This is a genomic window from Flavihumibacter profundi (genome assembly GCF_020076305.1).
GTDB classification, from domain to species: domain Bacteria; phylum Bacteroidota; class Bacteroidia; order Chitinophagales; family Chitinophagaceae; genus Flavihumibacter; species Flavihumibacter profundi.
This window is the reverse complement of sequence record NZ_JAIQXE010000002.1, coordinates 403,699-459,822: the sequence shown is the minus strand read 5'-3', so window position 1 is coordinate 459,822 and position 56,124 is coordinate 403,699. Positions and strand designations below refer to the sequence as shown.

67 protein-coding genes and 1 tRNA gene (2 of these 68 cut by a window edge) are annotated in these 56,124 nt (G+C 37.8%); 57 read left to right on the top strand and 11 right to left on the bottom strand.

Annotation, left to right across the window (positions count from 1 at the left end):
* The 4 genes in view from LAQ65_RS11755 to LAQ65_RS11740 are tightly spaced (at most 9 nt apart) and all read right to left on the bottom strand, a layout consistent with a single transcriptional unit that may run on beyond the window.
* Window positions 1–403, bottom strand: the 5' end (the start) of a protein-coding gene (locus LAQ65_RS11755) for an NADH-quinone oxidoreductase subunit D (protein ID WP_224117162.1). 752 nt of this gene lie to the left of the window's left edge; 403 of the gene's 1,155 nt are visible here — the first part of the coding sequence; it begins with the start codon at window positions 401–403; its stop codon lies off the left edge, out of view.
* 9 nt (window positions 404–412) lie between these two features.
* A complete protein-coding gene (locus tag LAQ65_RS11750; protein ID WP_224117161.1) occupies window positions 413–865 on the bottom strand; it encodes an NADH-quinone oxidoreductase subunit C in 453 nt (150 codons plus the stop codon).
* Window positions 862–1,413: an NADH-quinone oxidoreductase subunit B gene (locus tag LAQ65_RS11745; protein ID WP_224117160.1), complete on the bottom strand. Its 552-nt coding sequence runs from the start codon at window positions 1,411–1,413 to the stop codon at window positions 862–864. Before LAQ65_RS11745 ends, LAQ65_RS11750 begins: the two co-directional genes overlap by 4 nt.
* Window positions 1,404–1,754 (bottom strand): NADH-quinone oxidoreductase subunit A, encoded by a 351-nt coding sequence (locus LAQ65_RS11740; RefSeq protein WP_224117159.1) that lies wholly within the window; start codon window positions 1,752–1,754, stop codon window positions 1,404–1,406. The genes LAQ65_RS11745 and LAQ65_RS11740 overlap by 10 nt, the downstream gene beginning before the upstream one ends.
* Window positions 1,755–1,989: 235 nt before the next feature.
* On the opposite strand from LAQ65_RS11740, the gene LAQ65_RS11735 reads away from it, so the two are divergent.
* Both LAQ65_RS11735 and LAQ65_RS11730 read left to right on the top strand, forming a co-directional pair.
* Window positions 1,990–2,166: a hypothetical protein gene (locus tag LAQ65_RS11735; RefSeq protein WP_224117158.1), complete on the top strand. Its 177-nt coding sequence runs from the start codon at window positions 1,990–1,992 to the stop codon at window positions 2,164–2,166.
* 31 nt (window positions 2,167–2,197) lie between these two features.
* Window positions 2,198–3,304: a Gfo/Idh/MocA family oxidoreductase gene (locus tag LAQ65_RS11730; protein ID WP_224117157.1), complete on the top strand. Its 1,107-nt coding sequence runs from the start codon at window positions 2,198–2,200 to the stop codon at window positions 3,302–3,304.
* On the opposite strand, the gene LAQ65_RS11725 is transcribed toward LAQ65_RS11730, so the two are convergent.
* On the bottom strand, window positions 3,228–4,178 hold the full coding sequence (locus tag LAQ65_RS11725; protein ID WP_224117156.1) for an NAD-dependent epimerase/dehydratase family protein: 951 nt from the start codon (window positions 4,176–4,178) through the stop codon (window positions 3,228–3,230). The genes LAQ65_RS11730 and LAQ65_RS11725 overlap by 77 nt on opposite strands.
* Window positions 4,179–4,351: 173 nt before the next feature.
* Here LAQ65_RS11725 and LAQ65_RS11720 point away from each other — a divergent pair, with 173 nt between their 5' ends.
* The 5 genes from LAQ65_RS11720 (at window position 4,352) to LAQ65_RS11700 (ending at window position 8,334) form a co-directional block, all read left to right on the top strand.
* Window positions 4,352–5,092: an outer membrane beta-barrel protein gene (locus LAQ65_RS11720; protein WP_224117155.1), complete on the top strand. Its 741-nt coding sequence runs from the start codon at window positions 4,352–4,354 to the stop codon at window positions 5,090–5,092.
* An 87-nt stretch (window positions 5,093–5,179) separates the two neighbouring features.
* The gene (gene hflX, locus LAQ65_RS11715) at window positions 5,180–6,370 is read left to right on the top strand and encodes a GTPase HflX (protein ID WP_224117154.1); all 1,191 of its coding nucleotides are present in this window, start codon (window positions 5,180–5,182) and stop codon (window positions 6,368–6,370) included.
* Window positions 6,367–6,738 carry a Rieske (2Fe-2S) protein gene (locus tag LAQ65_RS11710; RefSeq protein WP_224117153.1) on the top strand — a complete coding sequence of 124 codons (372 nt, stop codon included), beginning with the start codon at window positions 6,367–6,369 and terminating at the stop codon, window positions 6,736–6,738. Before hflX ends, LAQ65_RS11710 begins: the two co-directional genes overlap by 4 nt.
* Before the next feature lie 72 nt (window positions 6,739–6,810).
* Window positions 6,811–6,884 (top strand) — tRNA-Asn (locus tag LAQ65_RS11705).
* A 220-nt stretch (window positions 6,885–7,104) separates the two neighbouring features.
* Window positions 7,105–8,334, top strand: coding sequence for a site-specific integrase (locus LAQ65_RS11700; RefSeq protein ID WP_224117152.1), 1,230 nt, complete (start codon window positions 7,105–7,107; stop codon window positions 8,332–8,334).
* A gap of 77 nt (window positions 8,335–8,411) precedes the next feature.
* On the opposite strand, the gene LAQ65_RS11695 is transcribed toward LAQ65_RS11700, so the two are convergent.
* Window positions 8,412–8,921, bottom strand: a complete 510-nt coding sequence (locus tag LAQ65_RS11695; protein WP_224117151.1) for an NUMOD4 domain-containing protein — start codon at window positions 8,919–8,921, stop codon at window positions 8,412–8,414.
* A gap of 611 nt (window positions 8,922–9,532) precedes the next feature.
* On the opposite strand from LAQ65_RS11695, the gene LAQ65_RS11690 reads away from it, so the two are divergent.
* The 4 genes from LAQ65_RS11690 (at window position 9,533) to LAQ65_RS11675 (ending at window position 13,692) form a co-directional block, all read left to right on the top strand.
* A complete protein-coding gene (locus LAQ65_RS11690) occupies window positions 9,533–10,420 on the top strand; it encodes a hypothetical protein (protein ID WP_224117150.1) in 888 nt (295 codons plus the stop codon).
* An 89-nt stretch (window positions 10,421–10,509) separates the two neighbouring features.
* The gene (locus tag LAQ65_RS11685) at window positions 10,510–12,054 is read left to right on the top strand and encodes a DNA primase family protein (RefSeq protein ID WP_224117149.1); all 1,545 of its coding nucleotides are present in this window, start codon (window positions 10,510–10,512) and stop codon (window positions 12,052–12,054) included.
* 170 nt (window positions 12,055–12,224) lie between these two features.
* Window positions 12,225–13,220, top strand: a complete 996-nt coding sequence (locus LAQ65_RS11680; RefSeq protein ID WP_224117148.1) for a hypothetical protein — start codon at window positions 12,225–12,227, stop codon at window positions 13,218–13,220.
* A 25-nt stretch (window positions 13,221–13,245) separates the two neighbouring features.
* Window positions 13,246–13,692: a hypothetical protein gene (locus LAQ65_RS11675; RefSeq protein WP_224117147.1), complete on the top strand. Its 447-nt coding sequence runs from the start codon at window positions 13,246–13,248 to the stop codon at window positions 13,690–13,692.
* A gap of 152 nt (window positions 13,693–13,844) precedes the next feature.
* Here LAQ65_RS11675 and LAQ65_RS11670 read toward each other — a convergent pair whose 3' ends face one another.
* On the bottom strand, window positions 13,845–14,138 hold the full coding sequence (locus LAQ65_RS11670) for a helix-turn-helix domain-containing protein (RefSeq protein ID WP_224117146.1): 294 nt from the start codon (window positions 14,136–14,138) through the stop codon (window positions 13,845–13,847).
* A 189-nt stretch (window positions 14,139–14,327) separates the two neighbouring features.
* Between LAQ65_RS11670 and LAQ65_RS11665 the strand changes: the two genes are divergently transcribed.
* The 27 genes from LAQ65_RS11665 to LAQ65_RS11535 all read left to right on the top strand — a co-directional run bounded on the left by LAQ65_RS11665 (window position 14,328) and on the right by LAQ65_RS11535 (window position 38,442).
* The gene (locus LAQ65_RS11665; RefSeq protein WP_224117145.1) at window positions 14,328–14,672 is read left to right on the top strand and encodes a hypothetical protein; all 345 of its coding nucleotides are present in this window, start codon (window positions 14,328–14,330) and stop codon (window positions 14,670–14,672) included.
* A 57-nt stretch (window positions 14,673–14,729) separates the two neighbouring features.
* Window positions 14,730–15,620, top strand: a complete 891-nt coding sequence (locus tag LAQ65_RS11660; RefSeq protein WP_224117144.1) for an AAA family ATPase — start codon at window positions 14,730–14,732, stop codon at window positions 15,618–15,620.
* Window positions 15,598–16,587, top strand: coding sequence for a DUF3871 family protein (locus LAQ65_RS11655; RefSeq protein ID WP_224117143.1), 990 nt, complete (start codon window positions 15,598–15,600; stop codon window positions 16,585–16,587). The genes LAQ65_RS11660 and LAQ65_RS11655 overlap by 23 nt, the downstream gene beginning before the upstream one ends.
* Window positions 16,588–16,615: 28 nt before the next feature.
* Window positions 16,616–16,861: a hypothetical protein gene (locus tag LAQ65_RS11650; protein ID WP_224117142.1), complete on the top strand. Its 246-nt coding sequence runs from the start codon at window positions 16,616–16,618 to the stop codon at window positions 16,859–16,861.
* A 72-nt stretch (window positions 16,862–16,933) separates the two neighbouring features.
* Entirely contained in the window at window positions 16,934–17,413 is a 480-nt protein-coding gene (locus LAQ65_RS11645) for a JAB domain-containing protein (RefSeq protein ID WP_224117141.1), read from the top strand.
* A gap of 209 nt (window positions 17,414–17,622) precedes the next feature.
* On the top strand, window positions 17,623–18,048 hold the full coding sequence (locus LAQ65_RS11640) for a hypothetical protein (RefSeq protein ID WP_224117140.1): 426 nt from the start codon (window positions 17,623–17,625) through the stop codon (window positions 18,046–18,048).
* 9 nt (window positions 18,049–18,057) lie between these two features.
* Window positions 18,058–18,666 carry a hypothetical protein gene (locus LAQ65_RS11635; protein WP_224117139.1) on the top strand — a complete coding sequence of 203 codons (609 nt, stop codon included), beginning with the start codon at window positions 18,058–18,060 and terminating at the stop codon, window positions 18,664–18,666.
* An 8-nt stretch (window positions 18,667–18,674) separates the two neighbouring features.
* Entirely contained in the window at window positions 18,675–19,112 is a 438-nt protein-coding gene (locus tag LAQ65_RS11630) for a hypothetical protein (protein ID WP_224117138.1), read from the top strand.
* Window positions 19,113–19,124: 12 nt separating this feature from the next.
* Window positions 19,125–19,766 (top strand): hypothetical protein, encoded by a 642-nt coding sequence (locus LAQ65_RS11625; protein WP_224117137.1) that lies wholly within the window; start codon window positions 19,125–19,127, stop codon window positions 19,764–19,766.
* A gap of 216 nt (window positions 19,767–19,982) precedes the next feature.
* Entirely contained in the window at window positions 19,983–22,793 is a 2,811-nt protein-coding gene (locus LAQ65_RS11620) for a class I SAM-dependent DNA methyltransferase (RefSeq protein ID WP_224117136.1), read from the top strand.
* 13 nt (window positions 22,794–22,806) lie between these two features.
* Window positions 22,807–24,852: an ATP-binding protein gene (locus LAQ65_RS11615; RefSeq protein ID WP_224117135.1), complete on the top strand. Its 2,046-nt coding sequence runs from the start codon at window positions 22,807–22,809 to the stop codon at window positions 24,850–24,852.
* Window positions 24,853–24,929: 77 nt separating this feature from the next.
* Window positions 24,930–25,982, top strand: a complete 1,053-nt coding sequence (locus LAQ65_RS11610) for a hypothetical protein (protein ID WP_224117134.1) — start codon at window positions 24,930–24,932, stop codon at window positions 25,980–25,982.
* Window positions 25,982–27,277, top strand: coding sequence for a hypothetical protein (locus LAQ65_RS11605; protein ID WP_224117133.1), 1,296 nt, complete (start codon window positions 25,982–25,984; stop codon window positions 27,275–27,277). Before LAQ65_RS11610 ends, LAQ65_RS11605 begins: the two co-directional genes overlap by 1 nt.
* A gap of 857 nt (window positions 27,278–28,134) precedes the next feature.
* Window positions 28,135–28,410: a tyrosine-type recombinase/integrase gene (locus tag LAQ65_RS11600; RefSeq protein WP_224117132.1), complete on the top strand. Its 276-nt coding sequence runs from the start codon at window positions 28,135–28,137 to the stop codon at window positions 28,408–28,410.
* A 326-nt stretch (window positions 28,411–28,736) separates the two neighbouring features.
* A complete protein-coding gene (locus LAQ65_RS11595) occupies window positions 28,737–29,201 on the top strand; it encodes a hypothetical protein (protein ID WP_224117131.1) in 465 nt (154 codons plus the stop codon).
* A 352-nt stretch (window positions 29,202–29,553) separates the two neighbouring features.
* Window positions 29,554–29,907, top strand: coding sequence for a hypothetical protein (locus LAQ65_RS11590; protein ID WP_224117130.1), 354 nt, complete (start codon window positions 29,554–29,556; stop codon window positions 29,905–29,907).
* A 172-nt stretch (window positions 29,908–30,079) separates the two neighbouring features.
* On the top strand, window positions 30,080–30,739 hold the full coding sequence (locus LAQ65_RS11585) for a hypothetical protein (RefSeq protein WP_224117129.1): 660 nt from the start codon (window positions 30,080–30,082) through the stop codon (window positions 30,737–30,739).
* A 279-nt stretch (window positions 30,740–31,018) separates the two neighbouring features.
* Window positions 31,019–31,672, top strand: coding sequence for a tetratricopeptide repeat protein (locus tag LAQ65_RS11580; protein ID WP_224117128.1), 654 nt, complete (start codon window positions 31,019–31,021; stop codon window positions 31,670–31,672).
* A gap of 209 nt (window positions 31,673–31,881) precedes the next feature.
* Window positions 31,882–32,406, top strand: a complete 525-nt coding sequence (locus tag LAQ65_RS11575) for a hypothetical protein (protein WP_224117127.1) — start codon at window positions 31,882–31,884, stop codon at window positions 32,404–32,406.
* A gap of 12 nt (window positions 32,407–32,418) precedes the next feature.
* Window positions 32,419–32,958, top strand: coding sequence for a restriction endonuclease (locus tag LAQ65_RS11570; RefSeq protein WP_224117126.1), 540 nt, complete (start codon window positions 32,419–32,421; stop codon window positions 32,956–32,958).
* Between the two features lie 269 nt (window positions 32,959–33,227).
* Window positions 33,228–33,689 carry a hypothetical protein gene (locus LAQ65_RS11565; RefSeq protein WP_224117125.1) on the top strand — a complete coding sequence of 154 codons (462 nt, stop codon included), beginning with the start codon at window positions 33,228–33,230 and terminating at the stop codon, window positions 33,687–33,689.
* Window positions 33,690–33,940: 251 nt separating this feature from the next.
* The gene (locus tag LAQ65_RS11560) at window positions 33,941–34,393 is read left to right on the top strand and encodes a hypothetical protein (RefSeq protein WP_224117124.1); all 453 of its coding nucleotides are present in this window, start codon (window positions 33,941–33,943) and stop codon (window positions 34,391–34,393) included.
* 288 nt (window positions 34,394–34,681) lie between these two features.
* On the top strand, window positions 34,682–35,407 hold the full coding sequence (locus LAQ65_RS11555; RefSeq protein WP_224117123.1) for an SIMPL domain-containing protein: 726 nt from the start codon (window positions 34,682–34,684) through the stop codon (window positions 35,405–35,407).
* A 226-nt stretch (window positions 35,408–35,633) separates the two neighbouring features.
* Complete coding sequence (locus LAQ65_RS11550) at window positions 35,634–36,194, top strand: hypothetical protein (protein WP_224117122.1); 561 nt, start codon at window positions 35,634–35,636, stop codon at window positions 36,192–36,194.
* A gap of 81 nt (window positions 36,195–36,275) precedes the next feature.
* Complete coding sequence (locus LAQ65_RS11545; protein ID WP_224117121.1) at window positions 36,276–36,905, top strand: hypothetical protein; 630 nt, start codon at window positions 36,276–36,278, stop codon at window positions 36,903–36,905.
* A 247-nt stretch (window positions 36,906–37,152) separates the two neighbouring features.
* On the top strand, window positions 37,153–37,713 hold the full coding sequence (locus tag LAQ65_RS11540; RefSeq protein ID WP_224117120.1) for a hypothetical protein: 561 nt from the start codon (window positions 37,153–37,155) through the stop codon (window positions 37,711–37,713).
* Between the two features lie 291 nt (window positions 37,714–38,004).
* Window positions 38,005–38,442, top strand: a complete 438-nt coding sequence (locus LAQ65_RS11535) for a hypothetical protein (protein ID WP_224117119.1) — start codon at window positions 38,005–38,007, stop codon at window positions 38,440–38,442.
* Window positions 38,443–38,883: 441 nt separating this feature from the next.
* Here the strand turns inward: LAQ65_RS11535 and LAQ65_RS11530 are convergent, their stop codons facing one another.
* On the bottom strand, window positions 38,884–39,144 hold the full coding sequence (locus tag LAQ65_RS11530; protein ID WP_224117118.1) for a hypothetical protein: 261 nt from the start codon (window positions 39,142–39,144) through the stop codon (window positions 38,884–38,886).
* Between the two features lie 221 nt (window positions 39,145–39,365).
* Here LAQ65_RS11530 and LAQ65_RS11525 point away from each other — a divergent pair, with 221 nt between their 5' ends.
* From LAQ65_RS11525 to LAQ65_RS11460, 14 genes are all read left to right on the top strand, one after another.
* Window positions 39,366–39,845 carry a DUF7684 family protein gene (locus tag LAQ65_RS11525; RefSeq protein ID WP_224117117.1) on the top strand — a complete coding sequence of 160 codons (480 nt, stop codon included), beginning with the start codon at window positions 39,366–39,368 and terminating at the stop codon, window positions 39,843–39,845.
* A 229-nt stretch (window positions 39,846–40,074) separates the two neighbouring features.
* Window positions 40,075–40,590 (top strand): hypothetical protein, encoded by a 516-nt coding sequence (locus LAQ65_RS11520; RefSeq protein WP_224117116.1) that lies wholly within the window; start codon window positions 40,075–40,077, stop codon window positions 40,588–40,590.
* A 179-nt stretch (window positions 40,591–40,769) separates the two neighbouring features.
* On the top strand, window positions 40,770–41,507 hold the full coding sequence (locus LAQ65_RS11515) for a hypothetical protein (RefSeq protein ID WP_224117115.1): 738 nt from the start codon (window positions 40,770–40,772) through the stop codon (window positions 41,505–41,507).
* 255 nt (window positions 41,508–41,762) lie between these two features.
* Entirely contained in the window at window positions 41,763–42,296 is a 534-nt protein-coding gene (locus LAQ65_RS11510; RefSeq protein WP_224117114.1) for a hypothetical protein, read from the top strand.
* Between the two features lie 264 nt (window positions 42,297–42,560).
* On the top strand, window positions 42,561–43,481 hold the full coding sequence (locus LAQ65_RS11505) for an SDR family NAD(P)-dependent oxidoreductase (protein WP_224117113.1): 921 nt from the start codon (window positions 42,561–42,563) through the stop codon (window positions 43,479–43,481).
* Window positions 43,482–43,695: 214 nt separating this feature from the next.
* Window positions 43,696–44,328: a hypothetical protein gene (locus LAQ65_RS11500; protein WP_224117112.1), complete on the top strand. Its 633-nt coding sequence runs from the start codon at window positions 43,696–43,698 to the stop codon at window positions 44,326–44,328.
* 295 nt (window positions 44,329–44,623) lie between these two features.
* Entirely contained in the window at window positions 44,624–45,070 is a 447-nt protein-coding gene (locus tag LAQ65_RS11495) for a cupin domain-containing protein (protein WP_224117111.1), read from the top strand.
* A gap of 271 nt (window positions 45,071–45,341) precedes the next feature.
* Window positions 45,342–45,941 (top strand): hypothetical protein, encoded by a 600-nt coding sequence (locus tag LAQ65_RS11490; RefSeq protein ID WP_224117110.1) that lies wholly within the window; start codon window positions 45,342–45,344, stop codon window positions 45,939–45,941.
* Between the two features lie 272 nt (window positions 45,942–46,213).
* On the top strand, window positions 46,214–46,537 hold the full coding sequence (locus tag LAQ65_RS11485; RefSeq protein WP_224117109.1) for a nucleotidyltransferase family protein: 324 nt from the start codon (window positions 46,214–46,216) through the stop codon (window positions 46,535–46,537).
* Window positions 46,538–46,559: 22 nt separating this feature from the next.
* Window positions 46,560–46,844: a HepT-like ribonuclease domain-containing protein gene (locus LAQ65_RS21190; RefSeq protein ID WP_224117736.1), complete on the top strand. Its 285-nt coding sequence runs from the start codon at window positions 46,560–46,562 to the stop codon at window positions 46,842–46,844.
* A 48-nt stretch (window positions 46,845–46,892) separates the two neighbouring features.
* Window positions 46,893–47,360 (top strand): hypothetical protein, encoded by a 468-nt coding sequence (locus LAQ65_RS11475; protein ID WP_224117108.1) that lies wholly within the window; start codon window positions 46,893–46,895, stop codon window positions 47,358–47,360.
* Window positions 47,361–47,463: 103 nt separating this feature from the next.
* Entirely contained in the window at window positions 47,464–47,961 is a 498-nt protein-coding gene (locus LAQ65_RS11470; protein ID WP_224117107.1) for a YybH family protein, read from the top strand.
* 95 nt (window positions 47,962–48,056) lie between these two features.
* Entirely contained in the window at window positions 48,057–48,854 is a 798-nt protein-coding gene (locus tag LAQ65_RS11465; protein WP_262901449.1) for a PhzF family phenazine biosynthesis protein, read from the top strand.
* Window positions 48,855–49,052: 198 nt separating this feature from the next.
* Window positions 49,053–49,472: an ester cyclase gene (locus LAQ65_RS11460; RefSeq protein ID WP_224117106.1), complete on the top strand. Its 420-nt coding sequence runs from the start codon at window positions 49,053–49,055 to the stop codon at window positions 49,470–49,472.
* Between the two features lie 341 nt (window positions 49,473–49,813).
* Here LAQ65_RS11460 and LAQ65_RS11455 read toward each other — a convergent pair whose 3' ends face one another.
* Window positions 49,814–50,716, bottom strand: coding sequence for a winged helix-turn-helix domain-containing protein (locus LAQ65_RS11455; RefSeq protein ID WP_224117105.1), 903 nt, complete (start codon window positions 50,714–50,716; stop codon window positions 49,814–49,816).
* Window positions 50,717–50,882: 166 nt separating this feature from the next.
* Between LAQ65_RS11455 and LAQ65_RS11450 the strand changes: the two genes are divergently transcribed.
* From LAQ65_RS11450 to bla, 4 genes are all read left to right on the top strand, one after another.
* A complete protein-coding gene (locus LAQ65_RS11450) occupies window positions 50,883–51,422 on the top strand; it encodes a hypothetical protein (protein ID WP_224117104.1) in 540 nt (179 codons plus the stop codon).
* Between the two features lie 195 nt (window positions 51,423–51,617).
* On the top strand, window positions 51,618–52,106 hold the full coding sequence (locus LAQ65_RS11445; RefSeq protein WP_224117103.1) for an NUDIX hydrolase: 489 nt from the start codon (window positions 51,618–51,620) through the stop codon (window positions 52,104–52,106).
* Window positions 52,103–52,753 carry a phosphoribosylanthranilate isomerase gene (locus LAQ65_RS11440; RefSeq protein WP_224117102.1) on the top strand — a complete coding sequence of 217 codons (651 nt, stop codon included), beginning with the start codon at window positions 52,103–52,105 and terminating at the stop codon, window positions 52,751–52,753. The genes LAQ65_RS11445 and LAQ65_RS11440 overlap by 4 nt, the downstream gene beginning before the upstream one ends.
* 106 nt (window positions 52,754–52,859) lie before the next feature.
* On the top strand, window positions 52,860–53,597 hold the full coding sequence (gene bla, locus LAQ65_RS11435) for a BlaB/IND/MUS family subclass B1 metallo-beta-lactamase (protein WP_224117101.1): 738 nt from the start codon (window positions 52,860–52,862) through the stop codon (window positions 53,595–53,597).
* Between the two features lie 95 nt (window positions 53,598–53,692).
* Here the strand turns inward: bla and LAQ65_RS11430 are convergent, their stop codons facing one another.
* Entirely contained in the window at window positions 53,693–55,474 is a 1,782-nt protein-coding gene (locus LAQ65_RS11430; protein ID WP_224117100.1) for a purple acid phosphatase family protein, read from the bottom strand.
* Window positions 55,475–55,648: 174 nt separating this feature from the next.
* Here LAQ65_RS11430 and LAQ65_RS11425 point away from each other — a divergent pair, with 174 nt between their 5' ends.
* Window positions 55,649–55,942, top strand: a complete 294-nt coding sequence (locus tag LAQ65_RS11425) for a hypothetical protein (protein WP_224117099.1) — start codon at window positions 55,649–55,651, stop codon at window positions 55,940–55,942.
* 34 nt (window positions 55,943–55,976) lie between these two features.
* Here LAQ65_RS11425 and LAQ65_RS11420 read toward each other — a convergent pair whose 3' ends face one another.
* Window positions 55,977–56,124, bottom strand: the 3' end of a protein-coding gene (locus tag LAQ65_RS11420) for a DUF1254 domain-containing protein (RefSeq protein WP_224117098.1). 1,292 nt of this gene lie beyond the right edge of the window; only the last 148 of its 1,440 coding nucleotides appear in the window; its start codon lies off the right edge, out of view — the gene reads right to left on this strand; its stop codon occupies window positions 55,977–55,979.

Here is a 56,124-nt window from a genome sequence, read left to right as displayed (position 1 = left end):
CTCCCCACCATAATTCGTGGGAGGCGACACGGGTAAGCTCATCCATCAAAACCCTGATGACCTGCGCCCTTGGCGGTATTTCCAGCTGCAGGCCTTTTTCTACCGTTAATGCACAAGCGTGGTTATTGATATGGGAAGAGAGGTAGTCCATGCGGCTGGTCACATAAATGAATTGCCGGTAACTGAGGCTCTCGCACATTTTTTCAATGGAGCGGTGTATATAACCAAGGTGTGGTTCTATTTTCCTGATGGTCTCCCCGTTTAAGGTGATCACCAGGTGTAATACGCCATGGGTGGCGGGGTGCTGCGGACCAACATTGATCACCAGCTCGCCGGTTCCATCCAAAGCGCCTGCTATTGAAGCCGGCGCACCTGATTTTATGATCTGTGTTTCGGTGTACATGTTGGGGTTTTACAGTTTGATCATGTTTACCGGGTCTTCAAAATCTTTCCGCAACGGGTAACCTTCAAAATCATCGGTCAGGATCAGTCTCCGCAGGTCGGGATGGTTCAGGAATTTTACCCCAAAAAGCTCATACACTTCCCGCTCATGGAATTCGGCGGTGCGCCAGATACCAGACACCGTTTCGATTTCAGGATTGGCCCGGTCGAGGTTGGCCTTGATCACTATCGTTTGCCTGTGGCCGGTAGATGAGAGGTGGTAAACCATGGTTAAATGTGTTTTCCAATCGATGCAGGTAAGGCAAAACAGGTAATTGAAATCAAATTCCGAATCCCTGAGTTGTTGCGCCAGGCTTTTCCAGTCCTTCGGGTCGATCAGTACATTCAGCCATTCCCCGCTTTCATCAAAGATGGCGGCGGGCAGGACCCGGGTTATGTATTCTTTAAAGTTTTCTGTGGTCATGGCTGTGGTTTTTCCCCGCGGATCTGTTCCCTGGTGAGACCGCTTTTAATTTTTTCCTGCAAAGCAATAAGGGCATGCAATAAAGCTTCGGGCCTTGGCGGGCAACCCGGGATATAAACATCAACCGGGATGATATGGTCAGCGCCTTTCACAACAGAATAGGTATTATAGAAAAAGGGGCCACCGCTGATAGCGCAGGCACCCATGGCAATGACGTATTTCGGATCGGCCATCTGGTCGTATAACCGTTTCAGGACCGGCGCCATTTTATTCACGATAGTCCCGGCAATGATGATCACATCAGCCTGCCTGGGTGTAGCACGGGCCACTTCAAACCCAAACCGTGAAAAATCATATTTGGAAGAAGCCACAGACATCATTTCAATACCGCAGCAACTGGTAGCAAAGGTCAGTGGCCATAAGGAGTTGGACCTGGCCCAGTTAACGATATCATCGAAACTGCTTAACATTATGCCACCACCTAGCACAGGATGGACTTCCCCGGGGAAGTCCTTGTTCTTTTCACGGATCTCTTCTCTTACATCCATTTCAATGCCCCTTTTTTGTGGGCATATAAAAAGCCCATGAATAATATATACAGGAATACAATGATCTCTGCCAAAGCAACCAGTCCCATTTTCTTAACGACTACCGCCCATGGGTAGAGGAAAATAAGTTCCACATCAAAAATCAGGAAGATAAGGGCGAACAGGTAATAACCGATATTGAACTGGTTCCAGGGTGAACCGACAGATGGAATCCCACATTCATAAGCCTGCCCCTTCTGGGTATTGGAAGATCCCTTTACCAGTAGCTTTGCTACAAGTATACCCCCTGCCGAGAAGAGAATGGCGGCAAGGGCAAGCGCAATCAATGAAGCGGAGCCCATACTAAAAGATTATTTGGTTATAGCCTGCTGACTATTCTAGAAATATACAAATTTTTACGGCAAAAAATATTTGGGTCTTGTGTTTCCTGCACCAAACCTAACCTGTTAACATTTGAAAAACATTGATTCCCGCCGATAAAAAAGTTGATATAAATCAGGTTTTTTACCAATAGCCATTGAAGAATTATTCATTAGATTTCAATTTCGATATAAACCACCTTTAAACCTGTTTTATATGAAGCAGCTCCCCAACCTTCCGGTCCATTCCGGGTTTAACCACGAAAAATGCCGGTTTCTTTGGCCTGACCTGTGGCTACCTGGTAAGGATGTCTTATTTAAGAAGGCCGGCACCCGGGTTGATGATAAGCCGGGAATTGGATTAAACCAGTTAATTTCGGCTAACCAGGGTTAATACTTTTAATCAACACCATTATTCTTATAACATGCAGCAAATAAAAACAGGCATCTGCTCCTATGGCATGAGCGGCAAATTATTCCACGCCCCGTTTATTGAAAACCATCCCAATTTTGAATTGTCGGGTATAGTTGAACGGCATAAAAATGATTCGCGGGAAAGGTATCCCAATGCCAGGATTTACCGATCCTTTGAGGAGCTCATTGCAGATCCTGCACTTGAATTAATAGTAGTGAACACGCCTGTGCAAACGCATTTTGAATATGTGAAAGCTGCTTTGCTGGCCGGCAAAAAAGTAATTGCGGAAAAACCTTTCACCACGAATGGTGATGAAGCTGAAGAGCTCGACAGGATTGCCAAAGAGACCAATGGATTCCTCAGCGTTTACCAGAATCGCCGGTATGATGGCGATTTCGGGGCGTTAAAAAATATTGTTCACCAGGGTGTCCTCGGTGAACTGGTAGAAGTGCAGATCCGTTACGACCGCTACCGGGTGGACCCCAGCGGAAAGGAGCATAAGGAAGGTGAACTCGCGGGGGCAGGCAACCTGCACGACCTGGGGTCGCACCTGATTGACCAGGCCCTGCAGTTATTCGGCTGGCCGAAAGCGTTATTCGCTGATATCTGTGTCATGCGGGAAGGTGTTAAGGCCAATGATTATTTTGAACTGATCCTCATGTACCAGAAAATGCGGGTACGGCTCAAGGCTTCGCTGGTTGCCCGTGCACAATACCCGGGCTATATCCTGAACGGGATGCTCGGAAGTTTTATGCAGGAAAGGTCTGACCTGCAGGAGCAGCAACTGCTGGCCAATGTGAATCCCTCTATGGGTAACTGGTGTCCGCCACTTAGCCAACCCGATGGCTTTTTGCATGCCACCATTAACGGGCTGGAAGTAAAACAGTCGACAACCTCCTCATCCGGCAATTATATGTTTTACTATGACGACGTGTACAAAGCGATTACCGGCCAGGCTGCTAATCCGGTACCGGCAAGCGATGCGGTGAAAACGATGCGCATTATTGATGCCGCATTTAAAAGCAGCGCTGAGAAACGGGTTATTGACCTTGGGATTGAGCCTTTTCTTTTAAAGCATCCTCTACCATCACCTTTATACCCTGGCGATAAGGGGTAGCCCCCCAGCCAAAACGCTGTTCAAATTTGCTGCTGTCGAAAAAGTAGTCGCGATCGTTCTGGTACATCATCTCTTTCAATTCCCTTAAGACGGGGATGAAGATGCCCAGGATAGTGCACATGGTGCGGTTAAGGATGGTGTAGCGTGGTTTGGTGCCCATCATGGCCGCAATCATTTCAATGAATTCCCTGCCGGTCAATTTCTCCGGGGAGGTTGGAAGGTGCCAGACCTGTCCATAGGCATCCGGGGTATTGCCCAATTGAGCGGTAGCTTTTGCGGCATCTTCGGTATTGGTGAAAGAATGGATTTTGGTGGCATCCATCTGCCACATCGCTTTCTTGCCTTTAAGGAAATTATCAACGACAATCATTTTCAGCATACTGGTTTTGATTGCCGGGCCATAAAAATCGGCACTCCGGGCTATTAACGCATGCAATTGCCGGTCCCGGGTGGCGTCGAAAATCATTTTTTCCAGTGTGGCCCTGACTTTCCCTTTTTCGCTGCAAGGGTTGACCCTGCTCTTTTCGGTCATATGCGGAATTTCTTCCGGCGCATACATATATACATTATCGAAAAAAACCAGGCTGGCCTTGTGGCGGACGCAGGCTTCAATTACATTTTCCATGATACGGGGCCAATCGCGTTGCCAAACGGACAATTTGTATTCCAGTCCGGCTGCCAGGTAAACAACTTCAGATCCCTTAACAGCCGCATCAACCAGTTCTTTGTTAGTAAGGTCGGCCGGGAACAGTTCGTCTGTGGCATTCACTTTTTGTGGATTACGGGCGACCAGGCGGACATTGCCGGTATATTTAGCCAGTTCAAGGGCAAGGGGTTTGCCAATAGCACCACCGGAACCTAAGATTGTTTGCATTGGAAGGGTTTTGATATGGCAAATATATCTTGTATGTATTGCTTTTTACCAGATTCCCGCCCAAAGCCCCTATTTTTGCGTCTCCGTAAAAAAACGGGATTTTTCTTAACATTAACAGTAAGGAGGGACGGCACTTAGGTCCGGACCGATAGTTTTGTTCTTTATCAACTTTTATGAGAAAACTTTTAGTAGCACTGGCTGCCGTGATGCTGGTGATGGGCGTTCAGGCGCAAACCGATACAACCGCAAAGAAAAATGGCAAAAAAGACTGGAGTAAAGTAACCCTGAGCGGAAGAGCAAACGACCATTTTATGATCCAGGCAGGTTATGATGGCTGGGGAAGCGCCCCGGATACCATCCGCACAAAAGGATTTGGCCGGCACCTCAATTTTTATTTTATGCTGGATAAACCCTTTAAAAGCGATCCAAGGTTCAGCATAGCAGGTGGACTAGGCATTGGTTCCAGCAATATATATTTTGACAAGCAGGAAGCCCAGATAGCCGGGCATACACCTGTTATAGTTTTTAGTGACGTTAAAGACACCACCCATTTCAAGAAATTCAAATTAACAGAAGCCTGGGCCGAGATCCCGGTTGAATTTCGCTTTGTATCGAACCCATTGAATACGAATAACAGTTTCAAGTTTGCGCTTGGTATGAAACTCGGGACAATGCTGAGTGCGCACACCAAGGGCAAGGACCAGGTGAGCAAATCTGGCGCCGCTGTGAATTCTTTTATTATGAAAGAGTCTACCAAGCGGTATTTTAATACCACCCGGTTTGCAGCAACCATGCGGGTAGGATATGGTCCATTCACCTTGTACGGAGCTTACCAGCTTAACCCCTTATTCAAGGATAATGCTGGTCCGGCGGTGCATCCCTTTTCAATCGGTTTGACGCTAAGCGGATTATAAATTATAGCCTTATATCGGCAGGAAATGAAAAGCGGGTCCCGGTGGCCCGCTTTTTACATTAATTTTGTGGCCTTAACTGAATAAATATTGATAGAAACTAAGCAGATAGAAGAAAATGAAAAAACTGTGCTCGTAGGGGTTATCCAGAAAGACCAGAACGAGATGCAGGTGAAGGAATACCTTGAGGAACTGGCCTTCCTGGCAGAAACCGCCGGGGCCATTACGGTGAGAAGGTTTATGCAGAAGCTGGCACACCCCGACAGCAAGACTTTTATTGGAAAGGGAAAGCTGGAAGAAGTCAAGGACTATATCACCGGCAGGGATGTTAACCTGGTGATTTTTGATGATGAGCTAACCGGTTCACAGATCATTAATATCGAGAAGGCCCTTGGCGTAAAGACGATTGACCGTTCGGACCTTATCCTGGATATATTCGCCCGCCGTGCCAAAACGGCGCAGGCCAAAACCCAGGTAGAGCTGGCCCAGTACCAGTACCTGCTACCCCGCCTGAAAGGGATGTGGAAACACCTGGAGCGCCAGGGCGGTGGTATCGGAACCAGGGGTCCGGGTGAAACGGAGATTGAAACCGACCGCCGGATAGTAAAGGAAAAAATTGCTCTCTTACGGCGCCGGTTATCCGAGATAGACAAGCAGGCATTTACCCAGCGGAAAGACCGCGGTGAATTTATACGGGTGGCCCTGGTGGGCTATACCAACGTAGGGAAGAGCACCATCATGAACATGCTGAGCAAGAGCGAGGTATTTGCAGAGAACAAGCTCTTTGCAACCCTTGATACCACTACACGCAAGGTGGTATTTGAGACCACGCCATTCCTGTTAAGTGATACAGTAGGGTTTATCCGCAAATTGCCCCACCACCTGGTAGAAAGCTTCAAAAGCACGCTGGATGAAGTGCGGGAAGCCGATATCTTATTACATGTGGTCGATTTATCACACCCGAATTACGAAGACCAGTTGAATGTGGTGAACAAGACCCTGCAGGAGCTGAAAGTAACCGAGAAGCCGGTGATTACGATTTTCAACAAGCTGGACCAATACGAGAAAAACTGTTTTGATGAATGGCTGGATCCGGCGGTAAAGAACCAGATCCTGGAGGAATTGCGCGAGCGCTGGGAAAATGAGACCCTGGGCAATTGCGTGTTTATTTCCGCCATTGAGAAACGCAATGTTGAAGTATTGCGTGCCACCATCCTGCAAAAAGTGCGGCAGTTATACCGTGAGCGGTATCCGTACAAGACCGAATTCCTTTACGAGTGAGCGGGAAGACCTACCAATGGCATAAGATAGCCGAAAGCGAGGCGGAGCTGGATTTTGGCCCCAACGAGCTGGCTGTGGCCAACCTGGATGGCAAATCCATCTGCGTGGGGCGGCACAAGGGTGCGCTCTTTGCTTTTGCGCATAAATGTCCGCATGCCGGCGGCTTACTTGCCGAAGGCTTCATTGATGCCCTGGGCAATGTAGTTTGTCCCTTGCACCGCTATAAGTTTAATATGGCGAATGGCCGTAATGTGAGCGGCGAGGGATATTATTTAAAGCACTGGCCCGTTGAATTGCGCGAGTCTGGAGTATATGTAGGTGTAGAGGATAAGGGGCTGTTCAGTTTTTTCAGTAGAAATCCCCACTAAAAATTTTGTACGGTGCAGAAAATCCCTATTTTTGCACTCCCCAAAAGGGAATCTGCTTCGGCAGGTGGTTATTCCTCCTTAGCTCAGTTGGTTAGAGCATCTGACTGTTAATCAGAGGGTCGCTGGTTCAAGTCCAGCAGGGGGAGCGGAAAAGATAAAAGTCCTTGCAGAACGTAAGTTTTGCGAGGACTTTTTGTTTGCGAGCATTCCTGAAATCACCCCAATATCGTCAGGAGAGGTTACCAAAAAGGTTACCATCATTCAAAATAAAGGTTACCACTTTTTCCTCGGAAACCCTTTTCTGTATTGAGTTTGAAAAATAACTCTAAACCCCACCCCATTTAATTTCCCAAAAACAAGGCTAACATGGCAAAAAATAATTTTAATATACTTTTCTGGCTCTTTAAGGCTAAAACCAACAAAAAAGGTGAAACCCCCATATATCTGCGTATAAGTTATGAGACCAGCAGAAAAAACATTTCTACCGGGTTTGCAATAATATCCAATAGATGGGATCAGCAAAAAGGATTGGTTAGGGGTACTAAAGAGGATGCGGTTCAAATCAACAATTACATTGCGCATACCAAGGCTAGGTTAATGGAGCTATTTACAGAAATGCTTAAAGAAGGAGATCTGAACCTAGAAATTCTTATTGATAGGTTTTTTGGGAAAGACACGGCTAACCACACATTATTAGAGCTAGTGGAATACCATAATAATGATTTTCAAGCAAGAATCGGAACCGACTATGCTCCTTCAACATTCGAGAAATATGATATCCTACGTCGGAAATTGGAGGCATTTATAGCACTTACCTACCAAAAAAAGGATATACGACTTAAGGACCTCACCATTAAGTTTATGGCTGATTTTGATTTTTATCTTAAAAACCATGACGGCAATGAACATAATACAGCTACCAAATACCTAAAAAATCTTAAAAAGATATTGGGGCTAGGTATTCGGAACAAATGGTTAGAAGATTCCCCATTCGATCATTTTAAAGCATCCTACAAGGATGTAGACCGTATATACCTTACTCTCCATGAATTAACCATTATAAAAAAGAAGGAATTCCGATTGGAACGTTTAACCTTAGTAAGAGATTTATTTCTTTTCCAATGCTATACTGGCTTATCCTATAGCGATATGGCTAAATTAACATTCGGCAATATAGCACCGGGTATTGATGGTACTAAATGGATTATTACAAGAAGGAAGAAGACAGACGTAAGGGCAGCTATACCACTACTATTTGAGGCGGAGGAAATTATAGATCGGTATAATAATAAAGATGCAAATTCAAATAAACCACTCTTTGATTTTTATAGCCTACAGAAATTCAATGCCTACTTACATGAAATAGCTGAACTGTGTGAAATCAATAAAAGCCTAACCTCCCATGTGGGCAGAAGAACATTTGCAACTACAATTGCACTGGCAAATGGAATTGGATTGGAAACAATCAGTAAAATATTAGGCCATACGAGTACAAAAATAACGGCCCAATATGCAGTAGTTTCAGATTTGAAAATCAGTCAGGACATGCAAGGATTAAGGGACAAACTGGAAGAAGCAAGAAAAAAAGGAAACTAACAGAGAGCTACTCACTTATTCGGTAAAGAGGCAAACTAAAAAAATGCCTCTGTACCTATTGTGAGTAGCCATTCTAATTATCCAGCTATTTTTAAGTAGTCATAATTAGTACCTGAATTTAGGGAGTTCCTAAATGTGTTATAATTAACTCCTGCTTTCTCAGCAGCCTCCTTTATAGTTTCAAACAGTTCACCAGTTTCCATTGATTGAAGCCTTACTGCTTCGTGATGATTTGCGCCTAGATTCTTATATAATACACCAGCATTATAGGCATGCTTCATATTCTCACTTTGGTTTACCCATTCCAAATTATCAATGTGATTGTTAAGTTTATTGCAGTCCTTATGATTAATTATTGGTTTATTATCAGGATTAATAATAAAAGCAAAACCCAATAATCTATGGACATACTTAGTAGAATCCCTGCCATTTTTACTTAGCCGAACAGTGTTATACCCTCCTCTTCCAATTCTCTGTGGCATTATTTTCTCAAAATTCCTTTTATGAAGGCTTCTTACTTCGCCGTCTTTGTTTATTTCATATAGGCCCTCATAGTTTTTCACAGGCCTCCAAATTAGTACATCCATTTTTCTATGCTTTACTTTCCCCAATGATTTGGGCTATCTTGTAAAGAGAAAAATGTCTCTAATTTTATTAAATTATTTTTGATCCCTATTGCAACTTATTTATCCACTTATCGTAGCATTCATAAATGCTAGACAATTGTTTTGGACTAAATGAATACCGTTTTGATTGCCTCCATAAAGAAGCATAAAATTTGTTATTCGGGAACCGCTGGACCAATTCCTTCAACTTTTGTAAGTGAGTTTTAAAACCAGTTAAAAAAACTGGCACTCCGGAAGAGTCTTCAATTTGATTTATAAGTTCTGTGCCTTTAGATGACCAGAATCTCTTTTGCCTTGTTTGCTTTTTCGTAAGCATATTTTTTGTTCTTTAGTTAAAAAATAATTGCTTGCAAAATCGCAATGCTAAATTAAAAGGAAGTTTAATTTTAATATAAATCAACCTTTTATATATAATACAAATATAATTCTTATTTTGTTAATTACCAAGCTTTTACAGGCTTTTATTTGCCGCTTTTTAAGAAATATGAGTGAATGAACGGAATGAATAATTAGAACATATATATTTAAAATAATATTTCTCTAAATGATTCTTATCCGAAACATAATACAAAATGAGGATTCTAAATAAAATTACTACCCTACTCACATCTGAAGGCTTAAACAAGTTCATTCACGATTTTAGAAATCCACAAATATCTTCACATTTTATAGAGAATGTAACTTACGATGCCAAAAATGATTACCGGATATACGAATATGATGAGGATGATTCAAGATTTAATCCCTTCACAGATGGCAGGGATATCGTAACACTTCAAAAAGCACTCCAAACTGTCCTTTACAATTTAGAAAAGAATCTTCAATCTGAAATCCAAATTGCTCTTCCAATAATAATTGAAGATGCATTATATAAAGAAGAGTTTTCAAACTACATATCAATAGATTTCAGAAAAATATTCCTTTCAATTTCCGAGCAACCTGAATCTGATGAATTAAAATTATTCCTTGTAGATTATTCCAGAAGATTACAGAGTTTGATAATTAGTCTAAAGCAAACTATTCAAAAGCAAGGAGTAAATACTGTCCAGAAAAAAGGCACCAAGAAATCACAAATACATCAATACCAACTCGTATACCAAGGACCAGAAGCGTCACTTAGCCAAATCTATAATGAATTAAATTTAGAATCAGGAGATTTTATAAATAAGGATTTAACAACCGAATCATCTTTTGTAAGAATTCTTACATCACAGCCAAATTTGATAAAGACGGAATTAATACAATTTGGCTGTGAAACTAGACAAGCAGCATACATTTTAAGTAAACTTTTTCCTAATGTCCAAAACTTATGGGCAACAATTGCAAAATCTCGAAGATTTATAAGTAAAAATGGGAAGCCATTTACGGCCGTAAATTTGAGTAAATCGTATAATGGTACAATAGAAGTTAAAGGGAAGAAAGAAATTGATACTTTTTTTTCAAAAATCTTAAAACGGTAAGATTAGTAAGCCCTCTTACTAGTTTACCCTAAACCCTTTATAGGTAGAGTTACTTTGTTATGCTACATAAAATTAGTAGCATCTATTTTATGCAAATCACACAAAAAAAGAGACATCTAGTAACAGAAAGAATTAGAATTACTGAAAAATCAGAAGTTCAACCAAATGTTCCACTGAAAGAACATAAAAGCCTTTCAACAGTTGATAGCACATTGAAACAATTACTTTCTGCAATTATGCAAACAGATTTTAGAGCGGTCTCCAATCTAAGTGAATCTGAAAAGATCAATGAAAGAGTACTTGTTGTTTCATCAATTGATGAGTTGAAACGCATATCCAATCAAATCAATGTGAATTTAAAGCCTTTTAATGATTATCCACATTTATACAATGGGGAATATTGGAAATCCTTAAATACTGAAAGTTTCAAACTTTTTTTAGGTGAGATGGCACAAAAAATGGGCGTCCCGAGGACTTTGGCACAGTATTATAAATTCAGGGACCAATTATATAGGCAGTTTATAGCGTCAGAAAATGATTATATGATGGTGTCAAAGAGTGAACCAAAAATTCTGATAAACCTAAAAAACGGCACTTTTGAAATAACTGATAAAGGACAATTTCTTAGAGAATTTAGGAATGAAGATAGATTAACTTATCAGCTAAACTTCAATTTTGATGAAAAAGCCACAGCACCTATATTTCAAAGATATCTTGATAGGGTACTACCTGATAACGGAGTACAATCCATATTAGCTGAATTTATGGGGTATATTTTCGCGAAAAACTTAAAGCTTGAAAAATGTTTGCTTTTATATGGATCAGGAGCAAATGGGAAGTCCGTTTTCTTTGAAATAATAAATGCATTACTAGGGCAAGAAAATGTTTCCAACTTTTCACTTTCAAATTTAACACAGGAACATAACAGATACTTAATTGCCAACAAGCTTCTAAATTATGGGAGTGACAACAAGCCAAATATTGATACTGAAATTTTCAAATTACTAACTTCAGGGGAGCCAATTCAAGCAAGATTAAAGTATCAAAATTCCGTAATAATAACAAATTATGCAAGACTATGTTTCAATTGCAATGAACTACCACAAAACGTAGAAGATAATGAAGCTTTTTACAGAAGATTTATTATAATACCCTTTAATGTAACTATCCCAGAAAATGAACGGAATGCATCATTGGCAAAAGAAATTATAAATAATGAACTAGCTGGGGTATTCAACTGGATATTGAGTGGCTTGAATAGATTGCTAGAAAATAAAAATTTCAGTAAAAATACTATAGTTCAAGAAACCTTAAATTCGTTCAAAATAAATTCCGACACTGTCCTAAGTTATTTTGAGGAATCAGGAATCGTTCAAAGCTCAACACACAAAATTTCATTTCGAGATTTATACACTGAATATTTACATCATTGCAGGGGTAATCATTTTCATTGCATAAGTACAAGGAAATTTTCTGAAAAATTAAAAGCACTAGGATTTCATTCTCAAAGGTTAGGGGCTGGTGGCAGTATATATGTATTTGCTCAGAACAAAGTCTTCGAAAATGATTCACTTCATTCACTAAGTTCATCAGAGAAACAATCGGAACCTATGGTGGAAAAATCGAGTGAGTGAATGAATGAATGATCCTTTTACAAAATATTATTGGCCAAGATCTAATATAGATAATGACATTTTTTAAAAAACCCTCGAAAGAGGCTAAATTGCAATCAAACTTAAGAACCAATTTATGAAAACATAAATTTCGTAAACCCTATATTGTAGCATTTAGCTATACGCTCCTGATGTCTGAGAAAGGTCGAAAATTTGAAAGTACAACGGGGAGGTATATGATAAGTGCCACGCTACGGCGTGGACTTACGTTACCTTGTTGTACAGGAGATTCGACCCTCCTTCAGGCGCAGGTAATTGCTAAGTTCCACGCCATTTTTTTATTAAACCTTAACCATATGCCGAAAATCAATTTAAAGGCTTTAATGTGCCTAATAACCATTTTCATTACAATCTTAAGCTGCTCCAAACCCGATGATTCACCTCAAGACGCCGGAAAATACCATCTTGCCAAAATTATCAACCATCACCTTACTGGAGACCCCACTACTTCAAACCAATATACAGTTACCTATACAGGTGATGAAATTACCGGGTTAGCAGGAAATACAGGAGATGATATACAAATGACTCAATTACCTTATTCAACGGATCTTTCCTATCTGATTGCCGACCATTTCACTAATGGGTACCAAGTAGTTGATTCTGTATATTACTTAAAAGCCACTTTCGATCCCATCATTTGCAGTAAAGATACATTACCCATATATCAACATCCGAAATGGCAGGCAGGTTTATTGGTAACTGGAGATATATCAAAGGTGACTAAAACATATCAGGACAAACCTTATGCATATGAGGAATATGAAATGAATAGTTTTAAAGACCCATCCAAAATCAGGTATTACGACGGGAAAAAAGTGTTATTAGGAACCGCCGAAATTTCATATTCAAATCAGGAAACTAACTGGAAACTTATTAGCCCATTTATGTATTTTATTGATCCATTTCAGAAAGCGTATTCCCTTTTTGGATCAACGAATATTGGCTCAAGTTATCCAATAAATATTTTTTATGGAACAAAATGCCTATCGAGCATTTCATACAAAACACCTTCCGGAGTGAATAAAACCATATTGCCAACTTACACCTTTAATAATGATGGATATATAACTGAAATTAAAATTGATGGCTCACAATACATGAGTTATAGTTATGCTTCTAATTGAATCCACCAACTAAATAAAAATTATTATGAAATATCTAATTGCAATACTTACATTTTCGGCTATATTAATATCATGCAAAAAAAGTGCTGCTCCTTCTACAGTAGGGATTGATTTGCCTATAGGCAATTACACAGGTTTTTTACATGAAACGAACTTTGGCTATCAAGACTTCAATTTTAAAATACAGGTTTCAAAAACTGGAGGCAACACCTATTCAATCAAACAATTAAGCAACGGTCCATTACCTCCCTTTATCGTGGAGAAAAATACGGAAGAATCATCACCAATTTTTTCAGGTAAAGTAAAGCCTCAGAAAAGTGGTAATATAGATGTGGTTGGATCAGATACCGGATTTGGTGATGGTTTAGATTTCACCTACGAACCTGAACTTAAAAGAATCAGTTTCCAAATTGTTACTGGCCCTTTGATGAGTCCAGAGAAATATTACATATTCATTGGTGTGAAGGAGTAACCATTATAACATATTTCACTTATTTAAATCTTAAAAAGATACTATTTTAAATATAGCCATTTAAACACCCCATAAAAAAGGTTCATTTTTTAAGCCATTCCAGAACAATCAGGTACTCCCATCCTATTATTAATACTATAGCATTTTTGATTCTACCACCGTCTTTTAAATTTCTTCCCAGCTAAAGCAGCTTCAACTTCGTCAGAGCGATAAAGGACCTTGGAACCTACCCGGTGCTGTTTGATATTACCTGCTTTAGCCCAATTATGCAGGGTGACGGTACTAATTTGTAGCCAAGCGCTTACCTCTTTTGCATTCATGAATTTATAAGCATTTGGTTTTTGCAGGCGGTCTACTGCCTCTTGAACTTTCTTATCAATAATCGATTCGATTTGGAACAGGAATTCATCCAGTGTTATTCCTTGAAGGATAATAGAGGGTCTCATTAGTCTTTTCCTCAATTTATGAAATACCCTAAGTTTATTGGGGTACCGGTACTTTAAATATAGGCCCACACTCTTGCCCGGTGCCAACACCTCCCCCCCTTGCTTCTGACAGTGCTTCCATGCCCCGGGTGCTCAAACTATTTTAAGCTCCTAGGCTGAAGCCATTCTTAAATTTAAAATCATTTTAAAATGGTTACTATCTCAAATTATTTTGTTCGGCAGAGCAATGAAGGAAAATCTTTTATCGCTCTGGAATTATCTGGTGATGTGGAAATGATACAATCCACAGAAACCGGAAGGTTTTATGCAACTGCCAAGCGGTGCACTATTTCTTCCACTTTTTCGGAGGAGATTGCCAAATCCTTAATTGGAAGACAAATGCCGGGACGCATAGATCGCGTCGAAGCAGAATCTTATGAATACACAGTTAAAGAAACTGGGGAAATACTTATCCTCAGCCACACCTATGTGTATGTACCAGATGAGAAACCTATGATGATGCTGGAAAAGCCTATTTCCAGAGTTACAGTATAACACAGGCAAGGCGGCTAAAACCGCCTTTTCATTTTTTAACCTTCAAATTGATCACTAATGGAATTAAAAATTGCGCAACGCAAACAAGCTAAAATGAAGCTTGGTTTGCAGGGATGCTCAGGAAGCGGGAAAACAATGGGGGCATTATTGCTCGCCTTTGGCTTATGCGGAGATTGGGGAAAGATAGCAGTAATAGATACTGAAAATCATTCAGCCTCGCTTTACGCCAATTTAGGTGGATATTCTGTCGTGAATATAGCTGCCCCTTTTACACCGGAAAAATATATGGATGCGATTCACCTATGCGAAAATGCTGGAATTGAGGTGATTATCATTGATAGCATTAGCCATGAATGGGAAGGATCAGGTGGAATCTTAGATATCCATGGGAACATGGCTGGCAATTCTTTTACCAACTGGGCCAAAATAACCCCAAGGCATAACGCCTTTGTTCAATCCATACTACAAAGCCCGGCGCACATAATCGGCACAATACGCAGCAAGCAGGAATATGTTCTAAATGAGCGTAATGGAAAGCAAGTGCCTGAAAAGGTTGGACTTAAAGGCGTAACCCGCGAAGGAATGGACTATGAAATGACCATCGTACTAGATGTAGATATAAAGCACCATGCAACAGCAACAAAGGACAGAACCGGGTTATTTATGGACAAACCAGAGTTTACCATTTCAGTAGAAACCGGGAAACTTATTGCCAACTGGTGCAACCAAGGGATTCAGGATGAATTAGATGAAGGATTCATCAAGCGGATCAATGCATGCCATAACTGGACAGATCTACTGGCTTTATACATGCTAAATCCGGATAAGCACAAGCCATATCACGAACATTTCACCCTACGAAAATCGGTAGTAAAGCCGAATTCCGTAAAAACTCATGATTTACTCAACCTAAATGTAACAGCAAATGGAAACGGAAATATTCAATAGAGAAGAACTTGCTTTAATAGATGATCGGGAAAGCTCAGACCAAGAATCCAGCAGTAGTCCATTCATTATTGCCAATACAGTTCGAAGTTCCTTATCGGAAATAAAGGCTAGCCATGTTATCCCGGTTTTTATAAAGGATAATGAGCCAGTAATTTCACATTCGGATTTCATTGAATGTACTCAGTCCATTGTTGCTGATTTGTTCGCCGGGGAAATCATTTTAAAGCCCTCTGTAAGGCTATCGCATCCAGTTAAAGGACGAATACCCGAGGCGAAACAGAAGCCCGCAAATCAGCTCTTAGAGCATGAAAAGACACTTTACTTTGAACGAATGGCATTTGCAATAGAAATCGCTTCAATTCAAGACACAATAGCTGGCAATACACTATCTCTAACCATTGGAGGTGTAAAAGCATATAACCTAGACAACTTATACCATCGCAAAGGTGCTGATGAGCATTTCAAAATTTTTGTAGGCTTCCAGAACAAGGTTTGCACCAACCTATGTGTATGGAGTGATGGTTATATCAGTGATCTAAAGGTAAAAAATGCTTCACAACTTAAAGCAAGTATTCGTTCCTTGGTTGAGAACTACAATGCACATAAACATATTTCGGCATTGCAGAAACTGGCAAATTATGAATTGACCGAACAACAGTTTGCCATCCTTATAGGTAGATGCCGGATGTACAATAATTTACCACAAAACCAGAGAAATGAAATCACCCCACTACTATTAAGTGATACTCAACTTGGTTCGGTTGTAAAAGATTATTACCGGGATAATTCCTTCTGCAAAGCAGAAAATGGGAACATCAACCTGTGGAAATTATATAACCTCCTTACAGGTAGTAATAAATCCAGCTATATAGATACATTCCTTGATCGCTCTAGTAATGCATTTCAATTTGCACATGATTTAGGAGTAGCATTGGAAAGGAAAGAAACTAATTGGTTCTTAAACTAAATCCCAATGGCCAATACACCAATTCATTATGCAATACATACTTATCCCAAAATATTGTGATGCAAATAGTATACTGGTAATAAATAATGCCGGGATACTTAGAAAACTCTACTGCCCCTTTAGGGTTAAATGCACAACAGATACGACTGATTTTAAAAAAGGTATGTGGGTTTGGGTCGAGGAGGTAGCTGCAACGCCAACTGATGAATTACTTTATTGGGTGGTTGGTAGACCCTTCCCACATACTCTCTTCGAAATTAAGCTATCCTTTTAACAGACAACAACACTTACAGGTCAGTAATACTTCTAAGTATTGCTGACCATTATTATTAAAAACAGAATCCAAATGAAAAAGAAAGAGAAACAATTAATACCAGAATACATTGTGGGCGAAGTAGAATTAGTTTATAAAGCTAATATCTCAGCTTCTGAACGACCTGAAATTAAATCTTCAAGGGATTGTTACGATCTCATCCTACGTAATTGGAATATGGAAAAGATCGAATTGCTCGAAGAATTTAAAGTAATATATCTTAATCGGGCAAATCGGGTAATTGCCATTTTCAATTTATCTTCTGGGGGTATTTCTGGAACGGTAGCTGATATCCGACTAATATTTGTTGCAGCATTGAAAGCAAATACAAGCAGTATAATTTTAGCTCACAACCATCCAAGTGGAAAACTAGTCCCAAGTAACGCAGATGAAATTCTCACAAAGAAAATAAAAGATGCGGGCTTATTATTGGATATCAAAGTGTTAGACCACTTAATAATTACATCTGGTGGTTATTATTCATTCTTTGAAGAAACCTGCATTCTTAGCTAAATATTATAAAATTAGATTGCCTAAATACAGGAATGCAAGAAAAATTCCAGAATAGCTTATGGTGGCCGAAACAATAAAAAGGAAGAAATGATTAGGGTGTTAGAAAAAGTTATCAACAAGGGTTAAAGAACGGTTTTTACAGGGGTGAAATAGCCCTATTTTGCAAGGGCTCAGAAATGAAACTTTTTTTATTACCTAAACCTTTGATAATGGGAGATTATAAAGAACCTCTAATTTATGCTGATGAAATTTTGAAGTTCATTGAAAAAGGTAATGGAAGTATCCCTTTTGTAGGGGGTTATTCAATTATGGAAGATGATAGATTTACTCCATCTCTCATAAGATTGAAAGCAGATGGTTTTTTATTTGAAGAAACAAAAAGCGGATATAAAAATTTGACGTTGACAAAGGAAGGTAGAGAAGTTTTGCAAATGGGAGGGTATAATGAATTATTGAAAAGAGATGAAGAAAGAAAAAATAATGTAAAAGTAAAACAGGAGCTGGAGCTTGAAAAGTTGAGGTATGATGTAAAGAATTCTAAGCGAATTTATAAAACTTACTGGTGGACATTTGCATTTTCTATTACCGCGCTAGTAATATCACTTATTTTACTCTATTTAAAACTTTCAGAATAGTTTTAGTTTATGAGGAAAACACATTATTGGATAACAGGTTGTTTAATAGGTTTTTTTTCCGGATGTTTTGTCGGCTATCTAATCAATTTTATATTTTGGTATCTATTAGGAAGTGTCGGCGAATTTCAAATAAGAATTGAACAACTATTTTTATTTGGCGTAATAGGTGCAGGAATTGGATTTAGATTAAGTAATAGATTCAGAAAGCAAGATTTGGAAAAAATAACTAGGATAGAATTTGAAAAAGAGGAACTGAAAAGGTTTTGGAAACTTAATTTTCAAATGGCTAAGAATTATACTGAATTATATGTGCGTTTTGGTTTTGATAAATGTATTGAATATGTAAATACCAATGCTGGTAAGATTAGGATTAGTTCAAATTGGCGAAGTTCTGATAATGGAAATAGATATGAATTAAAGACATATATAAGTATTGAAGGTGATTGGGTTAGTACACTTAATGAAAGATTGATTGTTACTCATCCAGTTTTATTGGAAAATGTTGATTCAATTATGCTAGTTCATTTACAAGTACGGATGAAAGTAATGGAAGCATTTATTAAGGAGTATGAATATGGAATAGATGATGAAGAATTTGGAGATATTGAATTTAAATAATTTATTTTATGAAATTTGATAAAGATTTAGTGATTGCAATGGATGAGATATTGCTTCATCTTAAAGATGGCAGGCAGCCTTTGCAACAAACAATTAATGTTCTATATACTCATAGAAACCCAAAGGGAGTAGCACTAAATTATTATGAAGCAGGCGTAGAGGAATTAGAAGACCAAGGATTTTTAAACGTAACAGGTGATAGAGTTCAATTTCTTGAAATTACAACTAAAGGAAAGGAGATAGTAAAGCTTGGAGGGATGGTTGAAAAATTGAAACGTGATAATATTAGACAGCTTAAGGATTTAGAAAAGGAGGAGGATGATTATTTAAAAAGAAAGTTGGATTTAAAGAATGCTCAGAGACAAGTTTGGAGTTTTAGATTATCAGTTGGAGCCATTATTATTTCATTTATTTCGTTACTGTACACACTATTTTTCAACAAGTAAGAATTTAATACTATGAAAAAAATACATGAGTCTTTGATTATATTTTTCAAATGTAACAAGTCCATACAAGCAATAAATGGATTATTGATAGAAGCTGATGAGCGTAATGTTGATACAAAAACTTTATTCTATGAAATATTACTTCAACATATAATCTTAGAAAGTCAAGTATTTCGACAGGAATTTGAGGAATATTTTTTCCAAAGGGCTGAACCTTTTTATAGAGCAAGAGTTTCAAGTGTTAAAAATTGTAGTAAACCATTATTTAGAAGAATAAATAAATGGAGCCAATTGCGAACTTTTCGAAATCAAGTTATTGCCCACCCTTGGAGGAATAGTCGAGGGGATTTTGTTTTTCCTGATGTTCATGATTATGATGTTCCAAGAAATGCTTTTGACCATGTGCTACTAGCAGATTATTATGGCTATATAATGAATATTGTTGAACAAGAGTTTAAGCTTGAATTAAAGGAAGCATTGCTAATAGTCAAGAATCGAGATAGAAAAAATAAGCCTAAAAAAGATTATAAGTATTTAGAAGAAGATACCGATAAACTTGTTTATGAGCTTAACAGTATGATGGTTAGTGAAAATAAGAGATATGAATTACATATCAAACAATATGAACTATTAAATGAAAAGGGAGGCTATTAACTCCCCCGAAAATATCATTCAAGCATTTCTTTAAAGCCTCATTTTTTATTCACTTAATTACAAATCGTCATAATGCCTGAAGTAATCAATTTGTCCAACAATGTAGAGGGCAATACAAATATTCCTGAATATGTGTCCCATTATGAGAGAATTTTATTTGCAAGAGTACAGGAAGGTTAGAATTTTCAGTATTTTCATTCCTAAACCTTTATCTAAATGCCTCTTAGCTGGAATGAAATAAAAAGTCGAGCATCAACATTTAGCAACGAATGGAAAGATGAAGTAAGCGAGGATGCCGAAGCTAAGAGTTTCTGGGATGGTTTCTTCAACATTTATGGAATTAGCAGGAGGCGAGTAGCAACCTTTGAGCAGCAGGTTAAGAAGATTGATGCCAAAACAGGCTTTATAGACCTATTGTGGAAAGGAATGATACTGGTTGAACATAAGAGCAGGGGGAAGGATCTGGACAGAGCCTATAAGCAAGCAAAGGACTATTTTCCCGGACTAACTGAAAAGGAGTTACCCCGATACATCCTTGTTAGTGATTTTGAAAGGTTCAGGTTGTATGATCTGGAGGAAAATACTAAGCAGGAATTTAAACTGGATACTCTGGTAGATCATGTTCACCTGTTTGGTTTTATAGCCGGGTATCAAAAAAGAACCTATAAAGATCAAGATCCAGTAAATATTGAGGCTGCTGAGCTGATGGGTAAACTCCATGATAAGCTGAAGGCAATTGGTTACACTGGGCATCAATTGGAGCTGTATCTGGTAAGATTGCTGTTCTGCCTATTCGCTGATGATACTAGCATATTCGAGAGGGGCATTTTTCACGACTATATCGACCTCAAAACCAATCAGGATGGCTCTGACCTAGCCATGCACATTGATGCTCTCTTTAACGTCCTAAATACCCCTGAGGCCAATAGGCTAAAAAATCTGGATGAGAGCTTGGGTGCCTTCCCTTATGTAAATGGTAAGTTATTTGAGGAAAGATTACCACTTGCCGGATTTGATAGTGAAATGAGGAAAGCATTAATTGAGTGTTGTCTTCTCGACTGGGGGCGAATATCTCCAGCGATATTTGGCTCATTATTCCAAAGTGTAATGGATGAGAAGACAAGAAGGTCGCTTGGTGCTCATTATACCAGTGAGAAAAACATCCTTAAGTTGATTAAGCCACTTTTCCTTGATGATCTATGGCAGGAATATGATCAGGTAAAGGGTAACAAAGCTAAGCTCCAGAAATTCCATGATAAAATAAGTAAGCTTAAATTTCTTGATCCGGCATGTGGATGCGGTAACTTCTTGATAATTGCATACCGGGAATTAAGGCTATTGGAGATAGATATTATAAAACAATTATTAAAGTTGGAGGGTTACCGTAATGAAGTGCTTAAGAGTGCAAGAATGGATGTTGGGTATCTGATCAAATGTGACGTGGATCAGTTTTATGGGATTGAGTATGAAGAGTTTCCTGCTCAAATTGCTACCGTTAGTATGTGGTTGATGGATCACCAAATGAACCAGCTTGTTTCCAATACATTTGGCGAGTACTATGTAAGGCTTCCTTTAAGGAAATCTGCCAGCATTAAGCACGGGAATGCCCTTAGAACTGATTGGCAGAGCTTGATAGATCCCATGCCTTGGGAAATGGGTGATAATAAATTCAATTATATTTTAGGTAACCCTCCATTTTTAGGAAAGCAATATCAGAATGCAGAGCAAAAGAAAGACATGGAATTGGTTTTTAACGGTATCTCTCCTTCTGGTGCATTGGATTATGTATCTGCATGGTACATAAGGGCAGCGCAGTACATGAAATTAACTAATGATTTTACTAAGGACCTTAAAACTGTCACAGCTTTTGTAAGTACAAATTCAATTACTCAAGGCGAGCAGGTTGCAATGCTATGGGGCACCCTATTCAATAAATTTGGTATTAAAATTCATTTTGCACATAAAACATTTAGATGGGGAAATGAGGCAAAGGGTAATGCAGCGGTGCATGTGGTAATAGTTGGATTCTCAAACTTCAATATCCTTGAGAAGAAAATATTTGAGTATGCCAATTTGATCAGCGAACCTCATGAATTCAAGGTAAAAAATATCAATCCTTATCTTGTAGAGGGCAAAGATGAATTTGTAGTGAGAAGAAAGCAGCCAATTTGCAATGTGCCAGAATTAGTTAAAGGGAACCAGCCAACTGATAATGGGAACTTTCTTTTCAATAGTGATGAGAAAGCAGAATTCCTTATAAAAGAGCCGGGTGCTGCAATCTGGTTTAAAAGATTTATTGGATCTACTGAGTTTATCAATAGCACAGAAAGATGGTGTTTGTGGTTAAAGGATATTTCTCCGGCTGAGTTAAAGAGCCTTCCTATGGTGTATGATAGGGTTCAAAAAGTTAAAGAGTATAGATTATTAAGCCCCAAAGCAGCTACAATTAAAAAAGCAAGTACACCAACTTTATTTGATGAAATTAGGCACACCGGAAGTGACTATTTGGTGATTCCTGAAGTATCGTCTGAGCGAAGAAAATACCTGCCTATCGGATATATAAATGCAAATGTAATTAGCAGCAATAAGAATTACATGCTGCCTAATGCAACTTTATATCATTTTGGCATACTTAATTCTATTATGCATAATGTTTGGCTTAAATCAGTTACTGGAAGGTTAAAAAGTGATGTGCAATATTCAAATGGAATTGTCTACAATAATTTTCCTTGGCCAGAAAGCCCTTCTGAAAAGCAAAAAGATGCAATAGAGAAAGCAGCTCAGGGGGTATTGGATGCTAGAGCCATATATCCCCAAAGTAGCTTAGCTGACCTTTATGACCCTAACACTATGCCACCAGATTTAATTAAAGCCCATCAGCAGCTTGATAAGGCCATTGATCTGGCATATAGGACCCAGCCATTCCCCAATGAAACAAAGAGGATAGAATACCTATTTGAGCTTTATGATAAATATACTTCCGGACTATATGCAAAAAATGAAATAAAAAGCCGAAAAGATATCTAACAATAATTGAACCATGAAAGATCTTCATCCAAAAAGTAACATCAAAAATAAGGTAAGAAATACCAGTCTACCCAAGACCAAGGCACTAATGCCCTTATTTGAGGTCATTAGTAATTCTATACATGCAATTGAAGATGCAAAAAAAAAGAACTATTTACAAAATGAAGGCGAAATAACCATAAATCTTCTTCGGCGCGGAAATGAAGACACGCTATCAACAATGGAGCAAATTGACAGTTATCCCATTATCTCATTTGAAATAATAGATAATGGAATAGGAATGGATGATGAAAATCTAAACTCTTTTGTAGAATCTGATACAGATCACAAATTTGAAATTGGAGGCAAGGGTGTTGGAAGATTCATTTGCATTAAAGCATTCAGCATGATGATCGTAGATAGTTGCTTTAATAACGGAAACACAAAAATGGTTAGAAAGTTTGAGTTTAAATCAACAAAAGAAGGCTATCACAATTTTGATCAATACGATGCACCAGAGTTTAGAAAAATTGGAACAAAAATTACACTATATGAATATCGCGATGAATATCAAAAGCATGTTCCTAGGCAATTGGAATCGATAGCCAGAGAAATAATAACACACTTTCAGTTATACTTTATACGAAACGCTGCACCCAACATCCGTGTAATAAATCAAAATAATATAGAAGTAAACTGCCAAACACATTTCAATACTTATTTTAAAGAAGAAATAAAATCAACAACTTTCGAAATAAACGAATATAGCTTTGAACTATATCTAACAAGATCCTCTAAAGCTCAAAGCCATAAAATATATTACTGCGCACACAACCGTGCCGTAAAGGAAGACGCTTTAGTAAATAGAATTGTTGACTTGGGGAAATATCCAGTTACTATTGAAACACAAAATATTTATTACCAAATATATATTGTCAGCCAATTATTTGATGAAACTGTTAACCAAGAACGAATTGGTTTTGATTTTCCAAATGGGGAAGATGAAGAAGATGAAGAAGACGATGTAATTACATTGTCCCAAATTCGAAAGAAAGCAATTAATTGTATTGAAGTTCTACTAGAAGACTACTTAAATGATGTCAGGGAAAAGAAAGTAACTAAATATATGCCAACCGTTCATGACGAAATGCCCCAATATCGAGCAGTCTGGCATCATAAACCAGAGGAAATAAGAAGGTTGCCGCCTAATTTAACGGTAGACAAGTTAGATATAGCTTTGTACAAAATTGAAGCGGATTGGAAAATTGAGATAAAGGAAACCCGCAGTGAGTTATTGGAGGAGTCGAAGGATATTCAAAATCTTGAAGGATACAAAGAACGATATAAAAGATTTTTAACAGAATTTAACGAGTTAGGCAAATCGGATTTAGCTAGATATGTCGTTCATCGAAAATCAGTCATTGAGTTGCTAGAAAACTTATTACAGCTTAATAATGAAAATAAATTTTCCGATGAAGATATAATTCATAGTATATTTTTTCCAATTAGAAGTAGTACAGATGAAATACCGCCTGATAAGCAAAATCTTTGGCTATTAGATGAAAGATTAACATATCACTCATTTTTGGCCTCCGATAAAAGATTTGATCAAATAAAACAATTGCAATCACAAAATCAGGACAGAGTAGATTTACTTATTTACAATGACGCATTAGCTTTTTCAGAGGAACAGCTTCATCCACATCAATCTTTCACTATTGTCGAATTTAAAAAACCGCAACGCACCGATTACCAAGATAATGATCCCAAAAAAAACCCATTGGATCAGGTTGAAAAATATATTGATGAATTACTAAATGGTAAAGTAAAAAGCAGAACAGGCAGAACTATAACAGTAACTGTAAATACCCCATTCTATGTTTACATAGTATGTGATATAACACCATCCTTAGAAAATATTTTGAAAAAGAGAGAATTTTTAAAAACTCCAGACGGCCTAGGATATTATAAATTCAAAACGGCATATTATAACGCCTACATAGAAGTCTTGCCTTTTGAAAAAGTTTTATTTGATGCCAAAAAGCGAAATAGAATTCTTTTTGAAAGACTTGGGATATAGAAATAACTATATATGTCTTGCAGTTTTTTCACTACATTTAAGACTATCATAAATAAAAATGTCTCCATTTTCAAAGTATGCAGGAACTAACGAAAGCCTCTTTAAGAAGTAATATTCTATCTTCAATTGGTGATTTTCTTTACGAGGAGCAATTTGCAACCTCGGAACATCTGAAATATGGAATTTTAGAAATAATCAATTCCATTTCAGATTACCAAGAAGAGGGTCGTACTCTTTTTCCTGAAATCATTATTACCGACAATTTGAAATATTTCGAATCTATACCAAATCGAGAGTTGACAATTAAAGTAACAAAATTAAGCAAAGATGAGTTCAGGAATGCTTTAAAACTTTGCGCCCCTTTAGCTAAAGATAGTTGGGTAATATTTATAGAAGTGAGCGGAGATAATATGAAGTATGGAATTACAAGTGCAGAAATGAGTGAAACAAGTCCAAGCCTATATAAGCAAACAGTAGGTGAGCTAGGTCTAGGAGATACCTATAAAGAAGGAAAAATCGCATATATCAAAAATATAGGGCAAAAAACAGTAGAATTAGTTGGTCTTAAAAAACGAATGATAATTTATTTGACACTAGATGAAGCACCAGATGTTTCACAAAATGAAGTAAAATCAGTTGTGTCGCAAATTACTCAACATTGCGACCCAAAGATTCAAGTCAATTTACAGGCATTTTTTGAAAAAGTAATTGATGAGGCTCTAAAAGATGGTCATGGAAATTTAATAGGTGTAGTTGATTATCAATCACATAGTATTCAAGAGTTAAAGGAATTAATAACCTCGGAAGGCGGGATTTATTTGATTGAGCCAATTGATTTTGAATTCTTAATTAAGGAGGCAGAAGATAACAAAACGAATGAAACATCAATCAACTTAAAATCTTATGCCTCTGTTGCAAAATCCATGCTTAATCATGATGGAATAACGATATTTACTACAACAGGAAAACTTATTGCTTACCATATTTTAATTGGTGAATTTATAAACGATGGTGATTCAATAAGTGGAGGAGCGCGAAGCAAAGCATTTAAATCAATGGAAAATTGCCGAAAATTTATTGCTGGTTTCTGTAAATCACAAGATGGTAATATCAAATTTTGGAAAATATAATGAAAGAAGTAAAATTATGGCAAGGCCCAAATGGTATTGATTTACCAACATCAATAAGGGATGCAAATGGAGTTATTCCCTATGCAAATGGATTAACTCCAAAGCAAAAACATCAAATAATTGCTGCATTTAATATCGAAGCATATGACATGGCAGCCGAATATGCTTGGAAAAAAGCTATGGTAAGATTAAAAGAGACAATTGCAACCTTAGGTATGAAGTTTGTTGGTGAACTAATTGGGCGCCCTGATTTTGATGAAACCACTTCAATAGAAAGTGAAATCTCAGATTACTCTGCAATTCAGTTGGCTGAACAATTAGGGGTTATTGGACCTACCGCATCGATAAAATTGCGGCATTGCAATGAAATGATAGGGCATTATTTTTCAAAAAATGCAGAAGACGAATTAGATTTTGGTACTGCCTTCAATATCGTAAGAACTAGTGTTCAATATGTGCTAGGGGAACACGATATTTCAATTGCTATTGAATTCTCTAAGTTTAGAAACAGATTGTTCTCTGAAGCATTAAAGATAGATGATCCACAAGTTGAACAACTTGTAGAATCACCATTATTCTATTTAAGGACTGTATTAACGATATTATTAACTTCCATTAAATCAGAAGTTGGGGCAAAACTTGAACATTCATTAGCGAATTTGAATACTTTAATCTCTCCAATATGGCCCAAAATTAGCGAGAATGATAAGTGGAATATTGGCAGCACCTATCGAGATGTTACTGCCGCTGGAAATACAATTGCTGCTACTGGATTGAAATCAGCTTTACTGAAAGTTTCAGGATTTGACTATGTTCCTGAAAATTTGAGATCAGTTACTTTCATTAATACTGCAAAACAAATTATTGAAGTCCACAATTCATTCAATAATTTTTATAATGAGCCTGCTGTAGTAGAAAAATTAAAGAATTTAGGGACTAGTATACCAGCACCAGCTTTGGCACATTGCATGCAGGCTTATTTAGCTGTTTATTTAGGAAATATTTATGGGGTTTCACACACAGCAGCTGTAGTTGCGGAGAAAGAACTTTCAAAAATAACCGAGGATAGATGGAGCTACTATTTTAGAAAAATAATCCAAACTGATGAAGTAATTCTATTAAAGACTAATCCCAACCAAATCGTAAGATTTCACCAATTTCTTATCAACAATAGCTTAATTAGTTTTACAGGTCTCCCAAAAAATAATCAACTATTTTACAACTCACTTCTGACAAATAACGCAAATGGTGCCAAAAAAGCAGGAAGGGCAATGTTTGATACCTTAACTAATTAGATTTGCTTAAATAAATACAAGGTTACCAAAAAGGTTACCATAATTTTTTTAATATATGTAATTCATTTTGACTGTTAATCAGAGGGTCGCTGGTTCAAGTCCAGCAGGGGGAGCACAAAATCAAGCACTTAGTACGGTAACACGGCTAGGTGCTTTTTTATTTGCACCAGGGAGTCAATTTGCCGGGAAAGTCGGAAAACACTTTATCATTTGCTTTTGACATTTTGGCATTTTTTCATTTTTTCAAAAAGTGGATTTACTGTTATTTGCGGGTGGAGGGAGTGTATTTTGCGGAATTTTCGAATGGTCTTCATGTGGTCCTTAACTGGTCCTTAAGTGGTCCTTAAATACACTCATAAAACTCCCGCAATTTGCCAGAAAAACGGCCAGGCCTTTAGCTGCCAACCTGCCATAACCGAAAGCAATAAGCACTGGCTACCAGGAGGGCATTTTTTATCGAATTTGTCGAATATACAATTACCACTGAGCAAAAAAAATTTCCCCTGGCAAACGAGTGGACGGTTATAACGGGACAGGGTGATTTGGGCAAACGCGAAGTTATTGGAGCATACTTTAACTATGGCGGAAGAACTAAAGAATAGTGTAATGATATGCCGGGCATTAATGATTCACAGAAAAGTTAGTGATGATTAGTGTTTTCACGGTTTGAACAAGAGCCATTAGCCATTATATTTGTCAACTAACGGTGGTGAGCAAACGGCATAACCGGACGTATAGCGGCGGTTAGCGTCGGGCTTGGCCAATGTGACCCAGGAGGCGAAGCTATGCGGAGGAGAATTGACTTGGGGGAACAGAACGGGAAAGGATAGACCATTTAAAGAAAAGAGGATGGTGATATGGGAGCGAGGTTGGTAGGCTTAACCGGTATGAACCATAGGGGTCGACGGTGTGTAGGCATTTATTTTCCAAAGGATGTGGGGGTTCATAGTTTGCGGCATAGTTTTGCCACTCATTTGCTTGACAAAGGGGTAGAGATCCGGTATATCAAAGACATCCTGGGGCATTTCAATATCAAGCCCACGGAGCGGTACCTGCATGTAAGTAAAAAGAAGTTAGTGAATATTGTTAGTCCGTTTGATGATCTGATGAAGGGTGGCGGTGTGGAATGGTGAGTCAATATTTTGGCCTTCAAAATCAGATTGCCCTAACGAAAATCTGAAAAGTATATAAGGGAAAGGTTGAAAATCAATCTTCAATTAAAAAATATATTCGTCTTATATCGTCAATATAAGCGTTGTGCGTCATACTTCTTGACACCTTAAACTAACAATCGGAACAGCTTAAATTTATATTAGTGACAGGACGAGGATTGCTGTATATAGTCATAGGGTGGGTCATCTTGACAATTGTTGAATATTACTTGCTTCCCTATTTTGTTGTTACACTTTTGTGGTTAGTTGTTTCGGCGACCTTACTCATAATGACAATTGTCCAACTTTTGAAACTTATCAAGGAGCGCAAAAGACCGACAAGACGCAGATGGCTTTCTCTTGCTACTTTTCTCATATTGTTCTATTTGACATTCAAGCCTTGGATTGTTCATGAAATGATTGAGAAAATAGACTGGAACTTATTTTATCATAAAAGGGTGGCAATAGTTCAGCAGGTTAAAAGCGGACAATTAAATCCCAACGTTAGCTGGAATAATTGGGTTTGTGAACTACCATATGAATTTCCAATTATTTCAAATGGTGGCAACGACATTGGCATTTCTCGAAATAAGGAGACAAATTCTGTAACCGTGACATTTTGGGTTTATAGAAATTTCTTCAGTGCTCCTTCAACTACCTTTGTATTCACGGACGACAAAGAAGACATTGCAGCATTTGACGAGAGAGTTGCCACCAAGCCAAAATATAATTGGAAACTAAAAGACGGTTGGTACAGGCTGTTCGGAGAATAGTATGAACGCACAACAAAGGCATTGGCATAAGCAGGGCGGAAGAAAGGCATTATCAGCTGAATATCATAATGAACAGAGGTACGGGCGGAGGTGGTTAAATTGAACAGTAGAATTAACAATGAACAATTAATTAAAAATCGGCAAAGGAACAGGCAGTAGAATATAAAATATCCTGCCTACGCCAATGCCCGGCCATTGGCTGCAAACGTTTGGACTCCGTGGAAGTATCAGCCGAAATATAATGCAGGCTTCCGATTGATAGACCAACGTTTTTGGGTAATTCGTCTGGAAATGATAGGCTAAAAAGTACTATTAAGTAAACAAATAATATTTTCATAACAGATAAATATTTATGAAGTTTTACGTTGCGTTATTCTTTATTTCATTTAGCGTTGCTTGCCAGTCCATTCAGGAGTTTGATAAAGCTAAATGGAATGAGGTTGGTGATTTAATGACTTTTCCAAATAGAAATTCAATGTTAAGTGATTTGACGGACAATTATAATCTTAAAACTATGAGCTATAGTCAAGTCATTAGGTTGCTTGGACAGCCACAGTATGTTCAAGAAAATGGGAGTGTGATTCAATATGATATTGATAAAAAATATGGGACTGACATAGATCCAGTTTACATTAAAACAATGACTGTATCATTTAATACTAACTTGACGGTGCAAAAAGTGGAGATAAAGGAATGGAGAAAGTGAATTGTTTTTGAACGGCTGCAGCCAACAATGGTATTTCTAATATGCGGGCGGGACAGATCCGCAAGTTCTAAGATCAAAACGCCTTTTAACTTCATACGGGTTGGACGATCGTGCGGGGCCGCACATCAGAAATACCTGCCCGTTGTGTGCAACTTTAATCGACAATTATTAAATGAGTACTGACGACTGGTATAGAAATACAACATGGACAAGGGAGATCGAGACAGACTTTGAAACTCGGCTCAAACGTTCAAGGGGAGCTTATAATAAAGCCCAATATTTAAGAATTCAAGCAAGTTGTCTTCTCGGCAGTCGGGACAAAAACATACAATCCATCGGGCTTCATTTAATGGAACGACTCATAAATGATTTTTCGACAGAAGATTTCAGTACTGTGTTTGGGCATGAACAACTTGGTGACTATTATTTTGAAAATAAAGACTTTGAAAAAGCCGAAACACATTTTCGTGTAGTAACCAATCATTACAAACTCAGACAATCAAGAAGTGGGACAAGTGGAATGGCAGAATTGAAACTCGCTGATACCATATTGTCTAGCAATAACTCAGGCAAATTTGAAGAAGCATATAGGCTTTGTAAAAACTATCCAATAAATGGACTCACATTTAACAGTGACAAGTTTTATTATGCTATTCTTTTAGCAAGATTGTGTAATCAGATGAGCAAAAAAGATGAAGCAAAAGAATATGCGAAGGCGGCAATTGAAATTTCTAAAATTACAGAGCCGCAATTCGGTAGACATAAAACGGCTGGACTGGTCAACACAACAGACAAACAACTCCAAACACTTGAACAAATTGTAAACGGATAATATGCTGCACACAACAATTGCATTAGCTAAAGCACGGCGGACGCAATACGCATCGGCTATTATTTTACTGATCAGCGGTTGTTTCGGCGACATTGGTGCTGCTGAAAATTTGAATTAATCAATCATCAACTTAACTATGATCAGCTTTGGTACTAGGCAGCATAGAAAAAATGCCGTGCCTTCGCCAATGCATGGTCGTTAGCGGCAACCTTAATGCGACACTTCCTAATAGTCATATTGACCTGCATACTCATCTCTTCTTGTAAGAATAGAAAAGCTATGAGGTATCATCCTGCTGTTATAAATGAGTTTGACACATGCAGATCAAAAGAGTGTTTAGAAAGAGCTATTAAAGCCAATCCCAAAAATGTAGGTGCATATTGGACCTTGGGGACTGTTTACATAGCAGAAAGAAATTATGAAAAAGCTTTAGAGATTTTGACTATTGCTATTCATCTCGATTCTGCTTATAATCTTGGCTTCCCATATCGTGACAGAGCTAATTGCAAAAGCAACTTATGTAACGACATGGGAGCTGTGAACGATATGAATGAGGCTATCAAATTAAATCCAGACGAAAGATACTTTTACGTTGACAGAGCTAATTACTTATACAATCTCAACAAGTTTGAATTAGCACTTAACGACTACTCAAAAGCCCTTTCAATTTTTGACAAACACACACCAGCTAGACTTGGGAGAGCCAAAATATTTGTTGTCCTTAAGGAATTCAAAAAAGCTTGGGACGACTACAATATGCTGACAGACATATCTGAATATTCAGCTTATGATTATTACTACAGAGGAATTGCAAATTTTCAAATGAAAGACGAAATTAATGCTTGCAAAGACTGGGCAGAAATTGCAGATGTGATTCCTGAAGCAAAAGACTCATTATACAAACATTGCAAAAACAAGCAAGGCAGCCGCTAACATCGGGTTTGGCAAAATGGAGGCGGACGGAAGCTGTGTTTAAGCAGTAGTATTTCAGTTGTGCTTGATATCGGGCTGGACATTATTAATATAGCTAAATGCAGATCATCAACATTAATTTTTAAATTGGGCTTCGGTTTGCCAGGCGGACAGAGGAACACTCCCCCACTTCGCCAAGCCCATGCCGTTAGCTGCAATACTATTGCGACATGCATCAATTCTTCATTTGTAATCAAGACGAAGTTGAAACCAAACTTAAGACCCTCACTCAAACAGGTACTTCTACCGACGGTTGGACAAATTACTATATTGACAAAAATTCATATGAAGAATGGCATTTGACGAGGTATGACTCCGAATATCATGGCGGTGGTATTCCAGTACTCAAACGACTTCCTGAACCGACAATTGAAGAACTCATAAACATTGCAATAACTTCGACTGACACAAACGACATTATCGGAGCATCACTTGAACTTTCGGAAAGAGAAAAGTATAAGAAAGAAGATTTCCGAGACAGGCTAATTAAACGGTTACTACAAGTTGACACTTCTAACTTGACTGAAATTGAAAAAGAACGTTTGAAAATAATCATCTACGAAAGCGACTTATATGACGCAACAAATCGCAGAGATATAGTTGGAAAGCACTTTAGTGAAATTGAAAGTGACGCAGATTACTATAGGACGGCGGCTCAAAAGGCTAGGACCATACTTGAAAACATTGCCACATAAAAAAATGATACTATGACGCCGCCCGATTATTTAAACTTAACACCCGAAGAATTTGAGCTAACGGTTTTTGAATTCCTAAAAGATGTTGGTTCAAAATTGGACAAATTCGAAATAGTTCATAATTCAATTGAAACCTCACACGACGGGGCATATCAAATAGATATAAAGGCAAATTTTGAAGCTTTAGGCAGTAATATTAAAGTTCTAATAGAATGCAAGAAACACAATTCACCAATAAAGAGAGAAGTTGTACAAATCTTGAGAGATAAGTTGCAATCGTTGGGAGCACAGAAAGGAATTATTTTTTCAACCGCAAAATTTCAATCTGGTTCTATTGAATATGCTGAGCAACATGGAATCGCATTAATAAGGATTATTGAAGGTAAGTATACTTATGAGACAAAATCACTTGACAAGTCAAATGTTAATTATCCAGTCGACCTTCCTAAATATGTTGGTGAATACATTTATAATGTAACAGAAAACGGTTATACCCAATATAACTTGTCACCAGGTTGGACTGATGGATTGCTTGAGTTCTTACAAAAATGAAGAAGTAAAGCAGCTAACAATTGCATTGGTATAAGCACGGCGGACGCAATACGATTCATCGATATTTTCACTGATCAGCAGTAGTTTCTGCGATAGTGGTGCTACTTAAAATAAGAACTATACAATCAACTATTTATAAAGGATCAGCTTTGGTGCTAGGCAGCAGCGAATAAATGCCCTGCCTACACCAATGCATGATCGTTGGCTGCAAGGCTAAAAGAACATCTCAATTCGAAAGAACAATAGTGGACACTATAAATATTATCATTATGATTTTCCCCGCACCTTCATATTTGACAGGACTTGTAACAGAAGTAAGTGAAGCAACACTTTTGGAAATTCATAAGCAATATGGCAAATATACAACAGCTTTTAAATTCAATACCAGTTTCACAAGTTTGATTCAGACTTGGATTAAGGAATATGACGAATATGGAGGGACTATTTGGGGCGTTGACAAATCGAATAATCAGACGATAATATTCGACCAGTTCAAGAATGGTTACAATGGCGTTATGGAAATAAACGAAGAAGAAGATTTAAGCTCTAAAAAAGGTATTGACTTAATTAGTGGAACAGAAATAATAATTGCATTTCAGTATAGCGGCGGCGAGGCAGAGTATTTAGAAGACGGTACTTCAAAGTATGAACAAGACTATTTTAGTTGGGTTATTGTTTATAAATACGCTGATAATAAATTCGAAGAACTTTTAAGTTACGAGTGCGCATAAACAACTCGACAAGCCCAGCAGCCAACAGGGGTATTGCTGCAAGTGGGGCGGACGGAACAACAATCGGCAGTTTTGCAATTCCAAACTTCAGTTCGGGCTTGACAAGAAACGCCCAACTTTAGTACTTAACTTCATCAAAATAATTTCAATCGGCATCGGTTATGGGCAGACGGAATTCTATTTCCCCACCTGCAAAGCAATACCTGACCGTTGGGCGCAAGTCAAACCCATAAAAAGCGAGCAAAACTATTATGAAATCAATTTTAATCATACGCATATTTTTCTGTTTTACTTTAATTTCTTGCGATTGGGCAAAGGATAAGGCGAAGGATACTTTGCATAAGGGAGGCGAAATTGTTGGTAAAGTTGGATCTGAAGTTGTAGATGGTGTTAAGTCTGGTGTAGAAGAGTCGTTTTCCAGTTTAATTGAAGTTTCTCCAGAAGTGGAGCGAAAAGGAATAAAAATTGGACGAGTAAAAGTTGTCGGCACTGATAGTACAACCGACAATATAGTTTCCGCCTATTTGATATTTGATAAAGGTTTTAATGGTAAGCTGACTGCAAAGGCATTTGATAAGAACGGGCTAGAGTTTGGAAGGGCATCGGCGGACATTGTTGCAGACTCAGGACAAACAAAATACCTGGACTTTGTATTTGACAGGCGGACAAACATTGACAGAAACGATCGGGTAAGATTAGAGTAATTAAATTTCCTGACCTGCGCCCAACAGAGCAGTTTCGCGCTAGCGGGGCGATAGAAAGGAATAGGGTTCAATTGAATATAACCAGGCATCAGTTTCTGCTGATCAATTAAATGGATCATTTGTAATTAATTTCAACAACAAATCATTAATCAGCGGTAGTTCCGGACAGGGAGAATAATAATTCCCCACCAGCGCCAACCTGCCGCCGTTGTGCGTCACTTTATGGAACACCCTAAAATTTGCATCTCCCTTACAAAACTTACTATGACAATATTAAACTCAAGGACAATGCTAAAAATGACAATGCTTTTAAGCTTGACATTTATATTTTCAACTGTTTTTTCGCAAACCAAAAATGACTATGAAATAATTGCAGAAGGAGGTTCTAAAATAAAAGTTAGACCAGACTTAGCTATTTTCACATTGACAGTTGAAAAAAGGGATACTGTTGAGAAAAATGCAATCAAATTGCTTAACCTCGAAATTGATGAATTAGTAAAAAGTCTTTACAAAATTGGCTTTACTAACAAGATAATAAAAATTTCCGACTACGACATTTCAAGCTCACAAAATGACGATGAGAAAAAAAGATATACAGCTTCTAATGTTTTAAAACTTGAATTCGGGCTTGAAACAAAACTTATTGATGCTTTATACAAAGAAATCCAAGAGGCAGGACTTAAAGATTTGGATATTTCATTTGACACTAAAGTTTCGGACAGTCTTGAAAAAATTACAAGACTAAAACTTGTGCAAGAAGCAATCGTAGATGCAAAAACTAACGCTGTAAATATTGCTAAAGCGTTGGACATAAAATTCATTAGAGTCAAGCAAGTGTTGAAATATAAAGACGGAATTTTAGGACCGCCGCAAGATATCCATCAAGTTAAATTTACACCGCCAAAAATTGTTGGAGACACACAAATTAGCTATAACACTCCGTTTGACAAATTTGAAGTTGAAGATGTCGAGTTGGAAGAAAAGATTACAATTGTTTACGAAATATCAAAATAAAAGATAGAGAAAAGCAAACGCACAACAAAAGTATTGCTGCAATTGGGGCTGGACGGAAGAACAATTAGCATCAGTGCATATCCAAAGTTTGGTTTCGGCGGACTGAATTCTGTTGGGCATTTGTAGGTTAACATCAACCTTTGTTTATTAATTTAGCTTCAATTCCGGGCAGACAGTTGGTCAATTCCCCCAACTGCAGCAATACTAGAACGTTGTGCGTTACTTTATGAGACCCAACCTGACAATAGTGTTCCTAATATTTATAACAATTTCAAGTCTCAAACCTTGGACAAATCCAATATATATAACAGGACATTTGAAAAGCAATCATATAGACACTGCTATTCACCTGGAGAAACTTTATTTAGTTGTAAAAGGAGACAAAAAAGTGTTGGCAAAGACAAAAATCTTGAAGAGTGGGAAATTTGAAATGTCATTCACACCAAGGACGGAGGTTTCATTTGACTTTTATTGTGTTGGTATTGGAGTAGATACTATAATGATAGCATCTGTAACATCATTTGTTAGTGACACACCTGATGTTACATTTTATTTACCAGCCCGGACGAAAAAGAATACAGCTGGCCAAGTAGTATGCTTAAAATGTAATAAAAGTGACAAAATATATTCAATAAGTTATAGCGATCACCAACCAATAACAAAGAATTATTTAAACTCGGCAGGAGCTATAATGCAATCAATAGCTGTAAATAAAGACTTTACTGACGATCGGAATTATTATAAGCTTGCCACTAAGTATTGTGATCGGGACAAAGTTGAGTTTTAAGCTTTAACTGGACTAAAGCAACGCACATCAGAGGCATTGGTTGTAAGTTTAGACAGACCCCAATAATCATAAAACAACAATATGGCAAAAGCTATTACATTTTTACTTGCGACACTTTTAGCATTTAATTCTTTTGGACAAAATTTTGAAGGAAAAATAGTTTACAAAAACTCTTACAAAAGTAAAATGCCAAATGTGACAGACGAACAATTCACTACAATGATGGGTTCGACACAAGATTATTTTATAAAAAATGGCGACTATAAATCAGTTGCAAATGGTTCATTATTTCAGTGGCAACTATATGTAAATAAAGACAACAAGCTTTATACTAAATTGGCAAACTCTGAAACTTTGCTTTGGAACGACGGTGCAACAAATCCAGACGAAATTCTAAAAGCAGAAGTTAATAAAGACGTTACAGAAGTTTTGGGCTTTAAGTGTGACGAACTTGTTTTAACTTGTAAAAGTGGGACACAAAAATACTACTTCAACACAAAGCTTGCGGTAGACACAAAATTATTTGTCAATCACAAGTTTGGAAATTGGTATGACTTTCTTTCAAAGTCAAATTCACTATCGCTAAAATCGATCGTGGACAATGGACAATTTACTTTGGAGAGCGTAGCAACAGAAGTAAAGGAAATGAAACTTGATAAGACAATTTTTGATTTGCCAGCAGACGCAAAGACAATGAAGAGCCCTTATTGACAGGAAGAAAACCTACAGCCAACAAGCCAGTTTAGCATAATGGCGGCGGACGTCAATGCCAATGGTCGGAGGTAACACTGTTCAACATCAGCCTCAGCGTGAATTGTTACTAGCAACTGGACATAATCACAATGAGCATTTGAATCAATAATCAGCGGCTGGTTCGGCGGACGGAATGCTACTACCGCCACTACGCAAAGCTGCGAACGTTGTACGCCATATAAACCCCAATAATAATCACCCTAATATGAGAACAAAAGTTATACTACTATTTTTATTGATTAATCATATTTGCTTTGGCCAGAAAGAGACAAGTCAAAAAATTGATTCTAGTAACTATTACAAATTTCTAGAAGATAGAGGAAGTACTGACTGGCTTAGAGAAAGTGATGCAGTACCAATAATTATTGATGAAGTTATAAAAGCTGGCTATTCATACGCTTTTATTAATATTGGAGAACTTATAGACAATGGATCTGAGGGTAAATTTGTTATTACAGTTTCATATGATCGGGAGAAGAAGTTTGGGTTTATATATGAAAGTGGACATGGTATCCCAATTAGAGAGAGCGATCGAAGAGCTTTTTATCGGTATTCTAACAAAAATATTAATCAGGTCACCAAGAGCCTGGACGGAAAGGTTGAATATTCAACAATAACTAAGTATCCATTGAATACTTTCTTTTTGTATGAGTCATGCTATTGGTATCAATTCAATAGCGACGGTGACCTATTTCCCGTTTCTAAGAAAGTTGCGGAGTTTATCCTACGTCAGGACATTCGATACTGTTTAAAACGAGTTAAGTAACTATTTGCCCTATACGGCGTAAAACAGAGAAGTTTGGCGCTATTGGAGCGGATGGATAAATATTCAGTGATTGAATATATACAAGCATTGGTTTCAACATATTCATTTAATTGATCTTCGGTAAATTAATATCAACTAATAATCATTAATCAGCAGCAGTTGCAATCGTATGGAATTCAAATTCCCCACCAGCGCCAAGCTGTCGCCGTTGATTGCCATAGAGTGACAGACCTCAATTCGAAAAGACATTTATGTTTTACAATTCCACAATCAAATAATATCCGACATTGAATGACAAATTTTAAACGACTAACCATTTGGACAATTGTACTTAGCTTCCTTATAATTATTGGAGCTGGACACGGAATTGCTTGCGTTGGACTTTTAGAAATTGTTGGCTTATTTCACAAGTTCAATATTGGGACAGAAGACTTTTCATTTTCTATCACAGCATCGTATGACAAATCACTTTCGGTTGTAGCACTTTTTGCTTTAGTCGGACATATACTTCTTATCATATCAATTCTGACAAAAAATAATAAACAACTCTTATGGATACAAATCATTGGACTTCTATTTTTATGGACAAGCTTTTATTATTTGACACATAACATTTTTAATGACGAGTTATCTCAAATTGGTTTTTTTACTGGACTTCCCTTTTTTATTGCTTCTTTAATTTTAGCTTTTAAGGTTGTCCATCAAAAATATCAATCAGCTTTCGGTTGACAGAAATCTACGGCAACCAACATTGGGTTTTGTGCAAGGGTGGCTTGACAAACAAACATCAGCCAAGTGCAAAGCCAGGCAGTGGTTCTGGCAGGACAAACAACTTTGAACTTTGGGCCGTAACTTCAACTTCATATTTCAATCAGCAGCGGCTGTGGGCGGACGGAATACTAATACCACACCTGCACAAAGCCCTGCTCGTTGGGCGCTATTAAGAATCCCTGATTGCCGAAGCTCTTATAATTAAAATAGACTCAAGTTGATACCTTTCTTTTCGATAAGTAAACAGTATAATACAAAACTGGACATTAATCAAACCAGACAATTACTATTGGAAATAATAAATGCAAAGTATAATTCAATCAAGTATAGCATTTACGGGTTTTATTCAAAACAGAATGATGAATATATCTTTTATGCAAAGCATGGTAATTGGAGACCTTATTTTGGCAACGGTATGGGCGCAAAAATTGTAGTCACATATTTTTCAATATCTGGACAAACAAAAATATCAGTTAAGGTTACAACAAATCCGGCTTTTTGGCTCATGTTATTAGTATTTATAGTTCTATTATTAATTTCATTTACCCGGACAGGTAATGTAATAGTATATTCCGGAATCTGCTTTATGTGTATATTAGGAATTATTGCTTTAGATAGACTTAATAAGAAAGTGTTGCTTTCTTTACTTGAGCGATACATTTAATTGGTTAACAGCGCCCAACAATTGCATTGGTATAAGCACGGCGGACGCAATACGCTTGAGCGATATATTCACTAATCAGCAATAATTTCGGCGGCAGTGCTTCTACTGAAAATATGAATTTTTCAATCAGCTATTTATAAAGGATCAGCTTTAAGGTCAGGCAGCATAGAATAAATGCCGTGCCTACGCCAATGCATGGTCGTTGTACGCTACCTACATGACTCTCAAACTTGGACATATTAATAATAGGGCAATAGAATATTTGGACATAAATGATGATATGTCCAATTTGACTTCAATTGTGCTGAATAATTGGGTGCTATTTGCAATAGCTGACAAGGAACAAATGCCTATTCTAAACAAATTTGCTGAAATATGCCTTGACAGTAATGTTCTTTATGTCTGTGGTGCAGGTGAGTTGGCGTCTGAGATTGACACGGAATTCGATAGCGCTATTGTTAATCGGATGATAGATATTGGTGAATGGCCAAATAATAGCGATGCATTTGAGGATACGGCAATGACAACTTTTCATTCGGATTTTGATGAGGGATTTTGGTTTGCAACATTTGTGGCTGCACATCCAACTATAATTATTAAAAGAGTCTTAGTTGCAAATCTCACACAGCATGACTATTCAAATAGAATCATCGAATTAATAGAAAAATTTAACTTTGGCTGGCTTCCCCCTGATTGACTGGTAGCGCACAACACCCGTATTGGCATAATTAGGGTGGGACGGATCGGCAATCAGCTGTTAATTACAGATGGGCATCAATTAGGGGAGTCAAGAAATTCATTGTGCTTTAGAAATACCAATGAACAATAGTTTATTAAGTCAGTATTGAAGCCGGGCGAGTGAATATGAATTACCCTGCCTACACCAATGCGTCAACGTTGGTCGTAATACACAAGAACCTCAAACTATGAAACTAAAATTAATTGTTACAGCACTAACCTTTACCTGGACTTTGTTAGCAGTTGGGCAAGATTCCAATCAACTTAAAAGGACGCCTTATAAATTGGCGGTTGCTGTTGACAAAAAGACAATTTACGAGGAGGACATTAAAGCTACTCCTTACGTTTTACCAAATAAAGCTATTCAACTTTATCCTGGAGAGACCATCTATGTCGAAATTGAACAGAAAGACGGTGTTATTACCACTGTAACAGCAGTGGACAAAGTTGAAAATCCTGAAAAGACAATTGTAATCAGTTTTTCACAGACATCAAAAAAGAAAGTTCACGAAATGACGATGCTGAAAATTGTAAACCCTTTTCCAGTAGACTTAATTTATAAATCAAAGATTTTTCTATTAAAACAAAATCGCTGGGTTGATACAAATGTATATCCTGTTACTGCGAAGTTATCAGCATTTGAAACCTGGCCGGACATAATTACATCAATTGCATTAGGAAATTGGGAGTTCAAATACGATTAAACAAAGGAGGCACTACACCCAACAATCGTATTGCTAATATGCGGGCGGGACGAATCCGCAAGTTCGAAGATAAAAACACCTTTTAACATCATACGGGCTGGACGTTGCGCGGGGCCGCACAGCGCTAATGCCCACCGTTGGCTGTAATCTTAAAAGCCCTCTTATAATTTAACGAAACCATGCAAGTATTCAAAATCAGACAAGACGGATTTAAAGAAATTAGAAAGAAAATGCTTTTACGCTCAATTCCTATCCTCTTAATTGCAGGAACCGTTGGAATTACAATAAGCACTATGAATTCAAAACAAAAAGAGAATGACGTAAATGTTCTCCCGATTGTAATTCCAATGGCTGTTTTGGCGTTAGGCTTTGGCCTCTATCGTGGAGTTAACAGACAAAGACTTTTATTTGAAAGTTATACATTGACAATTACCAATAACCTTATAACAAGAGAGCAACTTAATACACCGACAATTTCCATTTATTTCAACGATGTTAAAGAAATTGCCAAACACAAAAATGGTAGCTTCATCATCAAAGGAAAAGGCACAGTTAACTTAATTGGAATACCTGCCCAAATTGACGATTATTTTAAACTTGAAACAGCATTACAGCAAATACAACCTATTGTTATAAAAGACAATGTTTCCCTTCTAAAGAAATATCAAAGTTTTACAGGACTGGTAACAGTTGGACTAATGCTTTGTGTTTATACTGTAAATAACAACATAATTGTTGGGTTGACAGGAAGTGCTCTAGTCGCTTTGATGATTTCGAGTTTTGTAAAAATTCGCTCTAACAAAAACGTGGACAGTAAAACTAAAAGAAGTGTTTGGTGGGTTTTATTAGTTTTAGTATCTGTTATTGTAGTTATGATTTTTAAGTTGACGGGACTTGTAAATATGCAAAATCATTAATGCCGACATAGAAAGACTACAGCCTACAGGGGGTTTTATGCTAATGGGGCTGGACAAACTATTTTCACTAAAAGCAAAGCCAGTTTTTAGTTTCAGCAGGACAAGCATCTTTGAACTTAAGTCTAATCAATGAACTTTAAATTATAAAATTAGCAGCGGTTCCGGGCTGACAGTTGGTCAATTCCCAACCTGCATAAAGCCATGTTAGTTGTAGGCAACCTTAAGCACTCTATATATCAAAAATCGTTATTAACAATGACCCTAAAAAATATTTTCCCTTTTGAAAGTTATACATTGGAATCCAAATTAAGTGTTGAAGAGATAAAAAGAAGAATTTCAGAAAATCTTGATCCCAAAAAAACACCACAATTTTCTTTTGTCAGAAATGAATCAACTAAACCATACCGAGGAAATATTTCAAATGACAGTTTTGAGATTATCAGGATTATAAATTATAGAAATTCATTTTTGCCAACAATTTCCGGAAATATTAACGGCTTCCTCGGCAAAACACAAATCAGGATTAAAATGCGGCCTTCAATTGTTATAATAGTATTTATGAGTTTATGGCTAGGTTTGGTTGGTCTCATTTGCCTATTTATTTTAATCGGCGGACTTTTACAAGCTAAACAGATTACCCAAAATGGCTTTTCTTTTGGATTACTGATTCCGTTTATAATGTTTTTATTCGGTTGGCTCCTAATACTTTTTGGATTTAAAAGTGAAAGCAAAAAATCAAAGGAGTTTTTATCCACTCTTTTAGAAGGACAGAAAACATATAACCAATAGGCAAAGACTTTTACCAGAAAGGCTGCCGACAACAAAAGTATTAGCAAAAGCTGGGCGGACGGAATAACAATCATCTTTTTTTCTTTGCTCTGCTTTGGTTCCGGGCTGGACAAACATCAAAAAACTTTAATTCTTAACTTCAACTAATAATTTCAATCAATAGCAGTACGGGCAGACACAAGTCGCAGTCCCAGATTTGGTAAATACTTGCTCGTTGGCGGTAATAATTTGGAGATACCCTTCAAAATTTAAACAATCATTTTTATGGCATTAATAAAAACAAATTTTTGTTTCCATTCGACAGCCGATGAAGTTATCAGTGGAATAGACTTGACAGGCAAACGAGCCATTGTAACAGGCGGAGCTTCTGGCATTGGAATAGAAACAGTAAAGACTTTGGCAAAGGCAGGTGCAGAAGTAACAATTGCCGCAAGAAATGTTGAGGCAGGAAAAAAAGTTGCAGATGAAATTATTGCAATCACAGGAAATAGTAAAGTATTCGTTGCTCAACTTGACTTAGACAATCTTAGATCAATTAATAATTTTGTTTACAATTGGAAAGGAGCTTTGGAAATATTGATTAACAATGCAGGTGTAATGGCAATACCAGATTTACAAAAAACGTCAGACGGTATTGAAATGCAATTTATGACAAATCATCTTGGACACTTTGCACTCTCTGTTGGGTTACACAATGCTTTGAAAAGTTCAGGTTCTGCAAGAATAGTAGTTGTTGCATCAAGTGGACATTTATTTTCACCAGTTGTTTTTGACGACATCAACTTTTTGTTCAGACCTTATGACGCTTTGCTTTCTTATGGACAGGCAAAAACTGCTTGCATTTTATTTGCAGTTGGTGCAACTGAACGTTGGCTAAAAGACGGAATTACTGTAAATGCTTTGAATCCAGGAGCCATATTAACAAACCTTCAAAAACACGTTGGAGGAAAACTTCGTTCTGCGCCAGAGCTTCATAAAACGCCACAGCAAGGAGCAGCAACTTCAATCTTATTAGCAACTTCACCGTTGCTTCACAATATCGGTGGACGCTATTTTGAAAACTGCAACGAGGTTGAAACTGTAACAAAACGACCTGACAATTATGAGGGAGTTGCAATGTATGCACTTGACAAAGACAACGCAGACCGACTATGGAACATCTCAATGAAAATGATTAGTCAATAGGCTTGGCGAGAAATATTACTACCGCTAACATCCGGTTTGCAGCAAGGCTGGCTGGACATTGGAGCAATGGTCATTTTATCGCTGTTGTGATTCATCTGGGCTGGACTAGCATCTATTCCAGCCCTGCAGCAAGCCCTGCCCGTTACCTGCCATTATGGAAACCCTTAATGTTTGCATCATAAGTCTTGTTTGACATATAATTTTGGACATGACTATGAGAGATAAAATTTATTATGTTCCGGGTTTGATTAGTTTATTGATACTTCCATTATTGTTTATTTATTTTTCAAGAATGGAGATTCGTGAGAGGACTATTTATACTTTACCACTTTATTTGAGTACTCGAGATTTGCCGCTAAAGTATCAAGCATTGTTTGATGATTATAATGGTGTCTTTCCGCCAAATCGGAATTATGTTAATGTTGGTATGGAAGGTAATGACAAGCTAGTTATTGCAAATCTTAATTATTCTAAATTTCGGATAAGAGAAATACTTGCAAAGAATGATACAATTAATGGGTTGAGATTCAGGTTTGGTAAAAATTCCAAGTATTGGAGTTTTGTAAGTTGCATTGACATCCTGAAAGCTGAGAATGCTAGAACATTTGTGCATTTGGAAGATGACATATATTTTTACTATTTATCATCGGATACTACTAAAACGCCTTTCAATATTGATTTGCTTCTCGATGATGACATTTTTAATTATAAGCCTAGAGAATCCTGGATTATGAAAACCAAAAATTATTTTGCAAGTATTTGGACTTCCTCGAGTGAGATTATTGTAATATTTATAGGCTTCTTATTTTCAATATGGGTCATTTCTAGAGCAAATAACGGCAGGTAACATTGCATTAGTGCAAGCAGGGCCGGACCGCAATACGCATTGTCATATGTTCATTAATCAGCAATGATATTCGGCGATTGTGGTCCTATTGAACATTTATAATAAAATATCAATAATTCATCAACGATCAACCTCAGCGCCAAGCAGCAGAGAATAAATTCCCTGCCTACACTAATGCCTGGTCGTTGGGCGCAAGCCTAGGCCAACAGTTCACGCGGAGAGTTCGAATAATTATTAAATGACTAGTTCCACTGGCTAATCAAGGACGATCAATACAAATTAAATTTTACGAGGAATGACTAGAACTATTTTAATTATCGCAATCAACTCTCTGACTATTTCGTGTAATCAAAATTCTAAGCCAACAGAAGCCAAAGAGCTGACTTCATCGATTGACACCTTACAAAATGGAAACTCAACTAAAATTGATGAGACAGAAATTGATTTTATTAAGAGTTCACCAGATAAAACCAAAATTTTATTAGAAAATGAATATGTCAGAGTTATAGAATATTCTCTCAAACCTGGAGAAAAGGATAGCACACATACGCACCCTCCAAAAACGTCCTATGTTATCTCTGGCGGCACACTAAGAGTTTATCCAGAAAATGAAAAGCCTTTTGACACTGAGGAAGTAAAAGGTAAGGCTGAGTGGTCAGAAAGAAGAGGCAAACATTTCGTTAAGAATATTGGTAAAACAACAGTCACGATACTATTGACTGAGATAAAGTCTGCTCGCTAAAACAAGTGGTTGACAAATTTATATTGGTAACCCGTTACGGTAGGCATGAAAGGCCAGCGCCCAACAATGCATTGCCAAAAGCGGGGGCAGGACGTTGTCACTTCAGCTACAACTCAATATCAGCTTTGGTTTGGGGCTTGACTCTTTCTAATAAAAAATTAGATAATTTTAAGTATCATATTTCTTTTCAGCATTGGCACCGGGCAGACGGTTTTCAATACCCCCACCTTCGGCAATCCAAAACGTTGGCGGTAATGCTACAAAAAACAGCATGAAACAATTTTTCCTGACAATTTTAATGGTAATTCATCTGGCTGGTTTTGCACAGAATGATACACCGCATTACAACTTTAATAACAAGGTAATAGAGGTCGAAGGTGATTTGAATAAAGACAATATAGCGGACAAAATTGTTGTAACACAAGACACCTTAAGTGAGACTGCCCCATATAGACTTCAAATCTTTTTCAAAGACCAAAATGGACAATCAAAATTAATTACTTCCTCAACGAAAATCATAGAGCCTCAATATCCTAATGGCAGAGATGGCTACATGATGGGAAATAGATTTTCGGATGTAACAATAGAAAAAGGCGTTTTAAGTGTAAACTTTGAGTTATTACGCGGACATTATGAACATAAATTTATATTTCAAAACGGGAATTTTGAGTTGATTGGTTTTTCAATGATTTATTCTGACGGGCACGGTAAAATGACAACAACGGACTTTAATCTTTCAACAGGAATTAGAGTTGAAAAAACAGAACGATACGATACAGACAAGGTATTAAGTAACAAAAGAAAAAAGATATTGATAAGACCATTGCCAAAATTACAAGACGTAGTACCTATGGAAAACGAACTATATTAAAAAAGCACTACCGCCAACAGGGGGTTTTCTGCTATGCTGGCTGTAGAATATATACTGATCGTCCCATTCGCTTGTCAGCTGCAGTCCAGGCTTGGACGAATAAAACCGAGCAACAGAATATAACATCAACTGCATTAACTTTACTCAGCTTCGGTTCGGGCTGAAGAATCACAGAATATCAGCACAACAGAAAACCCTGGCCGTTGCGCGTTATACCCGGACCCCATATTCGGAGCCTCCTATTAATTGCGAAAATTGATTAATTTAGCCTTATGAATTTGCTGGACAAATATTCAGATCCAATCAAGGTGCTTTGTGCAAAATACAAGATAAGGGAGTTATATGCATTTGGTTCAGTACTTGGAGGAGAATTTAACGATACAAGTGATATTGATTTATTAGTCAATTTCGACCCAATGAACTTGGCAATTTACACGAATAATTACTTCAATTTTAAATTTTCATTAGAGGACTTGTTTGAAAGGACTGTAGACTTAGTTGAAGAGAGTGCATTGAAGAATCCCTATTTTAAGGAGTCTATTTCAAATTCCAGGCAATTAGTTTATGGAAATTTAGATAAAGACATGGTTATATGATATGTTAAATGCCATCAATTAGATCGATGGCTTTTTTGAAGAAGTTCCCAAAGAGTTTGTTGCATATAAGAATGATACCCGGACGCGCAGGGCAGTTGAAAGGAATTTAGAAATTATCGGAGAGGCGACAAACAGGATTCTACATAAGAATGATTCAATTCAATTGTCCTTTGCCCGACAAATTATTTCTACACGGAATAGAATAATTCACGGCTATGACCATGTTTCAGATGAAATCATATGGGGTATAGTTACTGAGTATTTACCTGTGCTTCAGAAGGAGGTAATGGAATTATTGAGTGAGTAATGTACAACGCGCAACAGAGCAGTTAGCTGCAATACCTAAAAAAGTGCAATGACTTACAAACTTTCAATCTTCACCCAATATGGACAATTCTACATCGCAGATAAATATGCAAGTGGGGATACCGGAAGTCAAGACTTTTGGAATAGCGAAGCATTTAATGATAGACTTGCAATAGATGATGGGATACTCGGAGTTTCAATTGAGAACGACGAAGCACAGGCAAATATTGAAATAGAATTATTGGACTCAAAAATAGATGAAAAGGATTTGAGTAAATTTGATCATATTGTAGAAGGCAGCTTATTAATCAAATCAGGAAAATTACAGATTTTAGATTGTCCAAATTTTAAAGTTGAGCTCGAATTAAATATAGAACCTGATTGGTATAAAGTAAGAGTAAGTTCTTCAAATCTTGATAAAGCTTATCAGGAAAATCCAGGAGATAAATATTTTATAAAAATCTGGAAAGAAAATTATTCTAAACGCAACGTGATTAAGAGACGGCACCGTATCTAACATGGGGCTTTATGCTATTGTTGGCTAAGCCCCAATAGCATAAAGCCCTGGACGTCGTACGTCACTTTAAAAAGACATTTCGTTTTATTAAAATTTTATTTTTATGACAAAGTCATATTTTTTTATCGCAGCATCAATAATTTGCTTTTATATTTCGTCTTGCAAATCGAATAATTCTGAAAAATTGCCAAATCCGGAAGCTGAAATTCAGGCTTTAGACAAACAATGGGCGAAGTCATTTATAGACAGTATCAATATGAAATTTTCAGAACAAATTGAAGCCGGTGATTCTTCTGCGTTAGCGTCTCATTATTGGCCAGATGCCGAATTATTGCTCGACAATAGCGAAGTTGTGAAGGGTAATGATATTCTCAATGCTTGGGGTTCTGCCATTCGGATGGGAATCAAAGAAATGACGTTTTTAACCACAGATATCACCGGAAGCCCAGCGCTTATAATCGAAACGGGTAACTATGAAATGAAAGATGAAAAAAAATCATTAATCGACAGAGGTAAATATGTTGTCGTTTGGGAAAAGCGAAATGGTGATTGGAAATTGTATCGTGACATAGGGAGTACAAGTATGCCAGCTGCAAAATAAAATCTTTGTTACAGTTGTCACAAAAGAAAAGCTAACATACAACATTGGGCTTTATGCTATTTTGCGGCACTTCTTTATTCATAGACACTATTAAAATGAAAACTTATTTTGTAGACTCTTTTACCAATCAAAAATTCAAAGGAAATCCAGCTGCAGTTTGTATTGTCGAAAGCAATTTGGACAGTATAACCATGCAAGGCATTGCAACAGAAATTGGCTTTTCTGAAACTGCATTTATAGAACAGATTTCCGACAAGACTTATAGTATCAGATTTTACACACCCAAAAAGGAAATTCCTTTATGTGGCCATGCAACATTGGCAGCCGCAAAAATTATATTTGAAACTTCTACTCTGGAAGACATACATTTCGTAAACTGCGAAAACATCGAATTGAAAATTGAGAAGGCCGAAGGCAAAATTGTAATGCAATTTCCAGTATATGAGACCACAGAAATCTCTGTTCCCGAATCCGTATTCACTGCCTTAGGAATAAGCAAGGCCTTAGATACGAGGTTTAGCCCCAATAACAAGATCATTCTTATTGAAATAAATGACTCAAATAAACTATCCGATCTAAAGCCTGATTTTCTGGCATTAATAAATTCATACAGTGGCATAAATGGTATTTTGGTTACAGCAAAATCTAATGATCCCAGCTTCGACTTTCATTATAGATACTTTTGGCCGTGGGCAGGAACGAATGAAGATCCTGTAACGGGCGGCATACAAACATTTCTTACAAAGTATTGGGCAAAAAAACTTGGCAAAAATAAGTTCCAGGCTTTTCAATCTTCTTCACGAACAGGTATGATGACAACTGAACTAATCAATGACAAAGTATATATATATGGAGAAGCGGTCATAATATTTGAAGGTAAGTTTGTAGCTTGACAAGTAATAAAAACAGCACACAACACGAGCATAGGCAAAATACAGGCAGACGGAAGCTGTGTCGCACCATTTGTAAGCTGTGCAGCAGTGGTTTGGGCAGGACAAGCAACAAATTCCTGTACTTCGACAATACCTGGTCGTTGTGCGTCATACTAACCGCAACACTAAGGCAACATATATTTTACAAAACAATTTGAAATGAACATTTTAGAAGAAAACAAATCTGTAATAAGAAGATTTAATAAAGAAGTAATTGAGGAATGTAATTTAGACACATTCCAAGCACTAATGCACGATGAATTTATTAACAGAACCGCACCATCAACCAATAATAGAGCAGATGGGATGTGGCATACTTTTAAGAATATTTTAAAACCTGCATTTCCAGACTTAACAGTAGAGATATATGACCAAATTGCAGAAGACGACAAAGTGACAACCAGAAAAGCAATCATTGGGACGCATCAGGGCGTACTTATGGATATACCTCCGACTTTCAAAAAAATCAGAATAGATGTTATAGACATTGTTCGACTGCGTGATGGAAAGTATTTTGAACATTGGGGACTAAATACTTTACAGACTGTTATTGCAGAACTTAAAAAGCAATCTATTTGATTTGTAATCAATATTGAGAAAAAGCAGGAACGCACAACTGTTGCATTGGTATAAGCACGGCGGAAGCGATACGCTTCATCGATATTTTCACTGATCAGCAGTTGTTTCGGCGGCAGTGGTGCTACTGAAAATATGAATTATACAATCAACTTTTTATTAAGCGCCGGCTTTGGGACCAGGCAGCAGAGAATAAATGCCATTCCTACACCAATGCATGGTCGTTGTACGCAAGCTGTAAAAAACGAACCGTCTGTACTGTCCGCTTAATTATCTTTTATTATTGAGCAAGTTTACCGCAAAAAAAGTAAGTCCGGTTATAGATTCGCAGCTGGAAGATTTTCTTAAGCGCTAATTTCAAGCTTATACCCTTTGCCGCGTATAACTACAATCTTAATGTTAGGATCAATTTCAAGCTTTTTTCTAAGTTTTGATATGAACATATCAAGACTACGGCCCACTATAACACCTTCATCCTCCCATATCTCTTTTTGCAGCCGGCTCCGCTCGATAGTCTCGTTGGGAGATAACGCGAAAATACCCAGCACACGTGTTTCAGTTTTGGTCAAGTCTACTGTATTTCCTTTTATCATGAGCTTTCGATTCTCCGTGTCTAACGACATTGATCCCAAAGTGAACAGACCTGCATGCCGACTTTCAGGTAAGATCCGCCGCGGCTTAACAGGTCTCAAAAAAATAAATCCAACAAATCCTAAAAATAACAGACCGCCCAAAAAATATTCATTCCTTACTGTTATTATACCCGTTGGTTTAAATTTAATGTTAATCATATAACAGGCTTTGGGTTGCCTTCTTCCTATACAGGATACAATATCATCTTTCTTATTTTTTGATATGGCATACCCATACGCTACACTGGCATTGGAACAGTTCAGTACGTTAACAACATAATCACGTGCCAGCGGGTCTTTGGCCAACAAACGCTGAGTAGTATTTACGAGGGAGTCGGGTTGAAAAGTAAGATCATTCTCAAACCTGATCTGGTATTCATTTTCGGCGATCTTTTTTACTGGAAGCACCCGTGATGTACTATCGCCCGACTGCAGTAGTATTTCATGCCCGATCCTGCGGAGTAAAACTTCCCTCCTGGCAATATCAAAGTCGTCATTGCCAGCCATACTGAAAGCCAGGAAGATTATAGAGATAAACAGGAGTAGTAACAATCCGGGCAGGTACTTACGTTTCCCGGATAGAAGATTTCGGCTATGAAATATACTGTTTACCATTTATTTACAAAGGTTACATCTTTATTTACAATCCAAATGCCCAGGCTGTAAAGGATCAAAGTAGTTTTGTTGCACCAGGTTTAAAGGATATGAAAAATAAAAGAAATGCCCTACACAGACCTGGTTTATATGGAGATAGAACTATGACAATTAAACCTATACAGTTATGAAAAAAGTAATTTATGTGCTGATCTTATCGCTGGTTGTGGTAAGCGGACTAGTATTTGCTAATCGCGCAATCAAAAATGAAACGTCTAAAAAATCAATCCCAAAGCCACTCTCTGATGAAGAAAGGAAAGCCGAATTGAAAAAATGGTATGCTACCCCTGGTGGTATACAGTACAAAAACTGGGTAGCGTCCCCCGAAGGTAAAAAAGTGCTTGGCAGTGCAGCTAAAATAATGAAGCATATACGTGATTCTACCAATATGGAGGCTGTTATAACCTCTCTTTCTCTTCCGCCAGGCTCAAGATTAGGTTTCGGCGTGATGGTCAGCATTAATGGCGACGATTATATTTTAAAATTTGAGCCGGAAAAGTCTCAACTTGAGCAATTGCATAGCCTGAAAGTTAACGACAAGATAATTATAAGAAGCCGTAACGTATCGCACGCGCCCAAGTATTCATATCCAATAGTATCGGGCGACTATGTAGAACGGGATAGTATAATAATTTATAAACGTGTGCCTCGCAAAGGGGGTTGCTGAGTAAATAAATTATCAAATACGCACACGTATATGTTTTGTTCCTGAAGTTACTGGAGTCCAATAAAATGTTTCGTGAGATATACGATAAAGAAATTCTTTGTGGATGTAATAATTTAAAATATCTGACATTACAGGAATAAATAGAAAGCCTTCGTACAACATGCGGTTTTGCCTCACCCTAAAAGATAATTCACAATGAACAAAATACCGATAGGACTTAAAAGAACAGCGACACTTTGCATTTTGCGACACCAGGACAAATTTTTGTTACTTAAAAGACTTAAAGAACCAAACAAAGACAATTTTACACCAGTTGGTGGTAAACTTGACCCCTTTGAAAGCCCATTAAAATCTGCAATCAGGGAAACTTTTGAAGAAACAGGAATAAAAGTGGACTCAATGAAATATTGCGGTATTTTGACGGAAACCTCACCAACAGAATATAATTGGACAGGCTATGTTTATATCGCAGACATTGACTTTATTGAACCCCCAAATTGTAATGAAGGGTCTTTAATGTGGATTTCATTTGACAACTTGTTAAATGTACCGACACCAAAAACTGATTGGTACATTTATAAATATATTCTTGACAACAAACCCTTTGCATTTAGTGCAGAATATGATGATAAATTAAACCTCTTATCAATGGAAGAGGAAATCGAAAACATAAAAGTAATATGACGAGACCAAGAGTAAAGATTTGCTGTATAAGTAGTGTAAATGAAGCATTTACAGCCGTAACATATGGAGCGTCTGCATTGGGTTTGGTTGGCAAAATGCCAAGTGGACCAGGTGTAATTGAGGACAAATTAATAAATGAAATTGCTAAAGTTGTTCCACCACCAATTTCAACTTTTTTACTAACAAGTGAAACAAACGTTGATGAAATAATTTCCCATTACAAAAGGGTTAACACCTCGACTATTCAAATAGTTGATGAATTAGAAAATAGGCAATACCAAAAGTTAAGAGACGAACTTCCTAATGTAAAACTAGTTCAGGTTATTCACGTTATCGACAACAATTCTGTAACAGAGGCAATTGAAATATCTGCTTTTGTTGACGCAATTTTACTTGACAGTGGAAATCCAAATTTATCAGTTAAAGAACTTGGCGGAACAGGAAGAATTCACAATTGGGATTTAAGTAAACAAATAAGAGAAAGTATAAAAATCCCCCTGTTTCTTGCAGGCGGACTAAACAAGGACAACGTAAAACAAGCAATTGAATATGTGCAGCCGTTTGGACTTGACCTATGTAGCAGCGTAAGAACAAACGGACGACTTGACGAACAGAAACTTGAAGATTTTTTCAGAGCGATGGACTAACAAAACTGCCACTAACATCGGTATTGCCCGTTAGCGGCGAAATCACTTAATTTACTAAATTACCAGTGCACTTTACGCTGAAGATTTACACTTTACGAACAACACCATGCGGAAAATAATTACGACAATAATTTCCCTTTTCTACTTACTAAGCAGTTTCGGACAACCCCCGGCAGGTAGTTTGAAAATCACTCATCTTACTGGTGACTTTTATATTTATACGACCTATAACTTATACAAGGGCACCCCTGTCCCGGCAAACGGATTATATTTTATAACCAATGAAGGTGCCGTTATTTTTGACACGCCCTGGGATACCAGTCAATTTCAACCTTTACTTGATAGCATAAAAACCAGGCATAACAAAAGCGTCATTTTTTGTATCGCAACTCATTTTCACGACGACAGAACTGCCGGACTGGAATATTTTAGAAACCTGGGCATTAAAACTTATACCAGCAAACAAACAGATGAACTCAGCAAAGCCAATAGTAAAAAAAGGGCTGAGTTCCTGGTTGATAAAGACACTACTTTCAAAATTGGACAATATTCGTTTCAAACTTATTTCCCCGGGCACGGACATACCCCCGACAATATTGTGCTGTGGTTTGAAAAAGAGAAAATACTCTATGGAGGCTGCCTTATAAAGAGCACAGAAGATGATGACCTGGGTAACTTAGGAGACGCAAACCTGCAAGCCTACGCGGGAACTGTGAAAAATGTCCGGAAAAAATGTAAAGCGCCAAAGTTTGTTATTCCAGGACATGGTGACTGGACAAACCCAATGTCATTGGAACACACTTTATCTATGGCAGAAGAACTAAAGAAGAAAAATAACCACTAATTCACCATTCACTCATCTCCCTTTCTTCCTGGACAAATCTTCAAATTCAGCATCGATCTGAAAACAATCCACCGTGGCGGTGTATTGTAACGGTTTTATTTTTTGATGGTAAACGAATCGACTACTTTATTATCAGCATTAAGCGCTGTATAGGTGAATTTGTTCCCTTCCACTTTCAGGTACTGGTAATATTGTCCATCGGCAAAGCGAACGGCTGCATAAGGTTCTGCTGTCATATTCTCGTGATGCGAAGGGATTGCAATAGAAATAAGGTAAACTGTTCCCTTTTTATAGGAATCCGTCACAAGGCCACCGCTCATCGGTTTAGAACGCATGTAATTATGGGTATGCCCACTTAAAACCATATCCACATGGTACTTGTCAAAAACCGGTATCCAGGCTTTCTGGATATTGGGGTAAGGTTCTTCGAAATTGTACGGTGGAAAGTGAAACATGGCAATTTTCCAGGTGGCTTTGCTGTTTTTCAATTGTTCTTCAATCCAGCTTGTCTGGGCCTCGATGGGTGAAGTGCAGTCAAGCATCAGGAAGAGCGTGTTTTTGTAGGTAAAGGAATAGGTTTGTTCTTTGGGCACGCCGGCAGGTGCATTTTCAGGATAGCTGAACATGGCCCTATAGGTTGCGGCGCCCAAACCATACCTGTTGTCATGATTTCCGGGTACACACATCAGCGGCTTTTTAGCAATCACCTGCGGTGCAAAAGAAATCAGCTTGTCCCACTGATCGCTGTAAAGTCCATCGCTCACCAGGTCACCAGAAATAGTATAAAATGCAGCATCGGGGTGACTTGAATCTGCCCGGTTAAACATTTTTCCAAATACCGGGGAATAGTGTGTGTCGCCAAACCAGGTAAACGAAAAATCATTATCCGCTGCAGCAGTTGTGAAAGTATAATCCGGCTTCCAGGTAGTGTCAGGCAAAACCTGGTATTCATAAACAGTGCCGGGTTCGAGACCTGTGATTTTTGCGGTAAAGCGGTTGATAAAGCGGTCATTCATCAGCAAACGGTCTTCCAGCCTGAATTTGCCTGCGTCGGCTGAGTGGACCACCCCGTCACTTTTTTTGCGGTAATTAATTTTCCCGTCCGGTATGGTTGTATTGGTTCTCCACTGAATATCAACGGAGGTAGAAGGGTCGCCACTCCATGTCAGCATCACCTGGTCGGGATCCTTTGAAGACGGGTGGTCAGTTTTCCGGAATGCGCCCACCAAATGCGATTCGGTTCCACGGCCACGGATAGTTGTCAGCAATTGTGCGCCTTTCAGTTCTTCCGGAACACCGATTAGTACCAGTTCGTCCCAGTCGTGATAGGTAAATGCGCTATCCTGCAAAACACCTACATATTGGTTTTCCGGGAAAAACTTGTCCAGGGTGAGCTGGTCTCCTTTTTGCTGCGGTTGAACTGCCACAAAGTAGTGCAGTCCATTATTTTCAAATCCATCGATACCCAGCCCGACATGACCTGCGGGAAATGCTTTCTGCCAGATTTCGTATTCGGTATGCTCATTCTTAACCGATAGCCGGGTTTTTGTGAATCCATTTTCCGCCAGCCACCACGGAACAATCTCCTGTTTTTTGCTCCTGAAAACCGAAACGGTTACCGGAACATTCGCTTCAAACATCCAGTGGCGGGAACCCAGGATTTTCAAATCGGCTGGAGAGAACAGCGCTTTAGCCTGCTGGTAGTCCAGTGCTGCAAGTTCTGACTCAGTTTTTGAGGCGTACAATTCGGTTATTTTGTTGTCCATCACCTGTTTCACCGAACGATTGTCCGGGGTCTTGCAGGAAAACTGGGTCGCCAAAAATCCGCAAACAACAATGAGATTCAGTGATTTTACAAATCGGTTATTTTGATACATAAAGAAGATTATAATCAATGGTAAGCCCTGCTATACAGTTTGCAAGGCAAAGAGATTGAATTGCGCTTTTAATACTCAAATAAGAACCTGTTTTCTTTATGTCCGCCACCGGGTATCCCTTGCGTTAAAAATGTTATATTTAATACCCATTTATGTCAACCTAAAATTTTCGTTATGATTGTAGTGCATGACATTTTTAATTGCAAGCCAGGCAATGCTTCCAAGATTGCAAAACTTTTTAAGGAATGGGCTGAGGTTGTACCACAAAAGAATGTTTCCGTAATGACGGATATGACCGGCCAGTTTCACCGGGTTATTATTGCTTCCCGTTTCGAGAGCCTTACAGCTTACGAGGAAGCCATGAAAACGATGGGACAAAGTGAGGAAGAAAAGAAGGTAATGGAAAAGTTCAAAGACATGAATGAAATGTATGTTTCCGGCAGCCGCGAGATTTTCAAGCTTTGGTAAAACATTCCAACTTATTTCCATCATGTTATACATTTCAACCCGCAACTTTTTGCACTTTCGGTTGCTTCCATGTTCCGTCCAGTGCTTCTTTCCTGGGCCAATATAGCCTTAGCACAACCCTGAATACACCCTTCGGCGCAGGGAGCCAGTTGGCTGTTTTTGCCTTATCCGGAGCGCCTTGC

What these genes read in the sequence shown, in the direction of transcription:
- LAQ65_RS11750 (WP_224117161.1), bottom strand. Translation starts at nt 865, where the DNA reads ATGACCACAGAAAACTTTAAAGAATACATAACCCGGGTCCTGCCCGCC.
- LAQ65_RS11745 (WP_224117160.1), bottom strand. Translation starts at nt 1,413, where the DNA reads ATGGATGTAAGAGAAGAGATCCGTGAAAAGAACAAGGACTTCCCCGGG.
- LAQ65_RS11740 (WP_224117159.1), bottom strand. Translation starts at nt 1,754, where the DNA reads ATGGGCTCCGCTTCATTGATTGCGCTTGCCCTTGCCGCCATTCTCTTC.
- LAQ65_RS11735 (WP_224117158.1), top strand. Translation starts at nt 1,990, where the DNA reads ATGAAGCAGCTCCCCAACCTTCCGGTCCATTCCGGGTTTAACCACGAA.
- LAQ65_RS11730 (WP_224117157.1), top strand. Translation starts at nt 2,198, where the DNA reads ATGCAGCAAATAAAAACAGGCATCTGCTCCTATGGCATGAGCGGCAAA.
- LAQ65_RS11725 (WP_224117156.1), bottom strand. Translation starts at nt 4,178, where the DNA reads ATGCAAACAATCTTAGGTTCCGGTGGTGCTATTGGCAAACCCCTTGCC.
- LAQ65_RS11720 (WP_224117155.1), top strand. Translation starts at nt 4,352, where the DNA reads ATGAGAAAACTTTTAGTAGCACTGGCTGCCGTGATGCTGGTGATGGGC.
- LAQ65_RS11700 (WP_224117152.1), top strand. Translation starts at nt 7,105, where the DNA reads ATGGCAAAAAATAATTTTAATATACTTTTCTGGCTCTTTAAGGCTAAA.
- LAQ65_RS11695 (WP_224117151.1), bottom strand. Translation starts at nt 8,921, where the DNA reads ATGGATGTACTAATTTGGAGGCCTGTGAAAAACTATGAGGGCCTATAT.
- LAQ65_RS11690 (WP_224117150.1), top strand. Translation starts at nt 9,533, where the DNA reads ATGAGGATTCTAAATAAAATTACTACCCTACTCACATCTGAAGGCTTA.
- LAQ65_RS11685 (WP_224117149.1), top strand. Translation starts at nt 10,510, where the DNA reads ATGCAAATCACACAAAAAAAGAGACATCTAGTAACAGAAAGAATTAGA.
- LAQ65_RS11680 (WP_224117148.1), top strand. Translation starts at nt 12,225, where the DNA reads ATGTCTGAGAAAGGTCGAAAATTTGAAAGTACAACGGGGAGGTATATG.
- LAQ65_RS11675 (WP_224117147.1), top strand. Translation starts at nt 13,246, where the DNA reads ATGAAATATCTAATTGCAATACTTACATTTTCGGCTATATTAATATCA.
- LAQ65_RS11670 (WP_224117146.1), bottom strand. Translation starts at nt 14,138, where the DNA reads ATGAGACCCTCTATTATCCTTCAAGGAATAACACTGGATGAATTCCTG.
- LAQ65_RS11665 (WP_224117145.1), top strand. Translation starts at nt 14,328, where the DNA reads ATGGTTACTATCTCAAATTATTTTGTTCGGCAGAGCAATGAAGGAAAA.
- LAQ65_RS11660 (WP_224117144.1), top strand. Translation starts at nt 14,730, where the DNA reads ATGGAATTAAAAATTGCGCAACGCAAACAAGCTAAAATGAAGCTTGGT.
- LAQ65_RS11655 (WP_224117143.1), top strand. Translation starts at nt 15,598, where the DNA reads ATGGAAACGGAAATATTCAATAGAGAAGAACTTGCTTTAATAGATGAT.
- LAQ65_RS11650 (WP_224117142.1), top strand. Translation starts at nt 16,616, where the DNA reads ATGCAATACATACTTATCCCAAAATATTGTGATGCAAATAGTATACTG.
- LAQ65_RS11645 (WP_224117141.1), top strand. Translation starts at nt 16,934, where the DNA reads ATGAAAAAGAAAGAGAAACAATTAATACCAGAATACATTGTGGGCGAA.
- LAQ65_RS11640 (WP_224117140.1), top strand. Translation starts at nt 17,623, where the DNA reads ATGGGAGATTATAAAGAACCTCTAATTTATGCTGATGAAATTTTGAAG.
- LAQ65_RS11635 (WP_224117139.1), top strand. Translation starts at nt 18,058, where the DNA reads ATGAGGAAAACACATTATTGGATAACAGGTTGTTTAATAGGTTTTTTT.
- LAQ65_RS11630 (WP_224117138.1), top strand. Translation starts at nt 18,675, where the DNA reads ATGAAATTTGATAAAGATTTAGTGATTGCAATGGATGAGATATTGCTT.
- LAQ65_RS11625 (WP_224117137.1), top strand. Translation starts at nt 19,125, where the DNA reads ATGAAAAAAATACATGAGTCTTTGATTATATTTTTCAAATGTAACAAG.
- LAQ65_RS11620 (WP_224117136.1), top strand. Translation starts at nt 19,983, where the DNA reads ATGCCTCTTAGCTGGAATGAAATAAAAAGTCGAGCATCAACATTTAGC.
- LAQ65_RS11615 (WP_224117135.1), top strand. Translation starts at nt 22,807, where the DNA reads ATGAAAGATCTTCATCCAAAAAGTAACATCAAAAATAAGGTAAGAAAT.
- LAQ65_RS11610 (WP_224117134.1), top strand. Translation starts at nt 24,930, where the DNA reads ATGCAGGAACTAACGAAAGCCTCTTTAAGAAGTAATATTCTATCTTCA.
- LAQ65_RS11605 (WP_224117133.1), top strand. Translation starts at nt 25,982, where the DNA reads ATGAAAGAAGTAAAATTATGGCAAGGCCCAAATGGTATTGATTTACCA.
- LAQ65_RS11600 (WP_224117132.1), top strand. Translation starts at nt 28,135, where the DNA reads ATGGGAGCGAGGTTGGTAGGCTTAACCGGTATGAACCATAGGGGTCGA.
- LAQ65_RS11590 (WP_224117130.1), top strand. Translation starts at nt 29,554, where the DNA reads ATGAAGTTTTACGTTGCGTTATTCTTTATTTCATTTAGCGTTGCTTGC.
- LAQ65_RS11585 (WP_224117129.1), top strand. Translation starts at nt 30,080, where the DNA reads ATGAGTACTGACGACTGGTATAGAAATACAACATGGACAAGGGAGATC.
- LAQ65_RS11580 (WP_224117128.1), top strand. Translation starts at nt 31,019, where the DNA reads ATGAGGTATCATCCTGCTGTTATAAATGAGTTTGACACATGCAGATCA.
- LAQ65_RS11575 (WP_224117127.1), top strand. Translation starts at nt 31,882, where the DNA reads ATGCATCAATTCTTCATTTGTAATCAAGACGAAGTTGAAACCAAACTT.
- LAQ65_RS11570 (WP_224117126.1), top strand. Translation starts at nt 32,419, where the DNA reads ATGACGCCGCCCGATTATTTAAACTTAACACCCGAAGAATTTGAGCTA.
- LAQ65_RS11565 (WP_224117125.1), top strand. Translation starts at nt 33,228, where the DNA reads ATGATTTTCCCCGCACCTTCATATTTGACAGGACTTGTAACAGAAGTA.
- LAQ65_RS11560 (WP_224117124.1), top strand. Translation starts at nt 33,941, where the DNA reads ATGAAATCAATTTTAATCATACGCATATTTTTCTGTTTTACTTTAATT.
- LAQ65_RS11555 (WP_224117123.1), top strand. Translation starts at nt 34,682, where the DNA reads ATGCTAAAAATGACAATGCTTTTAAGCTTGACATTTATATTTTCAACT.
- LAQ65_RS11550 (WP_224117122.1), top strand. Translation starts at nt 35,634, where the DNA reads ATGAGACCCAACCTGACAATAGTGTTCCTAATATTTATAACAATTTCA.
- LAQ65_RS11545 (WP_224117121.1), top strand. Translation starts at nt 36,276, where the DNA reads ATGGCAAAAGCTATTACATTTTTACTTGCGACACTTTTAGCATTTAAT.
- LAQ65_RS11540 (WP_224117120.1), top strand. Translation starts at nt 37,153, where the DNA reads ATGAGAACAAAAGTTATACTACTATTTTTATTGATTAATCATATTTGC.
- LAQ65_RS11535 (WP_224117119.1), top strand. Translation starts at nt 38,005, where the DNA reads ATGACAAATTTTAAACGACTAACCATTTGGACAATTGTACTTAGCTTC.
- LAQ65_RS11530 (WP_224117118.1), bottom strand. Translation starts at nt 39,144, where the DNA reads ATGTATCGCTCAAGTAAAGAAAGCAACACTTTCTTATTAAGTCTATCT.
- LAQ65_RS11525 (WP_224117117.1), top strand. Translation starts at nt 39,366, where the DNA reads ATGACTCTCAAACTTGGACATATTAATAATAGGGCAATAGAATATTTG.
- LAQ65_RS11520 (WP_224117116.1), top strand. Translation starts at nt 40,075, where the DNA reads ATGAAACTAAAATTAATTGTTACAGCACTAACCTTTACCTGGACTTTG.
- LAQ65_RS11515 (WP_224117115.1), top strand. Translation starts at nt 40,770, where the DNA reads ATGCAAGTATTCAAAATCAGACAAGACGGATTTAAAGAAATTAGAAAG.
- LAQ65_RS11510 (WP_224117114.1), top strand. Translation starts at nt 41,763, where the DNA reads ATGACCCTAAAAAATATTTTCCCTTTTGAAAGTTATACATTGGAATCC.
- LAQ65_RS11505 (WP_224117113.1), top strand. Translation starts at nt 42,561, where the DNA reads ATGGCATTAATAAAAACAAATTTTTGTTTCCATTCGACAGCCGATGAA.
- LAQ65_RS11500 (WP_224117112.1), top strand. Translation starts at nt 43,696, where the DNA reads ATGAGAGATAAAATTTATTATGTTCCGGGTTTGATTAGTTTATTGATA.
- LAQ65_RS11495 (WP_224117111.1), top strand. Translation starts at nt 44,624, where the DNA reads ATGACTAGAACTATTTTAATTATCGCAATCAACTCTCTGACTATTTCG.
- LAQ65_RS11490 (WP_224117110.1), top strand. Translation starts at nt 45,342, where the DNA reads ATGAAACAATTTTTCCTGACAATTTTAATGGTAATTCATCTGGCTGGT.
- LAQ65_RS11485 (WP_224117109.1), top strand. Translation starts at nt 46,214, where the DNA reads ATGAATTTGCTGGACAAATATTCAGATCCAATCAAGGTGCTTTGTGCA.
- LAQ65_RS11475 (WP_224117108.1), top strand. Translation starts at nt 46,893, where the DNA reads ATGACTTACAAACTTTCAATCTTCACCCAATATGGACAATTCTACATC.
- LAQ65_RS11470 (WP_224117107.1), top strand. Translation starts at nt 47,464, where the DNA reads ATGACAAAGTCATATTTTTTTATCGCAGCATCAATAATTTGCTTTTAT.
- LAQ65_RS11465 (WP_262901449.1), top strand. Translation starts at nt 48,057, where the DNA reads ATGAAAACTTATTTTGTAGACTCTTTTACCAATCAAAAATTCAAAGGA.
- LAQ65_RS11460 (WP_224117106.1), top strand. Translation starts at nt 49,053, where the DNA reads ATGAACATTTTAGAAGAAAACAAATCTGTAATAAGAAGATTTAATAAA.
- LAQ65_RS11455 (WP_224117105.1), bottom strand. Translation starts at nt 50,716, where the DNA reads ATGGTAAACAGTATATTTCATAGCCGAAATCTTCTATCCGGGAAACGT.
- LAQ65_RS11450 (WP_224117104.1), top strand. Translation starts at nt 50,883, where the DNA reads ATGAAAAAAGTAATTTATGTGCTGATCTTATCGCTGGTTGTGGTAAGC.
- LAQ65_RS11445 (WP_224117103.1), top strand. Translation starts at nt 51,618, where the DNA reads ATGAACAAAATACCGATAGGACTTAAAAGAACAGCGACACTTTGCATT.
- LAQ65_RS11440 (WP_224117102.1), top strand. Translation starts at nt 52,103, where the DNA reads ATGACGAGACCAAGAGTAAAGATTTGCTGTATAAGTAGTGTAAATGAA.
- bla (WP_224117101.1), top strand. Translation starts at nt 52,860, where the DNA reads ATGCGGAAAATAATTACGACAATAATTTCCCTTTTCTACTTACTAAGC.
- LAQ65_RS11430 (WP_224117100.1), bottom strand. Translation starts at nt 55,474, where the DNA reads ATGTATCAAAATAACCGATTTGTAAAATCACTGAATCTCATTGTTGTT.
- LAQ65_RS11425 (WP_224117099.1), top strand. Translation starts at nt 55,649, where the DNA reads ATGATTGTAGTGCATGACATTTTTAATTGCAAGCCAGGCAATGCTTCC.